Origin of the sequence: Acidocella sp. KAb 2-4 (genome assembly GCF_020567705.1) — a bacterium.
GTDB lineage: Bacteria > Pseudomonadota > Alphaproteobacteria > Acetobacterales > Acetobacteraceae > Acidocella.
On the sequence record NZ_JAJDJU010000015.1, the window covers coordinates 1 to 53,980 of the forward strand.

The 53,980-nt window shown below is 66.8% G+C and carries 57 protein-coding genes and 1 pseudogene (1 of these 58 cut by a window edge); 30 read left to right on the forward strand and 28 right to left on the reverse strand.

Annotation, left to right across the window (positions count from 1 at the left end):
- The 3 genes from LI953_RS10630 to LI953_RS10640 form a co-directional block, all read right to left on the reverse strand.
- The coding region (locus LI953_RS10630) for a biotin/lipoyl-containing protein (RefSeq protein WP_227076056.1) at positions 1-220 on the reverse strand (220 nt) is incomplete at its 3' end.
- A gap of 6 nt (positions 221-226) precedes the next feature.
- The gene (gene pdhA, locus LI953_RS10635; RefSeq protein WP_227076124.1) at positions 227-1,186 is read right to left on the reverse strand and encodes a pyruvate dehydrogenase (acetyl-transferring) E1 component subunit alpha; all 960 of its coding nucleotides are present in this window, start codon (positions 1,184-1,186) and stop codon (positions 227-229) included.
- A 285-nt stretch (positions 1,187-1,471) separates the two neighbouring features.
- The gene (locus tag LI953_RS10640) at positions 1,472-1,786 is read right to left on the reverse strand and encodes a septum formation initiator family protein (RefSeq protein ID WP_227076057.1); all 315 of its coding nucleotides are present in this window, start codon (positions 1,784-1,786) and stop codon (positions 1,472-1,474) included.
- Between the two features lie 214 nt (positions 1,787-2,000).
- On the opposite strand from LI953_RS10640, the gene LI953_RS10645 reads away from it, so the two are divergent.
- Positions 2,001-2,414: a hypothetical protein gene (locus LI953_RS10645; RefSeq protein ID WP_227076058.1), complete on the forward strand. Its 414-nt coding sequence runs from the start codon at positions 2,001-2,003 to the stop codon at positions 2,412-2,414.
- A 3-nt stretch (positions 2,415-2,417) separates the two neighbouring features.
- Here LI953_RS10645 and hemF read toward each other — a convergent pair whose 3' ends face one another.
- A complete protein-coding gene (gene hemF, locus LI953_RS10650; protein WP_227076059.1) occupies positions 2,418-3,272 on the reverse strand; it encodes an oxygen-dependent coproporphyrinogen oxidase in 855 nt (284 codons plus the stop codon).
- Between the two features lie 106 nt (positions 3,273-3,378).
- On the opposite strand from hemF, the gene petA reads away from it, so the two are divergent.
- From petA to LI953_RS10670, 4 genes are read left to right on the forward strand one after another with little or no spacing between them, the layout of a single operon-like run.
- Positions 3,379-3,936 carry a ubiquinol-cytochrome c reductase iron-sulfur subunit gene (gene petA / locus LI953_RS10655; RefSeq protein WP_227076060.1) on the forward strand — a complete coding sequence of 186 codons (558 nt, stop codon included), beginning with the start codon at positions 3,379-3,381 and terminating at the stop codon, positions 3,934-3,936.
- Positions 3,937-3,948: 12 nt separating this feature from the next.
- Positions 3,949-5,073 (forward strand): cytochrome b N-terminal domain-containing protein, encoded by a 1,125-nt coding sequence (locus LI953_RS10660; protein ID WP_227076061.1) that lies wholly within the window; start codon positions 3,949-3,951, stop codon positions 5,071-5,073.
- Positions 5,073-5,783, forward strand: a complete 711-nt coding sequence (locus tag LI953_RS10665) for a cytochrome c1 (RefSeq protein WP_227076062.1) — start codon at positions 5,073-5,075, stop codon at positions 5,781-5,783. The genes LI953_RS10660 and LI953_RS10665 overlap by 1 nt, the downstream gene beginning before the upstream one ends.
- A complete protein-coding gene (locus LI953_RS10670; protein WP_227076125.1) occupies positions 5,780-6,352 on the forward strand; it encodes a uracil-DNA glycosylase family protein in 573 nt (190 codons plus the stop codon). Before LI953_RS10665 ends, LI953_RS10670 begins: the two co-directional genes overlap by 4 nt.
- Here the strand turns inward: LI953_RS10670 and LI953_RS10675 are convergent.
- Together LI953_RS10675 and rfaE1 are read right to left on the reverse strand one after the other, a co-directional pair.
- Complete coding sequence (locus tag LI953_RS10675) at positions 6,338-6,997, reverse strand: GNAT family N-acetyltransferase (RefSeq protein WP_227076063.1); 660 nt, start codon at positions 6,995-6,997, stop codon at positions 6,338-6,340. The genes LI953_RS10670 and LI953_RS10675 overlap by 15 nt on opposite strands.
- 2 nt (positions 6,998-6,999) lie before the next feature.
- On the reverse strand, positions 7,000-8,460 hold the full coding sequence (gene rfaE1 / locus LI953_RS10680; RefSeq protein WP_227076064.1) for a D-glycero-beta-D-manno-heptose-7-phosphate kinase: 1,461 nt from the start codon (positions 8,458-8,460) through the stop codon (positions 7,000-7,002).
- A 65-nt stretch (positions 8,461-8,525) separates the two neighbouring features.
- Here rfaE1 and LI953_RS10685 point away from each other — a divergent pair, with 65 nt between their 5' ends.
- The 4 genes from LI953_RS10685 (at position 8,526) to rpsT (ending at position 10,896) form a co-directional block, all read left to right on the forward strand.
- Positions 8,526-9,467 (forward strand): Hsp33 family molecular chaperone HslO, encoded by a 942-nt coding sequence (locus LI953_RS10685; RefSeq protein ID WP_227076065.1) that lies wholly within the window; start codon positions 8,526-8,528, stop codon positions 9,465-9,467.
- A 5-nt stretch (positions 9,468-9,472) separates the two neighbouring features.
- Positions 9,473-10,198, forward strand: coding sequence for a hypothetical protein (locus LI953_RS10690; protein WP_227076066.1), 726 nt, complete (start codon positions 9,473-9,475; stop codon positions 10,196-10,198).
- Entirely contained in the window at positions 10,195-10,539 is a 345-nt protein-coding gene (locus tag LI953_RS10695; protein ID WP_227076067.1) for a cupin domain-containing protein, read from the forward strand. Before LI953_RS10690 ends, LI953_RS10695 begins: the two co-directional genes overlap by 4 nt.
- 87 nt (positions 10,540-10,626) lie before the next feature.
- A complete protein-coding gene (gene rpsT / locus LI953_RS10700) occupies positions 10,627-10,896 on the forward strand; it encodes a 30S ribosomal protein S20 (RefSeq protein ID WP_227076068.1) in 270 nt (89 codons plus the stop codon).
- A 157-nt stretch (positions 10,897-11,053) separates the two neighbouring features.
- Here the strand turns inward: rpsT and LI953_RS10705 are convergent, their stop codons facing one another.
- Complete coding sequence (locus LI953_RS10705; RefSeq protein ID WP_227076069.1) at positions 11,054-11,302, reverse strand: hypothetical protein; 249 nt, start codon at positions 11,300-11,302, stop codon at positions 11,054-11,056.
- Between LI953_RS10705 and dnaA the strand changes: the two genes are divergently transcribed.
- Positions 11,301-12,725: a chromosomal replication initiator protein DnaA gene (dnaA, locus tag LI953_RS10710; protein ID WP_227076070.1), complete on the forward strand. Its 1,425-nt coding sequence runs from the start codon at positions 11,301-11,303 to the stop codon at positions 12,723-12,725. The two genes, LI953_RS10705 and dnaA, sit on opposite strands and share 2 nt — an antisense overlap.
- Before the next feature lie 86 nt (positions 12,726-12,811).
- Here the strand turns inward: dnaA and LI953_RS10715 are convergent, their stop codons facing one another.
- The 3 genes and pseudogenes from LI953_RS10715 to dnaN form a co-directional block, all read right to left on the reverse strand.
- Positions 12,812-13,627 carry a TIGR00282 family metallophosphoesterase gene (locus LI953_RS10715; RefSeq protein ID WP_227076071.1) on the reverse strand — a complete coding sequence of 272 codons (816 nt, stop codon included), beginning with the start codon at positions 13,625-13,627 and terminating at the stop codon, positions 12,812-12,814.
- Positions 13,624-14,706: pseudogene (gene recF / locus LI953_RS10720) on the reverse strand (DNA replication/repair protein RecF); the annotation flags it as partial. The pseudogene recF and the gene LI953_RS10715, both read right to left, overlap by 4 nt.
- A 21-nt stretch (positions 14,707-14,727) precedes the next feature.
- Positions 14,728-15,852: a DNA polymerase III subunit beta gene (dnaN, locus tag LI953_RS10725; RefSeq protein ID WP_227076072.1), complete on the reverse strand. Its 1,125-nt coding sequence runs from the start codon at positions 15,850-15,852 to the stop codon at positions 14,728-14,730.
- A 166-nt stretch (positions 15,853-16,018) separates the two neighbouring features.
- Here dnaN and LI953_RS10730 point away from each other — a divergent pair, with 166 nt between their 5' ends.
- Positions 16,019-16,405 carry a flagellar biosynthesis repressor FlbT gene (locus tag LI953_RS10730; protein WP_227076073.1) on the forward strand — a complete coding sequence of 129 codons (387 nt, stop codon included), beginning with the start codon at positions 16,019-16,021 and terminating at the stop codon, positions 16,403-16,405.
- Here the strand turns inward: LI953_RS10730 and LI953_RS10735 are convergent.
- Positions 16,402-16,956 carry a TIGR00730 family Rossman fold protein gene (locus LI953_RS10735; RefSeq protein WP_227076074.1) on the reverse strand — a complete coding sequence of 185 codons (555 nt, stop codon included), beginning with the start codon at positions 16,954-16,956 and terminating at the stop codon, positions 16,402-16,404. The genes LI953_RS10730 and LI953_RS10735 overlap by 4 nt on opposite strands.
- A 53-nt stretch (positions 16,957-17,009) precedes the next feature.
- Between LI953_RS10735 and LI953_RS10740 the strand changes: the two genes are divergently transcribed.
- From LI953_RS10740 to LI953_RS10750, 3 genes are read left to right on the forward strand one after another with little or no spacing between them, the layout of a single operon-like run.
- Positions 17,010-17,978 carry an Ig-like domain-containing protein gene (locus LI953_RS10740; RefSeq protein WP_227076075.1) on the forward strand — a complete coding sequence of 323 codons (969 nt, stop codon included), beginning with the start codon at positions 17,010-17,012 and terminating at the stop codon, positions 17,976-17,978.
- Positions 17,979-17,983: 5 nt separating this feature from the next.
- Positions 17,984-18,661 carry a phosphatidylserine decarboxylase gene (locus LI953_RS10745; protein ID WP_227076076.1) on the forward strand — a complete coding sequence of 226 codons (678 nt, stop codon included), beginning with the start codon at positions 17,984-17,986 and terminating at the stop codon, positions 18,659-18,661.
- Positions 18,658-19,506 (forward strand): phosphatidylcholine/phosphatidylserine synthase, encoded by an 849-nt coding sequence (locus tag LI953_RS10750; protein ID WP_227076077.1) that lies wholly within the window; start codon positions 18,658-18,660, stop codon positions 19,504-19,506. The genes LI953_RS10745 and LI953_RS10750 overlap by 4 nt, the downstream gene beginning before the upstream one ends.
- Positions 19,507-19,519: 13 nt before the next feature.
- Here the strand turns inward: LI953_RS10750 and LI953_RS10755 are convergent, their stop codons facing one another.
- Positions 19,520-19,759: a DUF2188 domain-containing protein gene (locus LI953_RS10755; RefSeq protein ID WP_227076078.1), complete on the reverse strand. Its 240-nt coding sequence runs from the start codon at positions 19,757-19,759 to the stop codon at positions 19,520-19,522.
- 140 nt (positions 19,760-19,899) lie between these two features.
- On the opposite strand from LI953_RS10755, the gene ispD reads away from it, so the two are divergent.
- Both ispD and LI953_RS10765 read left to right on the forward strand, forming a co-directional pair.
- Entirely contained in the window at positions 19,900-20,577 is a 678-nt protein-coding gene (ispD, locus tag LI953_RS10760) for a 2-C-methyl-D-erythritol 4-phosphate cytidylyltransferase (RefSeq protein WP_227076079.1), read from the forward strand.
- Positions 20,578-20,612: 35 nt separating this feature from the next.
- Positions 20,613-21,308, forward strand: a complete 696-nt coding sequence (locus tag LI953_RS10765) for an SIMPL domain-containing protein (protein ID WP_227076080.1) — start codon at positions 20,613-20,615, stop codon at positions 21,306-21,308.
- On the opposite strand, the gene LI953_RS10770 is transcribed toward LI953_RS10765, so the two are convergent.
- Both LI953_RS10770 and ribA read right to left on the reverse strand, forming a co-directional pair.
- Entirely contained in the window at positions 21,286-21,789 is a 504-nt protein-coding gene (locus tag LI953_RS10770) for a L,D-transpeptidase (RefSeq protein ID WP_227076081.1), read from the reverse strand. The genes LI953_RS10765 and LI953_RS10770 overlap by 23 nt on opposite strands.
- Positions 21,782-22,903, reverse strand: coding sequence for a GTP cyclohydrolase II (ribA, locus tag LI953_RS10775; protein WP_227076082.1), 1,122 nt, complete (start codon positions 22,901-22,903; stop codon positions 21,782-21,784). Before ribA ends, LI953_RS10770 begins: the two co-directional genes overlap by 8 nt.
- Positions 22,904-22,999: 96 nt before the next feature.
- Between ribA and LI953_RS10780 the strand changes: the two genes are divergently transcribed.
- Positions 23,000-23,692 carry a response regulator transcription factor gene (locus tag LI953_RS10780; RefSeq protein ID WP_227076083.1) on the forward strand — a complete coding sequence of 231 codons (693 nt, stop codon included), beginning with the start codon at positions 23,000-23,002 and terminating at the stop codon, positions 23,690-23,692.
- 22 nt (positions 23,693-23,714) lie between these two features.
- On the opposite strand, the gene LI953_RS10785 is transcribed toward LI953_RS10780, so the two are convergent.
- The 3 genes from LI953_RS10785 to LI953_RS10795 are packed head-to-tail and all read right to left on the reverse strand — an operon-like array spanning position 23,715 to position 26,165.
- Positions 23,715-24,269 carry a nucleoside 2-deoxyribosyltransferase gene (locus LI953_RS10785; RefSeq protein ID WP_227076084.1) on the reverse strand — a complete coding sequence of 185 codons (555 nt, stop codon included), beginning with the start codon at positions 24,267-24,269 and terminating at the stop codon, positions 23,715-23,717.
- A 5-nt stretch (positions 24,270-24,274) separates the two neighbouring features.
- Positions 24,275-25,240: a hypothetical protein gene (locus LI953_RS10790; protein ID WP_227076085.1), complete on the reverse strand. Its 966-nt coding sequence runs from the start codon at positions 25,238-25,240 to the stop codon at positions 24,275-24,277.
- A 46-nt stretch (positions 25,241-25,286) separates the two neighbouring features.
- Positions 25,287-26,165, reverse strand: a complete 879-nt coding sequence (locus LI953_RS10795; protein WP_227076086.1) for a helix-turn-helix transcriptional regulator — start codon at positions 26,163-26,165, stop codon at positions 25,287-25,289.
- A gap of 169 nt (positions 26,166-26,334) precedes the next feature.
- Between LI953_RS10795 and hslV the strand changes: the two genes are divergently transcribed.
- From hslV to LI953_RS10825, 6 genes are all read left to right on the forward strand, one after another.
- Complete coding sequence (gene hslV / locus LI953_RS10800) at positions 26,335-26,886, forward strand: ATP-dependent protease subunit HslV (RefSeq protein ID WP_227076087.1); 552 nt, start codon at positions 26,335-26,337, stop codon at positions 26,884-26,886.
- Positions 26,886-28,202, forward strand: coding sequence for an ATP-dependent protease ATPase subunit HslU (gene hslU, locus LI953_RS10805; protein ID WP_227076088.1), 1,317 nt, complete (start codon positions 26,886-26,888; stop codon positions 28,200-28,202). Before hslV ends, hslU begins: the two co-directional genes overlap by 1 nt.
- Before the next feature lie 71 nt (positions 28,203-28,273).
- Complete coding sequence (locus LI953_RS10810) at positions 28,274-28,744, forward strand: disulfide bond formation protein B (protein WP_227076089.1); 471 nt, start codon at positions 28,274-28,276, stop codon at positions 28,742-28,744.
- A complete protein-coding gene (locus LI953_RS10815) occupies positions 28,741-29,250 on the forward strand; it encodes a demethoxyubiquinone hydroxylase family protein (RefSeq protein WP_227076090.1) in 510 nt (169 codons plus the stop codon). Before LI953_RS10810 ends, LI953_RS10815 begins: the two co-directional genes overlap by 4 nt.
- A 7-nt stretch (positions 29,251-29,257) precedes the next feature.
- Positions 29,258-30,631 (forward strand): MFS transporter, encoded by a 1,374-nt coding sequence (locus LI953_RS10820; RefSeq protein WP_227076091.1) that lies wholly within the window; start codon positions 29,258-29,260, stop codon positions 30,629-30,631.
- A gap of 44 nt (positions 30,632-30,675) precedes the next feature.
- Positions 30,676-33,045, forward strand: a complete 2,370-nt coding sequence (locus tag LI953_RS10825; RefSeq protein ID WP_227076092.1) for a transketolase — start codon at positions 30,676-30,678, stop codon at positions 33,043-33,045.
- On the opposite strand, the gene LI953_RS10830 is transcribed toward LI953_RS10825, so the two are convergent.
- Positions 33,042-34,358: an NAD(P)H-hydrate dehydratase gene (locus tag LI953_RS10830; protein WP_227076093.1), complete on the reverse strand. Its 1,317-nt coding sequence runs from the start codon at positions 34,356-34,358 to the stop codon at positions 33,042-33,044. The two genes, LI953_RS10825 and LI953_RS10830, sit on opposite strands and share 4 nt — an antisense overlap.
- 62 nt (positions 34,359-34,420) lie before the next feature.
- Here LI953_RS10830 and parA point away from each other — a divergent pair, with 62 nt between their 5' ends.
- The gene (gene parA, locus LI953_RS10835) at positions 34,421-35,050 is read left to right on the forward strand and encodes a ParA family partition ATPase (RefSeq protein WP_227076094.1); all 630 of its coding nucleotides are present in this window, start codon (positions 34,421-34,423) and stop codon (positions 35,048-35,050) included.
- Between the two features lie 221 nt (positions 35,051-35,271).
- Here the strand turns inward: parA and LI953_RS10840 are convergent, their stop codons facing one another.
- Complete coding sequence (locus LI953_RS10840; RefSeq protein ID WP_227076095.1) at positions 35,272-35,562, reverse strand: YciI family protein; 291 nt, start codon at positions 35,560-35,562, stop codon at positions 35,272-35,274.
- A 130-nt stretch (positions 35,563-35,692) separates the two neighbouring features.
- On the opposite strand from LI953_RS10840, the gene LI953_RS10845 reads away from it, so the two are divergent.
- The 4 genes from LI953_RS10845 to LI953_RS10860 are packed head-to-tail and all read left to right on the forward strand — an operon-like array spanning position 35,693 to position 40,083.
- A complete protein-coding gene (locus LI953_RS10845; RefSeq protein WP_227076096.1) occupies positions 35,693-36,526 on the forward strand; it encodes a fumarylacetoacetate hydrolase family protein in 834 nt (277 codons plus the stop codon).
- A gap of 2 nt (positions 36,527-36,528) precedes the next feature.
- Positions 36,529-36,819, forward strand: a complete 291-nt coding sequence (locus tag LI953_RS10850; RefSeq protein ID WP_227076097.1) for an antibiotic biosynthesis monooxygenase — start codon at positions 36,529-36,531, stop codon at positions 36,817-36,819.
- Positions 36,820-36,846: 27 nt separating this feature from the next.
- Entirely contained in the window at positions 36,847-38,415 is a 1,569-nt protein-coding gene (locus LI953_RS10855; protein WP_227076098.1) for a peptide chain release factor 3, read from the forward strand.
- Positions 38,416-38,418: 3 nt separating this feature from the next.
- The gene (locus LI953_RS10860; RefSeq protein WP_227076099.1) at positions 38,419-40,083 is read left to right on the forward strand and encodes a hypothetical protein; all 1,665 of its coding nucleotides are present in this window, start codon (positions 38,419-38,421) and stop codon (positions 40,081-40,083) included.
- Here LI953_RS10860 and LI953_RS10865 read toward each other — a convergent pair.
- From LI953_RS10865 to LI953_RS10900, 8 genes are all read right to left on the reverse strand, one after another.
- Complete coding sequence (locus LI953_RS10865) at positions 40,052-41,341, reverse strand: bifunctional diguanylate cyclase/phosphodiesterase (protein WP_227076100.1); 1,290 nt, start codon at positions 41,339-41,341, stop codon at positions 40,052-40,054. The genes LI953_RS10860 and LI953_RS10865 overlap by 32 nt on opposite strands.
- Before the next feature lie 120 nt (positions 41,342-41,461).
- Positions 41,462-44,860 carry a translocation/assembly module TamB domain-containing protein gene (locus LI953_RS10870; RefSeq protein WP_227076101.1) on the reverse strand — a complete coding sequence of 1,133 codons (3,399 nt, stop codon included), beginning with the start codon at positions 44,858-44,860 and terminating at the stop codon, positions 41,462-41,464.
- On the reverse strand, positions 44,860-46,677 hold the full coding sequence (locus tag LI953_RS10875) for an autotransporter assembly complex family protein (protein ID WP_227076102.1): 1,818 nt from the start codon (positions 46,675-46,677) through the stop codon (positions 44,860-44,862). Before LI953_RS10875 ends, LI953_RS10870 begins: the two co-directional genes overlap by 1 nt.
- Before the next feature lie 60 nt (positions 46,678-46,737).
- A complete protein-coding gene (locus LI953_RS10880) occupies positions 46,738-47,424 on the reverse strand; it encodes an OmpA family protein (protein ID WP_227076103.1) in 687 nt (228 codons plus the stop codon).
- Between the two features lie 441 nt (positions 47,425-47,865).
- Positions 47,866-49,155 carry an ATP-binding protein gene (locus LI953_RS10885; protein ID WP_227076104.1) on the reverse strand — a complete coding sequence of 430 codons (1,290 nt, stop codon included), beginning with the start codon at positions 49,153-49,155 and terminating at the stop codon, positions 47,866-47,868.
- Between the two features lie 128 nt (positions 49,156-49,283).
- Positions 49,284-49,577 (reverse strand): hypothetical protein, encoded by a 294-nt coding sequence (locus tag LI953_RS10890; protein ID WP_227076105.1) that lies wholly within the window; start codon positions 49,575-49,577, stop codon positions 49,284-49,286.
- Positions 49,578-49,608: 31 nt separating this feature from the next.
- Entirely contained in the window at positions 49,609-50,574 is a 966-nt protein-coding gene (locus tag LI953_RS10895; protein ID WP_227076106.1) for an RluA family pseudouridine synthase, read from the reverse strand.
- Entirely contained in the window at positions 50,571-51,887 is a 1,317-nt protein-coding gene (locus LI953_RS10900) for a replication-associated recombination protein A (protein ID WP_227076107.1), read from the reverse strand. The genes LI953_RS10895 and LI953_RS10900 overlap by 4 nt, the downstream gene beginning before the upstream one ends.
- 142 nt (positions 51,888-52,029) lie before the next feature.
- On the opposite strand from LI953_RS10900, the gene LI953_RS10905 reads away from it, so the two are divergent.
- Both LI953_RS10905 and LI953_RS10910 read left to right on the forward strand, forming a co-directional pair.
- Positions 52,030-52,917, forward strand: a complete 888-nt coding sequence (locus tag LI953_RS10905; protein ID WP_227076108.1) for a phosphotransferase — start codon at positions 52,030-52,032, stop codon at positions 52,915-52,917.
- Positions 52,918-52,948: 31 nt separating this feature from the next.
- Positions 52,949-53,182, forward strand: a complete 234-nt coding sequence (locus LI953_RS10910; protein WP_227076109.1) for a hypothetical protein — start codon at positions 52,949-52,951, stop codon at positions 53,180-53,182.
- Between the two features lie 63 nt (positions 53,183-53,245).
- Here LI953_RS10910 and LI953_RS10915 read toward each other — a convergent pair whose 3' ends face one another.
- Positions 53,246-53,980 carry the 3' portion of a Hint domain-containing protein gene (locus LI953_RS10915; RefSeq protein ID WP_227076110.1) on the reverse strand. Its footprint extends 201 nt past the window's final position, so only the last 735 of its 936 coding nucleotides appear in the window; its start codon lies off the right edge, out of view; it ends in the stop codon at positions 53,246-53,248.

The window sequence follows — 53,980 nt, forward strand, 5'->3', positions numbered from 1 at the left end:
TCACGGTGTTCACCGCCACGCCCTCGGTGCCTTCCGGCACCAGAATCTCGGACAGTTTGCCCTCATCCACGGCTTCCACTTCCATGGTCGCCTTGTCGGTCTCGATCTCAGCGATCACGTCGCCGGACTTCACCTCATCGCCCGGCTGCTTCAGCCATTTGGCAAGCTTGCCCTCCGTCATCGTCGGCGAGAGGGCGGGCATCAGAATATCGATCGGCATTTTAGCTCAGCCCTCCACCAGCACATCGGTATAAAGTTCAGACGGGTCGGGCTCCGGCGAGGCCTGCGCGAAATCCGCCGCCTCCTGCACCCGCAGCTTCACCTCGTCGTCGATCTTCTTCAACTCCGCCTCGCTCACCCCCAGCGCGACCAGCTTGGCCTTGGCGCTGTCCAGGCAATCATGCTCGGCGCGCATGCGCTGCACCTCCTCGCGGGTGCGGTATTTCGCGGGGTCGGACATCGAGTGCCCGCGATAGCGATAGGTCTTCATCTCCAGCAGGAACGGCCCCTTGCCCGCGCGGCAATGCGCCACCGCTTCCATGCCCGCTTCCTTCACCGCCAGCACGTCCATGCCATCGACCGACAGGCTGGGCATGCCCCAGGGCACGCCGTTCAGCGACAGATCGCGCGAGGCCGAGGCGCGCTCGACCGAGGTGCCCATGGCGTAGCGGTTGTTTTCGATGATGAACACTGCCGGCAGTTTCATCAGATTGGCCAGGTTGAAGCTCTCATACACCTGGCCCTGATTGGCCGCGCCCTCGCCGAAATAGGTCAGGCTCACGCGGTCATTTTCGCGGTACCAGTTGGAGAAGGCGAGGCCGGCGCCCAGCGACACCTGCGCGCCCACGATGCCATGCCCGCCGAAGAAGCCCTTCTCCTTGCTGAACATGTGCATCGAGCCGCCCTTGCCGCGCGAATACCCGCCAGAGCGCCCGGTCAGCTCGGCCATCACGCCCTTGGGGTCCATGTCGCAGGCCAGCATATGGCCATGGTCGCGGTAGGAGGTGATCACCTCATCCCCCTCGCCGATGCAATGCTGCATGCCGACCACCACGGCCTCCTGGCCTATATAAAGGTGACAGAACCCGGCGATCAGCCCCATGCCATAAAGCTGCCCGGCCTTTTCCTCGAAGCGGCGGATCAGCAGCATCGATGAATAGGCTTTGAGCAGCTCGTCGCGGTCCATCACCTCGGCGGTCTTGCGGGATTTTCGGGGCTTCTCGGGGCTTACGGCCATGTTTCGGGGTCTCCCTTGCGGCGCTGTGCGTCTGCCCCGGCTATGCCAAGTTTTTTGCACCGCGCAAAGAAGGATTTTGAAAACTCCTCATGCTGCGCTGCGAAAGTTTAAATTAACCAGAAAATGGTTAATTTGGCCGCGTGGCGTACAGCCTGGAAACTGGCGCGAAACAAAATTGCGTGCAAAGCGGTGGCTTCGCACGCATCATCAAGCTTGCCGGTTAAAAAAAACGGATTATTCGGCCGCGCGGCTGCTGGAGAGATCGATCACGATATCGCCGGGATCGGCGAGATTCAGCACCTCGCGGGCCTGTTCCTCCAGCATGTCGCGGTGGATCGACTGGCCGGACAGATCGGCGATCTTGGTCTGCCACATCTGCCGCTGCTCATGCACGGCCTGATATTGCGCCTGGGCCTGGGCCAGTTGGGCTTTCTGCGCCTGCTGCGCCTCCAGCCCGCTTTTGCCATGCACCGCGTTCCAGCCGAAATAATAGGTGATGCCCAGCAGGATGGCGGGCGCGATGAAGCCGCGGAGGCGATATTTGATCACGCGTTGCACAATCCTGCCCTGTGAGCGAGATGGTTGGAATTACGCGAAGATTGGCGGATTATGCCCGGTTTCGCAACAGGTATTTTCTGTAGAGATATGATTTTAATAAATTTAATGCAAAATTTGGCCTGCCATTTTTTGGCCCCGCTTCCGTCGTGATGCCGCCTCGGGCAATGACTATCCCGGAAACACGGAACCGGAGGGGTCTCAACCCATGACGCTTAAATCTCTGCTCGGCACCGTCGCGCTCTTCGCCGCGCTGGGCCTCGCCGCCGCCCCCGCCTTTGCTGATGGCTGGAACGACCATGATGGCGGCGGAGGCTGGCACGAGCATGGCGATGGTGGCGGTTGGCATGACCATGGCGGCGGTGGCGGCTGGGATGGCCGCGAGGCTTATCACGATTGGCACGGCCATGGCTGGTGGGATGGCGATCATGCCTGGCATTGGTATCCGGGCTGGGGCCCCGGCTATGGCTATTACGGCCCGGCCCCGGTGTGGGTGGCGCCGCCCCCGGTCTATTACGCGCCGCCGCCCCCGCCGCCGGCTTATTACGCGCCGCCGCCCGTGATGGTCGCTCCGGCGCCGTCGATCGTCATCACGCCCGGCGGCATCGGAATCACGCCGTAAAAATTACGGCCACTTCACTTCCGGCGGCATGGACATGAGGATCGCCTCGGTATTGCCGCCGGTTTTCAGCCCGAACATCGTGCCGCGGTCGTAGAGCAGGTTGAACTCCACATAGCGACCGCGGCGGATGAGTTGCGCCTCGCGCTCTTGCGCCGTGTAGGGCTCGGCGAAGCGCCGGCGCGCGATCGGCGGATAAGCGGCGAGGAACGCCTCGCCGACATCGCGGGTGAAGGCGAAATCCGCCTCGGCATCGCCGGAATCCAGATAATCGTAGAAAATCCCGCCCGCGCCGCGCGGCTCCTGGCGGTGCGGCAGGTAGAAATATTCGTCGCACCAGGCTTTGAACTTGGCGTAATAATCCGGGTTGTGAGCGTCGCAGGCGCGGCGATAGGCGGCGTGGAAATGCGCCGCGTCCTCGGCGGCCTCGGCGCTGCCGGGCTGCAAGGGGGTGAGGTCGCCGCCGCCGCCGAACCAGCCCTTGGCCGTTACGATCATGCGCGTGTTCATGTGCACAGCCGGCAGCTTGGGGCTGCGCGGATGCGCCACCAGCGAGATCCCCGCCGCCCAGAATTTCGCCCCCGCCTCGGTGCCGGGGATGCGCTTGGCGAAATCCTCTGAAAATTCACCTTCGACTACCGAGACATTCACCCCGGCCTTCTCGAAGACCTGGCCGCGGATCACGCTCATCACGCCGCCGCCGCCGCCGGGGCGGTCCCAGGCGGTGCGCGCGAAGCGTCCGGGATGGGGGCCGGCGAGGTCTTCGATGGCCTCGAACTCGGCGCAAATACGGTCGCGCAGCTGCGCGAACCAAGCGGCGGCGCGCGGTTTGAGCGCCGCGTGCGGGGGGAAGTTGTTCATGCGATTGAGTTTAGGGGCTTCTTGACGCGTCATCCACTCTTGAAATTTTTCGGCGTTGCCGTCATGCCTTGGGGACAGGAGTGTCATCTGCTCCGGGGGGACAAGAATGGCTGAAACAGCAGCAACAGAGGCTTCGGGCCACGGCACCGAATCGCGGCGTGGCTTTCTCACCATCCTGACTGGCGCGGCCAGCGCCGTCGCCATTGGTGCGATCGGCTGGCCGTTGGTCGACGCCCTCAACCCGGACGCCGAGAGCGAGGCCGGGGCGCGGCTGATCGTGGATGTCGCGGATATCGCCGAGAACACCGCCAAGGCGGTGCAATGGGGCGGGCTGCCGATCTATATCCGCAAGCTCACCGCGCAGCAGATCGCCGATGCCCAGGCCGTGGTGCCCGACACGCTGCCCGACCCGGCGGATTTTATGTCCCGCGTGCCCGCCGCCTACCAGAATTATGTCGTGGTGGTGGGGCTGAACACCGGCACACCCTGCGAGCTGGAGGGCAATGACCCCGCCGACCCGCGCGGCGATTTCGGCGGCTGGATCTGCCCCTGCGATGGCAGCCAATACGATCCGCTGGGGCGCGTGCGCTCTGGCCCGGCGAAGAAAAATCTCGCCATTCCCCGCTTCACCTTCATCAACGCCGCGCAGATCCAGTTCGGCTGAGGACAAGGCATCATGACCACGGACGCAAAACAATCCTGGGCCGGTGAACGCATGCCCTGTCTGGGCGGCCTGTGCGGCGCGCTGTTCGCGCCGCGCTGCACGCCGGAAGGTAAATACCTTGACACATTGCCGGGGCTGATCGCCATCGCGCTCGCCTTCCTCACGCTCTCGGGCGCGGTGATGGCGGCGTATTACGACCCGTGGCACGCCTTCGCCTCGGTGCAGTTCATCCGGCGCGAGGTGAATAATGGCTGGCTGGTGCAGGCTTACCACGCTACCGGGGCCACGGCGCTGTTCGGGCTGGTGTATCTGCATCTGTTCCGCGTCATGCTCACCCGCGCCTATCGCGCTCCCGGCGAGTTTGCCTGGTGGCTGGCGGTGAAGCTGCTGGCGCTGCTGCTGTTCGTGGGCTGGATGGGCTTTGTGCTGAGCGGCGGGGCGGCGGGATATTGGTCGCTGTTCAACGCCGCCAATGCGGCGGTGAGCCTGCCCGGCGCGCCGGGGGCGGTGGCGCGCTGGTTCCTGGGCGGCCCCGCGGCGCCGGCTTCTCTGGCGCGGCTGGAGATGTTCCACACCGTGCTGGCGCTGGCGGCGCTGGCCGTGGCGGGCGGGCTGCTGGCGGCGCGGCGCAAGGTGGCGCCCCAGCCCGCGCCGGGCAAGGGGGTGGCGTTTTACCCCTATTACCTCGCGCAATATCTGGCGGCGCTGGCGGTGTTCGCGCTGATCTTCTCGGTGCTGCTGTTCTTTGCCCCGCATTTCGGCCAGCCCGCGGTGAATGCGCTGGCGGCTGACCCCCTCACCCTGCCGGCGGGCACGGCGCTGCCGTGGTATCTGCTGCCCCTGGCCGGGGTGGCTGACGCGCTGCCCGGCCTGTGGGGCGGGGTGGCCGGCGTGGCGGGCGCGCTCGTGGTGCTGGCGGCGCTGCCCTGGCTCGACCGCGCGGGGCCGGACGGCGCCAAGGGCAAGCTGTATTGCGCGCTAACCTGGATTTTGGCGCTCGACGTGCTCGCCCTGGGCGCCACCTCGGCCGCGCATGACAACCCGCAGGCGCCGCTGCTGCTGGGGCTGTTCACCCTCTGGTATTTCTTCCACTTTCTGGTGCTCACCCCGCTGGTGACCGCGATGGAGGCCAAATAATGCGCCGGTTTTTCGCCCCGCTTCTGGCCCTGGGCCTCGCCGCCGCCGGAGCCGCCCAGGCCGAGGACACGCTGACCCCGCTGCATTTCCAGAGCCAGGGGGCGCTGGGGAGTATCGACAAGGCCGCCGCGCAGCGTGGCTTTCTGGTTTATCAGACCGTCTGCGCCGCGTGCCACTCGGCCAATGCGCTGCATTACCGCGACCTTGAGGCCCTGGGCCTGACGCCCGACCAGGCCGCGGGTGTGGCGGCGGGGGTGAAACTCGCCGATGGCAGCGCCGCGACGCTCGATTCGCCGTTCAAGGACCCGGCGATGCCCGCCTCGGCCTTTGGCGGCGCGGCGCCGCCCGATCTCTCCAGCATCGTCGCCCAGCGCAAGCATGGCACGATGTATATCTACAAGCTGCTCACCGGCTATGCCGCCGCGCCGCAGAGCGTGAACCTGCTGCCCGGGCATTATTACAATACCGCCTTCCCTGGCGGGCAGATCGCCATGCCGCCGGTGCTGCGCGATAACGCGGTGACCTATGCCGACGGCACCGCCGCCACTGCCCAGCAGGAGGCAGCGGATGTCGCGGAGTTCCTCACCTGGGCGGCGGACCCGAATCTCAGCGCGCGTCACCAGATCGGGCTGCGGGCGGTGATCTTCTTCCTGTTTCTCAGCCTTGTCGCGCTTGCCTCCAAGCGCGGTATCTGGCGCGAGCGGGCCTGAGCGCGCTCGCCGCGCTCTCGTCGGCGGCGCAAGGCTGCGCCGTCTGCGCCGCCGCGCTGCCGCTGGGGCCGCGCCCGGTGTTCCAAGTTTCGGAGACGGTGCGGCTGCTGATCATCGGGCAGGCCCCGGGCACGCGCGTGCATGAGACGGGCATTCCGTTCAACGACGCCTCGGGCGAACGGCTGCGCGGCTGGATGGGGATCGGGCGGGACGTGTTTTACGATGCCGCGCGCATCGCCATCATGCCGATGGGGTTTTGCTATCCGGGCCGCCTGCCCAAAGGCGGCGACGCGCCGCCCCGGCCGGAATGCGCGCCGCTCTGGCACGAAAAATTCCTGGCGTTGATGCCCCGTGTGGAGTTGATCCTGCTGGTCGGCGGCTACGCGCAGCGGCGTTACCTCGGCAAGGGCAGCATGACCGGGCATGTGCGCGCCCAGCGCGGCGGGCGGTTTCTGGCGTTGCCGCATCCCTCATGGCGGACCACGGCCTGGGAGCGGAAGAACCCCTGGTTCGGGGCGGAGATTCTGCCCCGGCTGCGCGCGGAGGTCGCCCGCCTAACCGCGGAATGAGGCGAGGGAGCGCAGCGCCGCGCCGGAGCGGTCGAAATTCCCCGGCGCCAGCCAAGCCAGAATGGCGTCGCGCCGGGCGGGCCATTCATCTTCCAGGATCGAGAACATCGCGGTATCGCGCCGCTGGCCCTTCACCACCATATGCGCGCGCAGCAGCCCCTCGGGCGTGAAGCCCAGGCGCAGCGCCGCCGCTTTCGAGGCCTCGTTGCGGTTGTCGCATTTCCAGACCAGGCGGCGATAGCCGAGATCCTCGGCGGCGTGGCGCAGCAGCAGGACCATCGCCTCGGTGGCGGCGCGGGTGCGTTGCAGGCGCGGGGCGAACCAGATCGAGCCCAGCTCGATGGCGGCGTTATGCGGCTCGATGTTCATCAGGCTGAGCCAGCCGGAGGCGAGGCCGGTGGTCTTGGGGCGGATCGCCCAGAACAGCGTGTCGAGCCGGGCGGCGGAGGTGGCGACGAAGCCCTCCAGCGCCGCGCGCTCGGCGAAGGGGCCGTAAGGCATGTAGGCGAAGCTGGCTTCGGCGCCGCGCGCGGCCTCCCACAGCTCCGCCGTGTGCCGCCGGTGCAGTGGCTCCAGCGCGACATGCGCGCCGCCATGCGGCACGCGGGCGGGCACGGGGCGGGGCCAGGGATCGACGGCGCTCATGCCTAACCGCGCAGCCGCGCCAGCGTGGCGGTGGTGGAGTGGCCGGGCAGCAGCTCGGCCAGGGCGACTCTGCCGCCCCAGCTTTCCACCAGATCGGCGCCGACCACCGTCTCGCGCGTGTAATCGGCGCCCTTGATCAGCAGATCCGGCTTGATCTGCTTGATCAGCTCGATCGGGGTGTCTTCCTCGAACAGACAAACGAGATCGACCGAGGCCAGCGAGGCCAGCACGGCGGCGCGCGCGGCTTCGCCCTGGGCGGGGCGGGTGGGGCCTTTCAGGCGTTGCACCGAGGCGTCGGAGTTGATGCCGACGATCAGCCGGTCGCACATGGCCCGGCATTGCTCCAGCAGATGCACATGGCCGGGGTGCAGCAGGTCGAAACAGCCATTGGTGAAGCCGACCTTGTAGCCGCGCAGGCGCCAGCGTTCGGCGGCCTCGGCGGCGGCGGCGGCGGTGACGACCTTGCGCAGCGCGCCGGTAACCGGGGCGATGGCGGCGAGCAGATCGGCGGGGCGGGCGACGGCGGTGCCGACCTTGCCGACCACGATGCCGCCCGCGATGTTGGCCAGGCGCGCGGCCTCGGCCAGCGGCACCTCGGCGGCGATGGCGGTGGCCAGGGTGGCGACCACGGTGTCGCCGGCGCCGGAGACGTCGAATACCTCTTTCGCCTCGCCGGGATAATGGCGCACGGAGTCAGGGGTGATCAGGCTCATGCCGTCCTCGGCGCGGGTGACGAGCACGGCCCCGAAGCCAAATTGCGCCAGCAGGCTCTGCGCCGCCTGCACGATCTGGGCCTCGGTCTCCACCGGCAGGCCGGTGGCCTCCAACAGCTCCTTGCGGTTGGGGGTGACGATGTCGGCGCCGCGATAGCGCGTGTAGTCGCGCCCCTTGGGGTCGACGATGACCTTGCGGCCGAGCTTCTTCGCGCCCTCGATCAGCTGCTGCACCACCGCCTCGGTCAGCACGCCCTTGCGGTAATCGGAGAGCACGGTGACGGAGGTGGCGGCCATCGCGTCGAGCGCGATGCGCACCAGCCGCTCGGCCAGCTTCTCGGGCAGGGCGACGGTCTCTTCGCGGTCGGCGCGGATCAGGTGCTGGCCCTGGGCGATGTAGCGGGTTTTGAGCGTGGTGGTGCGCCCGCCCTGCACCAGCAGCCAGGGCTCCACGCGCTCCTGCCCGCCAACCAGGCTGGTCAGCTCGGACCCGGCCTGGTCATCGCCAACCACCGAGACGAACGCCGCCGCCGCATCCAGCGCGACCAGGTTGCGCACCACATTGCCGGCGCCGCCGGGCATCGCCACCTCACGCGTCACGGTCAGGATCGGCACCGGGGCCTCGGGGCTCACGCGTGAGACGTCACCATAGACGTAGCGGTCCAGCATCGCATCGCCCACCACCAGCACGCTCGCGCGGTGGAATTTTTTCACATAGGCGCCAAGGTCAACCGTGTGTTCTGCAGTCATGCCAAACCGCTAACCCGGCCTTGGCATTATGGCAACGCGAGAAAACGTGATTAAGTGTCGGGACGATGACCGAACTTCCAGCTTTTCTTGATTCGTCCCGGCCCGATGTGCCGGATCTGGCGGTACCCCGCGGGGTGCTGCCCTTTTACCTGCCCGAGAAGCCCGTGCGCGGGCGCGTGGTGCGGCTGGGGCCGCTGGCGGCCACGCTGCTCTCGCGCCACGAGCATAAGCCGCCGGTGAAGGCGCTGCTCGGCGAGGCGCTGGCCTTGGCCGCGGCGCTTGCCAGCGCGTTGAAATTCAAGGGCTCGTTCTCGGTGCAGGCGCGCGGCGATGGCCCGGTCTCCATGCTGGTGACCGATTGCACCGAGGCCGGGGCGCTGCGCGGCTATGTGCGCGTTGATCCCGAGGTGGAGATCCCCGCCACCGCCAATGCCGGGCAGATGCTGGGCATTGGCTATCTGGCCTTCACCGTCGACCAGGGCATGGACCGCGACCCGCAACAGGGTATCGTGGCGCTGGAGGGTGGCTCGCTGGCGCGCATGGCCGAGTATTATTTCCAGCATTCCGAGCAGCTCCCGGCGCGGGTGTTCCTGGCCGCGGGGGAGACGCCATCCGGCTGGCGGGCCTCGGCCCTGGTGCTGGAGCGCATCGCCGGGGCAGGGGGCATCGCCCCGGACATGAGCGACGAGGACCAGGAGGAGGCGTGGCGCACGGCCTGTGTTCTGGCCGATACGCTGACCCGCGAGGAGCTGCTGGACGACACGCTGCCGCCTGAGCGGCTGCTCTACCGGCTGTTTCATGGCGAGGGCGTGGCGGTGGGCAAGCCGCGGCCATTGAGCTTCGGCTGCCGCTGCTCGCGCCAGCGCCTGGGCGGCATTCTCGAAGGTTTCCCCACCGATGACCTCGACCATATGGCGGTGGACGGGGATATCGTGATGACGTGCGAATTCTGCAATTTCGACTTCCGCTTCGCGCGGGATGCGATCACCGGAAGACCTGGAGCCTGAGTGATATGAAGAAACTGCTTGCCATTCTGCCGCTTGGCGCGCTGGCCGCGTGCAGCTCGGCGCCGACGCCGATGAGCTTCGCGCCGCTGGATTATTCCTATCTGCGCCCGATCACGCTCAACGTGGCGAATCTAAACGTCGTTAACAACTATGTGCCCAGCCCCTCGGAAGCGACGCTGGAGGCGCAGGATCCGGTACCGCTGGCGGCAACGCTGGTGACCATGCTGCAACACCGGCTGCAACCCTCCGGCACGCCGGGCACGGGCACGGTGACGGTGCAGGTGGTCTCGATCACCGAGGCCGGGGGCAATCTGAACGGCGCGATGACGGTGGATGTGAACCTGACCAGCGCCGATGGGCGCTCAACCGCCTTTACCGAGGCCAGCGTGACCGCCAGCCAGACCGCGCCGGACTCGAATAGCGGCCCGGACATGCAGGCCGCGCTATATCAGATGACCAAGACGCTGATGACCCAGATGAACGTGCAACTGCCCTATCAGATCATGCACAACATCCCGAGCTGGGTGGTGGGCAGCGCCGCGGGCGGCGCCGCGCCGGGCATGGGCGGCGCGGCTGGCGGCATCATCCAGGCGGCGCCGCTGAGCGCGCCTGGCGGGGCCGCGGCACCCGCCACCGGCACCCCGCCTGTGGCCGCGCCGGTCAACACCAACGCCGCCGTGCCGAATTATCTGCCCGGGGCTGGCCCGGCCGCTTTGGGGGCGCCGCAATGAGCCGCTTGCAGCGTCTGGCCCCGCCCAGCGGGGCGCCGTGGGAGGATGTGGCGGCGGAAAAAGTGCTCGACGGCACGCCGCGCACGCGCAGCTGGGTGCTCTATGAGAACCCGGCCGAGCGGCTCTACGCCGGGGAGTGGGAGGCCACCCCCGGCAAATGGCGAATCGCCTATACCGAGTGGGAATATATGGAGATCATTTCCGGCGCCTGCGTGGTCGAAGGGGGCAATGGTGAGCGCATCGAGGCCGGGCCGGGGGATAGATTCGTCATCGAACCCGGCTTCACCGGCACCTGGGAAGTGCTCTCGCCGATGCGGAAATCCTGGGTTATCCGCGAATAAACGGGCGATTGGCCGCTTGCGGCTTGACGTATCCGGCGGGCGGGTCTAGACCGCGCGCTCTATTGAACACTCTTTGTTTTGGACACCATGGCCAATATCGCATCTGCTGAGAAACGCATCCGTCAGACCGAAAAGCGCACCGCGCGTAACAAGGCGCGCAAGTCGCGCGTCCACTCCTTCGTTCGCAAGATCGAGGAAGCGGTGGCCTCCGGGGACAAGGAAGCGGCCCTGGCCGCCTTCCGCGCCGCGCAGCCTGAGCTGCAGCGCGCCGCTGGCAAGGGTGTGCTGAAGGCCAACATGGTGTCGCGCAAGATCTCCCGCCTGTCGGCCCGCGTGAAGGCGATCGCCGCCGCCTAAGGGCGATTACGAAGGCGCAATACCTTCGTTTCAAAAATGAGATTTCCGTTTGGCGCTGCCATCTCCTTGAAATATCGGAGGGGCGGCGCTTTCGGTATTTGGGTTTCCGATTGATTACCGAGCGGTTAGCCGAACTGCGCTTCAAGAAACTTTTTGCTTAATAGTGAATTGATTTTGTTGTAAAAATTGGCTGGCTCAGAGGGTTGGGCGGCAAGCTGGAAGTTTTGAGCGCTTGCGCCATTTGGTAATTTCGACCTACACTTGGGCGCTTAAACACGACCATCAGGGATTGTCTCAATTCTGGGAAGACTCGCCTTGCCGCGGTGCTCTTGCCGGAACAGGTCGTGGTGTTTTTGAATTTGGGGCTGAAGCGGAAAGTGGGAATGAGCCTGGAGATCAGTTCCATGCGTGAAGGTGACGCTTTGTCGAGGCTGTCTCCGGCGCGGCAGGATGAGGTGGGGTTGAACGAGCAATGGGCGCGCGTGCGCGCCCGGTTGCAGGCGGAGGTGGGTGAGGTCGAGTACCGCACCTGGCTGAAGCAGGTGGCGCTCGGCGGCATCGCCGGTGACGAGCTGACCGTGATCCTGCCCACGCGCTTTTTGCGCGATTGGGTGAACAAGGAATATGGCGAGCTGATCACCGCCTTCTGGCAGGCGGAGAACCCGGCAATCCGCGGTGTCGAGTTCCGCACGGGCTCGCCGGCGCGTGGCGCCGCGCCCAATCTGGCCGAGCCGCCGCCGGCGATTCAGGTGCCGGCGCAGCCCGCACCCGCGCCGGCCCCCGCGCGCCCGGACTCCGCCGCGCCGCTGGACCAGCGCTTTACCTTCGACACCTTCGTGGTCGGCAAGCCTAACGAGTTTGCCTATGCCTGCGCGCGCCGCGTGGCCGAGGCTCCGGCCACGCCGGGCTTCAACCCGCTCTTCCTTTATGGTGGCGTCGGCCTCGGTAAGACGCATCTGATGCATGCCATCGCCTGGGAGCTGTCGACCCGCAATACCGGCCGCGCCCCGGCCTCCGTCGCCTATATGTCGGCGGAGAAATTCATGTACCGCTTCATCAACGCGCTGCGCTCGCAATCGACGCTCGAATTCAAGAACGAGCTGCGCAGCGTCGACGTGTTGATGATCGATGATTTGCAATTCCTGATCGGCAAGGACAACACGCAGGAAGAGTTCTTCCACACCTTCAACGCGCTGGTCGATGCCGGCAAGCAGATCGTGATCTCGGCCGACAAATCGCCCTCCGACCTTTCGGGGCTGGAGGACCGTCTACGTACCCGTTTGGGTTGCGGAATGGTCGCGGATTTGCACGCCACCACCTTTGAACTTCGCTACTCCATTCTCGACGCCAAGGCGCAGCGCGCGGGCGTTGAGGTGCCGGCGAAGGTGCTGGAATTCCTGGCGCGCAAGATCACCACCAATAACCGCGAGCTGGAAGGCGCGCTGAACCGGCTGGTGGCGCATGCCAATCTGTTCAACCGGCCGCTGACGCTCGATACCGCGCATGAAGTGCTGCACGATGTGCTGAAGGCGCATGACCGCAAGATTTCCATTCAGGAAATTCAGAAGAAAGTGTCCGAGCATTTCAATATCCGCGTGGCCGAGATGTCCTCGGCCCGGCGCGCGCGCAACATCGCCCGGCCGCGCCAGATCGCGATGTATCTGGCCAAGCAACTCACCTCGAAGAGCCTGCCGGATATCGGCCGCCATTTCGGCGACCGTGACCACACCACGGTGATGCATGCGGTCAACCGCGTGAGCGAACTCATCGGGCAGGACGCGGCTTTTGCCGAGGATGTGGATCTGCTGCGGCGGATGCTGGAGAACTGATAACAGGTTTTTGAACGCCGCATTTTTATAAAAAACGCGGCGTTCAGCAGCTTTTTGAAGAAAGCTGCACCAAAAACTTTTGAACTTTATATCTTGGGCAGGGCCGGGGCGAGCCTGCCGCCGAGCCGCACCGGCTCGATGCGCGTGGCAAGGCCCGTGGCGTCCGCCGTTTCGATGAAGGCGCCGCAGAGCGTGGCCGCACCTTCGGCCGGGGCCAGCTTGTCGCCGGGCAGTTTGCGGATGAAGCGGCCGATCGCGGCGTCCTTCTGCATCCCGATCACTGAATCATAATCGCCGCACATGCCGAGATCCGTCGCGTAGGCGGTGCCGCCGGGCAGGATCTGGTGGTCGGCGGTGGGGATATGCGTGTGCGTGCCCGTGACCGATGACACCCGGCCATCGAAGGTATGGGCGAAGGCCATTTTCTCCGAGCTGGCTTCAGCGTGGATGTCGAGCAATATCGCATGCGCGGTGACGCCGAGCTTGTGGCGCGAGAGCAGGTCCTCGGTGGTGCGGAACGGGCAGTCCAGCGGGTCCATGAACAGCCGGCCCATCGCCTGCGCCACCAGCACTTTGCGGCCATCGGCCAGCGCCACCAGCGCGGCGCCCTGGCCGGGCGTGCCGGGCGGATAATTGATCGGCCGCAGCAGGCGTTTTTCCTGCGCGATATAGGGAATGATCTCGCGCCGGTCCCAGGCATGGTTGCCGAGCGTGATCACGTCGGCCCCGGCCGCGAACAGCGCCTGCGCCATGTCCGGCCCCAGCCCGAAACCGTGGCTGGCATTCTCGGCGTTCACCGCCACGAAATCGAGCTTGAGCGAAGAGCGCAGCTCGGGAATGTGTTTCAGCGCCGCTTCGCGGCCGGCACGGCCGAGCAGATCGCCCAGGAATAATAATCTCATGGCGCGTCTATAGAGCCATCGCGGATGGTGTAACAGGCCGCCTCCAGCCCGGCGAAGGTCTCGCGGTCGGTGCCGGTGAGCCAGGCGCAGAGCGGCGCGGCGTTGAGCGCGGCAAACAGCGCGGCGCGGCGTTCGGCGTCGAGATGCACCAGCGGTTCGTCGAGCAGCAGCAGCGGCGGGGTGCCGCGCGCGCTGGTGATGAGCGCCGCATGGCCGAGCACGATGCCGATCAGCATCGCTTTTTGCTGGCCGGTGGAGGACAGCGCGGCGGGGCGCCCGCTGGCGGCGTCGGCCAGGGTGAAATCGGCGCGGTGCGGGCCGCGCGCCGCGGATTTCGCCGCCGCATCCTGGGCGCGGTCGGCGTGGTAGGCTGCACGCAGGCTGTCTTCCACCTCCACCGCCGGGCTGGCGGCGAGGCGCTGGGCGATGGCGCATGCCAGCCCCAGCGCAACGCGCGGGAACGGCTCGGCGGCCCCGGCGGCGAGCGTGGCGTTGAGCCGGTTGAGCAGCGCCATGCGCGCGGCGGTAGCGGCCACGGCGTGGCGGGCCATCGACTCCTCCAGCCCCGACAGCCAGGCCGGATCCGGGCTCTCGGCCAGCAGCCGGTTGCGCTGGACCGAGGCGGATTCGTAGGCCGCGATCTCACGCGCATGGCTGGGCTCCAGCGCCACCACCAGGCGGTCGAGGAATTTGCGGCGGCCGGAGGCGGTGTCGGTGAACAGCCGGTCCATCTGCGGGGTAAGCCAAACGGCGGCGAGCTGCTCGGCCACTTCGGCCTGGGTGCGCGGGCGCACGCCGTTGAGGCGAAACTCGCGCCGCTCGGGCGCGGTTTCGGCCATGCCGGTGCCGATCTCCAGCCCGTTGGAGAATTGCGCCGCCACCGCCCAGCTGCCCGAAGCATCCGCCCCGCGCCGGGCGAGCTCGGAGAATTTCGCCCCGCGCAGCCCGCGCCCCGGCACCAGCAGCGAGAGCGCCTCCAGCAGATTGGTCTTGCCGGTGCCGTTGGGCCCCGCAAATACGTTAAGCCGCGCTGCGGGGGTAAAGCGCAGCGCGGCATAAGAGCGGAAATCGGTAAGGGTGAGACGCGAAACTTGCGTGGGTTACACCCTCATCGGCATCAGCACGTAGATCGCGGAGGCGTCGTCCTGGTCGCGCACCAGGGTCGGCGCGGCGCCGTCGGCGAAGAGGAACTCCACCTTGCCCTTGATCTGGTCGGTCACATCCGAGAGGTAACGGGCCTGAAAGCCGATTTCGAGCGGCCCGGCCTGGTAATCCACCATATCGCCGCCCAGCTCCTCGGAGGCCGAGCCCTGCTCGGCGGAGGCGGCGGAGATCACCAGCAGATCCTTGGCCAAGGAGAGCTTCACCGGGCGGTGCTTCTCGGAGGAAATCGCCGAGACGCGGCCGACCGCGTCGTTGAAATCCTTCTTGTCCACGCGCAGGATCTTGTCGTTCCCGCGAGGGATGACGCGATCATAATCTGGGAAGGTGCCGTCGATCAGCTTGCTGGTCAGGCGCATATTGGCGATGGTGAACTGGATGCGCGTTTCGGAGAGCGCGATCTCAAGCTCGCCGGAGGCTTCATCGAGCAGCTTGCGCAGTTCCGTCACCGTCTTGCGTGGCACAATGATGCCCGGCATCCCGGCGGCGCCGGCGGGCAGCGGCTCCTCGACGCGCGCGAGGCGATGGCCATCAGTGGCCACGGCGCGCAGCACCGGGCCGCCTTCACCCTCGGCCGCGTGCAGGAAGATGCCGTTGAGGTAGTAGCGGGTTTCCTCGGTCGAGATGGCGAAGCGGGTGCGGTCGATCAGCCCGCGCAGTTCCTGCGCCGAGAGGACGAAGCTATGGCTGAGCTTGCCGGCGTCGAGCTTGGGGAATTCATCGACCGAGAGCGCCACCAGGCTGGTGGCGTAGCGCCCGGCGCGCAGGGCGAGCTGGGCGTCGCCGCCCGGATGATCGAGTTCGATCACCGCGTTATCCGGCTGGCGGCGCACGATCTCATACAGCGTGGCGGCGGGCACGGTAATGGCGCCGTTGCGCAGCGTCTCCGCCGCGACTTCCTCGACCAGCGAGATTTCCAGATCGGTCGCGGCGATGGTCAGCTTACCGTCATGCACCGCGAGCAGCACGTTGGCGAGGATGGGGATCGTGTTGCGCTTCTCGACCACGTTCTGCACATGGGCCAGAGATTTCATCAACGTGGCGCGATCGGCCTTGAACTTCATGATACCCTTCCAGAAACGAACTTTGGCGTTATTGACCGATTCGTGACTTAACGTAGCAAGCGCCGCCGCTCTAGGGAAGGTGCCGGTTTGCGCCGCGCCCGGCGGTGTTCACCTTGTGTTAAGCGCGGCTGTGCGATGCCTGTGCCGGGCACCGGCGGATGGGCGTATGACTTCATTGGTACTGGAACTCAGGCAGGGCGAATCGATGATCGTGAATGGGGCGGTGATTCGCTTCAAGACACGCACGCGCCTGGAGCTGAGCACCCAGGCGCGCTTTCTGTTCGGGCGGCAGATCATGCGCGCCGAGGATGCGACGACCCCGGCCCGGCAGGCCTATTACGCGCTGCAACAGGCCTATATCGCGCCCGAGGCCGGGCGCGCGGCGGCGATGGCCTCGGCCCGGGGGCTGGTGGCCGGGCTGCGCGACGCCGCGCCCGAGGCGGCGCGCCGGGTTTGGGAAGCCCTGCTCGACGCGGTTGGCGAGGATGCTGGATTTAAGGCGCTGAAGCTGGCGCGGGAGCTGATCCGCGCCGAGGCGTTTGCAAACGTTTAAGCCGCGCGCAGCTCTTCCAGCCGCCGCAGCAGGGCGGGCACATCCGCCACCACCTCAAACAAATCGCGCACACTCGCGCGCGCGAAGCCGCGGGCAATGGTCTGCTCGATCATCGCCACGAAGGGCTGCGCCCAGCCGAGGATATCGACCAGCAGGATCGGCTTGCTGTGCTGCTCGAGCTGCTTCCAGGTCAAAATCTCCATGGTCTCGTCATAAGTGCCGAGGCCGCCCGGCATCACCACGAAGGCATTGGCCAGCGCGAACATCCGGCGCTTGCGGGTGTGCATCGAGTCGGTGACGATGAGTTCCGACAGGCCGTGATACTCCACCTCGCGCTTGCGCAGGAAATCCGGGATGATGCCGGTGACATGCGCGCCCGCCGTGAGGGCGGCGGCGGCGGTCACGCCCATCAGCCCGACATTGCCCCCGCCGAACACCAGATTGATGCCGCGCTCCCCCAGGCCGTGGCCGAGATCCTGCGCCGCCTGGCCATAAAGCGGGTCGGCCCCCGGAGAGGAGCCGCAAAACACGGTGACGGAAAAACTACCCATAAAGCTCTGCCTCGCTTCCAGTTCCGGCCTGTTCGTGGCAGGCTAGGGCCGACATGGCAAGCAATGAGCAAGCCCCGAAGCGGGGCAACAAGGCAAAGATCATCGCCGTCGCCGTGCTCGGCACGCTGGCGCTGCTGGATGTTGGCGTGTTGCTGATGCTGCGCCACGGCATGCGCACGCCACCGCCGCCCGTGCCCGCGACCGCGCCGCCCGCCGCCGCGCCCGCCGCCCCGGTGAGCACCGCGACTCCGCCGGAATTCGACGTGGTGCGCGTGGACACCCAGGGCAACGCGGTGATCGCAGGGCGGGCCGCGCCGGGCGCGGTGGTGACGGTGCTCGACAACAACAAGACCCTCGGCGCCGCCACGGCTGATGCGCAGGGCGCCTTTGTGCTGGTGCCGCCAGCGCCACTGGCGCCGGGTGTGCACGACATCACCCTTTCGGAGGTGCCGCCGGGCGGCGTGGCCGTGGCCGGCGATCAGCACGCCGTGGTCAATGTGCCGGGCAATGGCGGGCAGGTGCTCACCGTGCTCTCCGGCCCCACCGGCAGCACGGTGCTGACCGGGCAGGGGCCGCAGGCCGGGCAACTCGCCATGGGCGCGGTGGATTACGACACGTCGGGCCACGCCATTTTCTCGGGCACCGCCCCAGCCGGGGCGATGGTGCAACTCAGCCTCGGCGGCGCGGTCATCGGCCAGACCAAGGCCGACGCCCAGGGGCGGTGGCATTTGAGCGCGCCGGTGCCCGCCGCGCCGGGCATGTTGAGCCTGAGCGCCACCACCGCCGATGGCCAGGCGCTGGGGCCGGTGAGCGCGCCCTTCGCGCCCGAGACGTTGGCCAATGCCCTGGCCGACGGGCATGTGGTGATCTCGCCCGGCGATAATTTGTGGCTGATCGCCCGCCATGTTTATGGCCACGGCATTATGTATACGCTGATCTACTCGGCCAATGCCGGCCAGATCCACAACCCCAACCTGATCTTCCCCGGCCAGAATTTCGTTCTGCCCAAACCCAAGAGCTGAGAACCATGCATATCATTCAAAGCGTGCAGTCGGTGCTGAGCCCGCCGCACAAGGCTGGCTACCCGTTCATCGTCGGCGGCATCGTCGTGGCGCTGCTGGGGCTGCTGTTTTGGCACCCGCTGGCGTGGCTGGGGCTGCTGTTCACCATCTTCTGCCTGTATTTCTTCCGCGACCCCGAGCGCGTGGCGCCGCCGCGCGACAATGTGTTCCTCGCCCCCGCCGACGGGCTGGTGGTGAGCATCGAGGAGGCCGTGCCCCCGGCCGAGCTGGGGCTGGGCGAGGCCAAGCGCATGCGCATCGCCACCTTCCTCTCGGTGCTGGACGTGCATGTGAACCGCGCGCCGATCGCCGCCACGGTGGAGAAGATCGCCTATCACCCCGGCCTGTTCCTCAACGCCGCGGCCGATAAGGCGAGCGACGACAATGAGCGCAATTCGCTGCTGCTGCGCCTGGCCAATGGCCAGCAGGCGGTGGTGGTGCAGATCGCCGGGCTGATCGCGCGGCGGATTTTGTGCGAGGCGCATGAGGGCCAGAGCCTGAGCGCCGGGCAGCGTTTCGGCATCATCCGCTTCGGCAGCCGCACCGATCTCTATTTGCCGGAAGGCTGCGCGCCGCTGGTGGCGGTGGGGCAGCGCATGATCGGCGGCGAGACCGTGATGGCCGAGCTGCCCGTCGCGCCATGATCGACGCGCGCCGCCGCCGCCGGCTGCCCCGCCGGCAGCGTTTTTCCGGGCAGAGCTTCAACCGCATGCTGCCCAATCTGATGACGCTGCTGGGGCTGTGCATCGGGCTGTCGGCCATCCGGCTGGGGATGCAGGACCGCTATGGCGCGGCGGTGATCGCCATTGCCGTGTCGATGGTGATCGACGGGCTGGATGGGCGGCTGGCGCGGATGCTCAAGGCCACGTCGCGCTTCGGCGCGGAGCTGGACAGCCTCTCGGATTTTCTGTGCTTCGGCGTCGCCCCGGCGCTGATTATTTATATGTGGTCGCTCGACGCGCTGGGGGCGATCGGCTTCCTGCCGCCGCTGATGTATGCCGCCGCCATGGCGCTGCGCCTCGCGCGCTTCAACGCGGCGCTCGATTCGGCGCCGAAAGCCGCCTTCGCCTATAATTTCTTCACCGGCGTGCCGGCCCCGGCCGGGGCGGCGCTGGCGCTGTTTCCGCTCTTCGTGGGGCTGGAGGCCGATGAGCTGGGCATGAACTGGCTGCACGAGTTGGCGGCGTTTCCGCTGTTCACCGGCGTGGCGCTGGTGGTGGTGGCGGGGCTGAGCGTGTCCACCCTGCCGGTCTGGAGTTTCAAGAACTTCAAGATCCCCACCGCGGGGATGTTGCCGATGCTGCTCGGCGTGGTGGTGCTGGCGGCGCTGATCTTCGCCGACCCGTATCTGGCCGGGGCGTTGTTCGGGCTGGCCTATATGGTGATGCTGCCCTTCAGCCTGCGCAGCTACCGCAAGCTGGCGCGTCAGGCCGAGGAGCGCCGCGCCGCCGCCGAGGATGTGCCGGAAGCCGAGCCGGAGACGCCATAGCCGGGCTTGGCGTTTATTCCTCCACGTCCACATCCGGGCGGTCGATGCCGAGCACATGCTCGGTGTGCCATTTGCCGTCTGGCGTCTGATATTCGATGTTAGTGGTCTCGCCAGGCACGCGCTGCTCATCCGCCGCCCGCCGCGCGGCTTTCAGCGCCGCATCGTGGGTCCGGAACGTCTCGGAAAACGCGCCGTTCAGCGTGTAGGCCCAGCCACCGTCATGCGGCACGATTTTGTAATGGATGTTGCTCATATCGGCCCTCCTGTTTTTGGTAATATACGCCGCCGCGGGCGCGCCGCAATCGTTGCGCCGCGTGCCCGGACCTCGACGCTGGGGCGCGCGGCGCGTATGGTCCGCCCCCGAATGAACGCGGGCATCGGGAATTGGTTGCTATGAATATCGCCATGATCGTCGCGGCGGGGCGGGGCTACAGGCTCGGCGGGCCGCTGCCCAAGCAATATCTGCCGCTGGCGGGGCAGCCGATTTTGCGGCGCACGATCTCCGCCCTGGCCGCGCATCGGGAGATCGACGCCGTGCAGGTGCTGATCCACCCGGACGACGCCGCGCTCTATGAGGAGGCCGTGAAGGGGTTGGAGAAGCTGCGCCCGGTGCTGTTCGGCGGCGCCACGCGGCAGGATTCGGCGCGGCTGGGGCTGGAGGGCATTGCCGGGCTGCAACCGGGCAAGGTGCTGATCCATGACGCTGTGCGCCCGTTCATCGCGCCAGAGACGATCAGCGCCGTGCTCGCGGCGCTGGAGCGCGTGCCCGCCGTGATCGTGGGCGTGCCGCTCGCGGACACCCTCAAGCGCGTGCAGGATGGCGTGGTCACCGCCACCGTGGACCGCGCCGGGCTGTGGCGGGCGCAGACGCCGCAAGGCTTCCGCTATGCCGAGATTTTGGCCGCGCACCGCCACGCGGTGGTGAGCGCGCCGGAGACCGAGTTCACCGATGACGCGATGATCGCCGAGCATGCCGGGATGCGTGTGGAGATGGTCGCCGGCACCGAGGATAATTTCAAGATCACCACGGCCAGCGATCTCGCCCGCGCGGAGTTCATGCTGCGCGGATAAAAAGGGCGTGTTAGGCTGCGGGCAGGAGGAGTTTCATGTCCCGCACCGCTTCCATCGCCTTGCTGCTGGCTTTGGCCGCCAGCCCCGCCGTGGCGCAGACGGCGCTGAGAATCGGCGCCACCGGCGAGGCCCCGGCCGCGCCGGATGAGGCGGTGGCGGCACTCACCGCGCAGGCCACGGGGCCGGATGCCGCCAGCGTGCAGGCCAAGGTGAACGCCATGATGGCCAAGGCCCTGGCGGCCTCCCGCGTCGTGCCCGGCGTGGTGGCCACCACTGGCAGCTACGACGCCGAACCGCAGACGCTGGACACGCAGCCGCCGAAAACCGTGTATCAGGCCAGCCAGCCGCTGAACCTGGTGCTGCCCGCCAAGGATGGCCTGCCGCCCGCAGCCTTCACCGATCTGCTGGGGCGGTTGCAGCAGCAGGGGTTGCTGCTGAATGATCTCGGCGGCGATCTCTCGCCCCAGGCGCGCCAAGCGGCGCAGCAACAGGCGGTGCTGGCGGCGCTGGCGCAGATCCAGGCCCAGGCCGCGGCGGTGGCCGCGCAATTGCACGAGCGGATGGGCGATGTGAAGACGCTGAACGTGAACGCCGCCCCCGCGCCAGGGCCGCAGCCGCTGATGGCGATGCGGGCCATGGCCGCGCCCGCGCCGGTTTCGGCGCCGGGCAATATCAGCGTAACGGCGGATGTGACCGCCGAGGTGGAGCTTACGCCGCTGTCGGCACCCTGATCGCGCTCAGCCCCGCGCGCAGCGCCGCCAGCAGATCGGGCAGCGCCAGCGCCACGCAGCCCGCCGTGGGCGCGTAATCGGGCGTGGCGACGTGGAAGAAGATGGCCGAGCCGCGCCCCGGCGTGACCGGAGCGAGGTTCCAGTTCAGCACGCCGATCACGTCATACACATGGTCGGCGCGCCAGAGCTCCTCGTGGCTGGCCGGGTAGGGCAGGCGCACAGGGCGGTTATAGGCGGCATCAGCGGGGTCGTCGCACCAGCCATCTTGCGGGCCGATCGGCTCCAGCGGCACGGCGCAGGCGGGCGGGGGCAGGCGGTCGGCGCGGTAGAGCACGCGCACCAGCTTCAGCCGCCCGGCCGGGGTGGCGCCGTCGCCCTCGCGCTTGGCGGCGGCTGGGGTGATGCCCGTGCGCCCATGCGCGGCCCGCAGGCTCAGCCCGGCGCCGCGCAGCACCTGGCCGTCGAGCGCGAATTCAACCAATGAGGTGCCCGAAGCGTTTCGCCTTGGTCTCCAGATAGGCATCGTTGATGCCGTTGGGCGCGAATTCATGCGCCACGCGCGCGACGATCTCGATGCCGCAGGCGGCGAGGCCCTTCACCTTCTCGGGGTTGTTGGTAAGCAGGCGGATCTTGTGGATACCCAGCGCCTCCAGCATGGAGGCGGCGATGTGGAAATTGCGCTCGTCCGCCTGCCAGCCCAGCGCGCGGTTGGCGTCCACCGTGTCGAGCCCGCGGTCTTGCAGTGTGTAGGCGCGCAGCTTGTTGATCAACCCGATGCCGCGCCCCTCCTGCGCCAGATACAGCACCGCGCCCGCGCCCTCCTGCGCCATGCGCGCGATGGCGCCTTGCAGCTGCGGCCCGCAATCGCAGCGCAGGCTGCCGAGCAAATCGCCGGTGAAGCATTCTGAATGGATGCGCACCAGCGGCGCCTCCTGATCCTCGGGGTGGCCGACCAGGATCGCCATGTGTTCGATACCCTGGTCCTGCGCGCGGAAGGCGATCAGGCGGGCGTCGCGCGCGGCATCCAGCGGCACCGCGACCTCGGCGACCTTGGTGAGCGAGGCGGCGAGGTTGAGCGGGTAGGCGAGCAGGTCGGCGGCGGGGACCGAAAGCAGGTCCGCCCCGGCCTTCTGGCTCGCCCAGCCGGGTTTCACCGGGGCCGCGACCATGGCCGGCAGCAGCCGCGCGAGCTTGCCCAGGGCCAGCGCCGCCGCCGCCGCGTCCGGCGCCTCGGTGGTCTCGAAGGTCGGCAGGATCTGCTCCAGCGTCGGGTCGGCGGCGCGCTTCAGCGTCTCGGCGTCGATCAGCGGGCGGTGCAGCTTGAGCGCGATCGCGGGGGCGGTGTCCGCCACCTCGTGTTGCAGCACGGCGGCGGCGCGGGACGGGCTGAGCAGCAGCACGGCCGGCCCGGTGGAGAGCGTGTCGATCAGGCGCAGCCCCTCGGCGCCCACCGTCTCGGCCGGGACGATGATAAGCGGGTGGCGCGCGGCCAGCACCACGGGCACGCCGCGGCGGGCGTCGGCAATGGCCCGGTGCACGGCCCTCGTGCGCGGGGTGCCGAGCCTAGCCCCCGCTTCATGCGCGATATGTGTCATCGCCCAACACATAGGGTGCGCTGGGGCCGATGGCCAGAGAGGCTTACAGAAACCTGGAAATTCTGTATGGTGCGACGATATAAGAAGGAGGTTCACATGTCTGGCCAGCGCCCGATTTTGGTGGTGGATGACGATGATGCCCTGCGCACCGCGCTGATCGAGCAGCTGGAGCTGGATGGGGAGTTCGCGCCCGATCAGGCGAACTGCCTGGCGGCGGCGGAAGCCAAGCTCGATGGCGCCGGGGCGCGCTATGACGCGCTGCTGCTCGATGTCAGCCTGCCCGATGGCGACGGGCGTGATTTCTGCCGCCGCCTGCGCGATCGCGGGGTGAAGGCGCCGATCATCATGCTCACCGGCGCGGCCGAGGAGACTGACGTGGTGCGCGGCCTCGATTCCGGCGCCAACGACTATATCGCCAAGCCGTTCCGGCTGAACGAGCTGCTCGCCCGGCTGCGCGCGCAGCTGAGGAGTTTCGAGACCTCGGAGGACGCGGTCTTCACCATCGGGCCGTATACGTTCCACCCGGCCATGCGCCAGCTCATCGACGCCAAGGGCAAGCGCATCCGCCTCACCGACAAGGAAACCGCGATCCTGAAATATCTCTACCGCGCCGAGGGCAAGCCGACCTCCCGCCAAGTGCTGCTGAACGAGGTGTGGGGCTATAATTCGGCGGTGACGACGCATACGCTGGAGACGCATATCTACCGGCTGCGGCAGAAGATCGAGCCGGACCCATCGTCGTCGCGCCTGCTGGTGACCGAGAGTGGCGGTTACCGGCTGAACCCCTGACGGGCTGGCCTCTGGCTGGGCGTCAGCGGCGGGTCTCCAGGGCTGCTGCGGCGGCGCAGCGCTCGAACACGTCTAGCGCGTCGAAGGCGCGCGAGCGCCCGTCGGGCGGCAAATGCAGGCTGACCCCGCCGCCATATTCCACCGCGCCCTGGATCATCAGATTATCCGCGAGGCCGAAATCCTCCACCTCGATTCCGGGCAGCGGGTCGGGGCTGGCGCGCATCTGCGCGCGCGAGCGCGCGCCGAAATCCTCGGCGGTGTTGGAATAGCCGAAAGCGGGGCGCCCCTGGCCGAGAAACCAGCCAAGCTCGACCAGCGTGCCGGCATCGGCCGAGGCGCCGCGGAAGGGGGTAAGATTGGCGATGATCAGGTCGCAGCCCTGCATCATGGCGATGTCGTCGAGATAGATCCGCCGCCACAGCACCGCGGCGGGCAGCGAGAAATCAAGCTCCGGATTATAGGGCGAGATGCCGATGAGGCCGTGCCGGGCGCAAATGGTGCGCTTGGCCTCGGCCTGTGCGGCGGCGTTGGGCAGGAACACGTCCGGTCCGGCGAGATAGGCTTTGAGGGCGGGCATGGCGGCTACCTGGAAGTTTCGCCGCCAATCTGCCTGGATTCGGGGATGAAGGGAAAGCGGGGGCGCGCTTCGGCGCCATCGCCGCGCATGAGCTGGGTGGGCGAGGCGGCGGCGGCGGCGCGCAGCGTCTCGGGCAGGGTGGCGAAGACCATCGCCGACCAGTCCGGGTCGTAGAAGGTGGCGCCGTCCCACCCCATGTCCACGCGGGCGAACTCCTCGCGCAGCCCGTGGCCGGGCAGCAAATGGCGGTAGAACTGGAAGCTCGCGGCCAGGGCGTTGACCTCGCGGATCAGTTCGCGGTTTTGCGCGCGGCGGTGGCCGTCGGGCAGGAAGACCGGGGCGGTGGCGGGGCTGTGCAGCAGGATGCTCTCGCGCGCCAACTGGGTGGCGATGCGCCGGAACGCCTCGTTGGAATGGCCGGTGAGCGCGCCCCAGGGATGGGCGAGGCAGATATGGAACTTGTCGCCGATCTGCTGGAAGCTGACCATGCATTCGATGCAGGTTTCGGCATTGCCGAACAGGCGCCAGGTGGAGATCACGGCCTCGGCCTCGGCAAAGGCGGCGAGGCCGGGCGGCTGGCCAGTGTCGAGCCTGGATTTGCGCTCCAGCGTGCCCTCGCGCCTGTGGCGCAGCGCCCGCTCATGCGCGGCCTCGGCTTCCTCGATGCTGGTGAAGGCGTCGAAATCCGGGATCACCGCGAACTCCCCGGCATTGGTGGCGGCGTCGTCAAACAGCCAGGCCGCGTAATCGGCGATGGTGCGGAACCGTGTTAGCCGCGCGGCGTGCAGGGTGGCCTTGGCGGTGGTCAGGAATTCCAGCGCCGCGCGATGGGCGGCGGAGCCGAACCCGGACGCCATCGCCGCGTCGCATTGCATCAGCGCGCGCGCATAGCGGGCCTCGGCCGTGGCGATACGGCTGGCGCAGTCAGCGGCGTAATGCGGGTTGGGGTGAACGCCCATGATGAACGACATGTAACAGAGTTAACCCGCCCGCCGGAAGATCAATACGAGATCAAATTTATTTCATCGTCACCGGCCGCGCGCGCAGCACCGCCATCAGCCCGGCGAAGGCTTCCTCCAGCGTCTTGCCTGAGGTGTCGAAGGCGCAATCGGCCTTGGCGTAGAAGCCGGCGCGGCTCTCCAGCGTCAGGCGGATATCGTCGATGCCGTTGCGGTTGCCGGGCATCTGGCGCTGGTCGCCCTGGGCCAGCACGCGGTTGAAATGATCCTCGGGGTCGGCCTGCAGCCAGACCGTGTAGCAATTGCTGAGCAGCAGGTCGAAGGTCGAGGTGTCGCCCACCAGCCCGCCGGCGGTGGCGATGACGCAGGCATCATGCGTGCGCAGGGTCTCCTCCAGCGCCTGGCGCTCATAGCGGCGATAGGCGTTGGTGCCATAGAGCGCCTGGATCTCATAAGGGCCGCAGCCGGCCAGGCGGGTGATCTCCTGGCGCAGCTCGATGAAGGGCACGCCGAGTTCGGCCGCCGCCATCTTGCCCAGGGTGGATTTGCCCGCCCCGCGCAGCCCGACCAGGGCGATGCGGTTTTGCCGGTTGCGCGCGGCGCCGGTATTGCCGAACAGCTCGGAGAGCACGCGGTGCGCCTCGGCCAAATCGCGCGCCTCGCGCCCATGCAGCAGGCGTCGGATCATCAGCCATTCGGGCGTGGTGGTGGTCTCGTCGCCCAGCAGCTCGGCCAGCGAGCAATCCAGCGCCTGGGCGACATGGGCCAGCACCAGCACCGAGATGTTGCCGGTGCCGGATTCGAGATTGGCGAGATGGCGCTCGGAGACATCGGCCTCTTCGGCCAGCATGCGCCGGGTCATGCCACGGCGGGCGCGCAGCAGCTTCACGCGCTGGCCAAGCCCGGGGAGAATATCGGAATCGTGAGGGGAGGTCATGCAGGGGTCAGTTCAAAATCGAGGGGCGGGTTAGCAGCTTTTTGCCGCCGCCGGAAGCGTTTGCGCAAGAAAACTTGAAATATATTGCATAATGGGACATTCGCACCCCTTTGCGGCGTAAATCGGGCGGGGCTTGGCAAGGGCTGGGGCAGGTGCCATGTCTCGGGGCATGACAGAACAACATGATCCGATCGGCTGGCACGGCACCACCATTCTCTCCGTGCGCCGCAACGGCCAGGTGGTGGTGGCGGGAGATGGCCAGGTGAGCCTGGGCAACACGGTGGTCAAGGGCAATGCCCGCAAGGTGCGGCGCATCGGCAACGGCAATGTGATCGCCGGGTTCGCCGGGGCCACGGCGGATGCCTTCACGTTGCTGGAGCGGCTGGAGGCGAAGCTGGAGCGCTTCCCCAACCAGCTGGAGCGCGCCTGCGTGGAGCTGGCCAAGGATTGGCGCATGGACCGCTATCTGCGCCGGCTGGAGGCGATGCTGATCGTGGCCGATAAGGAGCGCGGCTTCACCATTACCGGCAATGGCGATGTGCTGGAGCCGAGTGACGGCATCATCGCCATCGGCTCGGGCGGCAATTACGCGCTCTCCGCGGCGCGGGCGCTGATGACGGTGCCCGACCTCACGGCCGAGGACATCGCCCGCCGGGCGATGAAGATCGCCGCCGATATTTGCATCTACACCAACGACAACCTGATTGTAGAAACCATCTGATGGACGCCCCTGTTTACTCGCCCCGCGAGATCGTCTCGGAGCTCGACCGCTTCATCATCGGCCAAAACGACGCCAAGCGCGCCGTTGCCATCGCGCTGCGCAACCGCTGGCGGCGCCTGCAACTCGCCGATGACATGCGCGACGAGGTGGTGCCGAAGAACATCCTGATGATCGGCCCCACCGGCTGCGGCAAGACCGAGATCGCGCGCCGCCTGGCCAAGCTGGCGCAGGCGCCGTTCATCAAGGTGGAAGCCACGAAGTTCACCGAGGTCGGCTATGTCGGGCGCGATGTGGAGAGCATCGTGCGCGATCTGGTGGAGGCCTCCATCACCATGCTGCGCGAGCAGAACCGCAAGGGCGTGGAGGCCAAGGCCGAACTCAACGCCGAGGAGCGGCTGATCACCGCGCTGGTGGGCGAGGGGGCGAGCGCCGATACGCGCGTGAAGTTCCGCCGGATGCTGCGCGCGGGCGAGCTGGAGGACAAGGAGATCGAGATCGCGGTGGGCGAGAGCGCGGGCACGCCGATCGGCGTGATCGACCTGCCCAACATGCCGCAGGGCGGCGCGATCAATCTGGGCGACATGATGAAGGGCATGTTCGGCCGCCCGGCGCAGAAGAAGAAAATGCGCGTGGACGAGGCCCGGCGCGTGTTGCAGCGCGAGGAGGCCGACAAGCTGCTGGATACCGAGGCGCTGACCAAGGACGCGTTGCGCCATGCCGAGCAGAACGGCATCGTGTTCCTCGATGAGATCGACAAGATCTGCGCGCGCAGCGAGGGCGGGGCGCGCGGCGCCGATGTCTCACGCGAGGGCGTGCAGCGCGATCTGTTGCCGCTGATCGAGGGCACAACCATTTCCACCAAATACGGCCCGATGAAGACGGATTATGTTCTGTTCATCGCCTCGGGCGCGTTCCATGTCGCCAAACCCTCCGACCTGCTGCCCGAGCTGCAGGGGCGGCTGCCGATCCGGGTGGAGCTGAACTCGCTCTCGCGCGAGGATTTCAAGCGAATCCTCACCGAGACCGAGCATTCGCTGCCCAAGCAGTACATCGCCCTGCTGGCGACCGAGAACGTGACCCTGACCTTCGCCGATGACGCGATCGATGCGCTGGCCTCGCTGGCCTATGACATCAACGAGCGGGTGGAGAATATCGGCGCGCGGCGTCTGGCCACGGTGATCGAGAAGCTGTTGGAGGAGATCAGTTTCTCCGCCAGCGACCGGCCAGGTGAGACGGTGACGGTGGACGCCGCCTATGTGAATGAGCGCGTCGCCCCGCTGGCGGCGAAGGGCGATCTCTCTCGCTTCATCCTGTAACCAGGGCGATGGCGGGTGTTTCTTCCCCCGGGAGCTTTAGCGCCGCCGCGAACGGCGCTAAAGCCGTGGGCATGAACAATAAATTGGCTGGATTGCTGACGATGCTGGCGGCGCTGGGGGCGCTGGGCTTCGCCTATTACGTGCAGTTTGATCTGCACCGCACGCCTTGCGCGCTATGCCTGGTGGAGCGCTGGCCCTACCGCGCCGTGGCGGTGCTGGGGCTGCTGGGCGTGCTCAGCCGCCCGCGCGCCACGCGGCTGCTGCTGGGGCTGGCCGGGCTGGTGATGCTGGGCGATGCCGGTGTCGCGTTTCTGCATGTGGGCGTGGAATTCGGCTGGTGGAAATCGCCGCTGCCCGAGTGCAACGGGGTGCTCGTGCCGGGGCAGCCGCTGCCGCTGGTGCCGGCGACGCCGTGCGACAAGCCGGTTTATCTCGCGCCGTGGCTGCATGTGTCGATGGCGATGATGGATCTCGGCGCGGCGCTGGTCTTCGCCGCGCTGCTGCTGGGCTATGCGCTGCGCAAGAGGAGGGTGTTCCGATGAGCGATCAGGTGAAGCAATTCATCCGCGTGGACCATGCCGGCGAATATGGCGCCGCGCGCATCTATGCCGGGCAGCTCGCCGTACTGGGGCGCGGCGCGCACGGGCCGCAGCTGGAGCATATGAAGGCGCAGGAGCAGGTGCATCTCGACGCTTTCGCGGAGCTGATCGCGCGGCGGCGCGTGCGCCCCACGGCGCTGCTGCCGTTCTGGCATGTCGCCGGGTTCGCGCTGGGGGCGGTGACCGCCGCACTCGGCCCCGAGGCGGCGATGGCCTGCACCGTCGCGGTGGAGGAGACGATCGACGCGCATTACGCCGCGCAGCGCGACGCGCTGGGCGAGGATGAGGCGGATCTGCGCGACACCATCGAGATCTTCCGTCTGGAGGAGGTCGAGCACCGCGATATCGGGCTGGAGAACGGGGCCGAGCGTGCGCCGGGCTACAAGCTGCTCTCCGGGCTGATCCGGCTGGGCTGCAAGACCGCGATCCGCCTGAGCGAGATCGTATAACCGCCGGATGACGGCCGCCCATGCCAGCGCCGTGCCCGAGGGGCTGGCGCCAGGGCCGCGCCAGCGCGCCATGTTTGGCGTGGCGCTGGCGGTGCTGCTCTCGGTGCTCGACTACGCGGTGGTCAACGTGGCGCTGCCGCGCATCGCCATCAGCATTCATTGCACCGATTCCGCGGCCATTTGGGTCATCAACGCCTATCAGCTCATCACCGTGATCGCGCTGCTGCCCGTGGCGGCTCTGGGCGACCGGGTGGGGCATGCGCGCATGTGCCGGGCGGGGCTGGGGCTGTTTCTCGTCGCCTCGGTACTGTGCGCGCTCTCGCGCACACTGCCCGAGCTGGCGCTGGCGCGGGCGCTGCAAGGCTTTGGCGGCGCCTGCATCCTGGGCGTGAACGCGGCGCTGCTGCGCTATATCTACCCGCCCGCCATGTTGGGCCGGGGCATCGCGCTCAACGGGCTGGTGATCGGCCTGGGTGTGGCGCTGGGGCCGACCATCGCCGCGGCGGTGCTGGCCGTCACCACCTGGCCCTGGCTGTTTCTCATCAACCTGCCGTTGGGCGGGGCGGCGCTGTATTTCACCCTCAGCGCGTTGCCGGATACGCCGCGCATCCCCGGCGGGTTCGACTATGTGAGCACGCTGCTGATCGCCTGCGCCTTTGGCGGACTGATCGTGGGCGGCGACCGGTTCGCCCATGCCAGCGCGGTTGGGTTGTCGGTGGCGCTGCTGGCGTTCGGGGCGGCGGCTCTGGCCGTGCTGGTGCTGCGCCAGCTTGGCCGGCCGGACCCGATGCTGCCGGTGGACCTGCTGGCCCGCGGCGGCTTCCGCGCCGCCTTCGTCACCGGCTTCACCGCCTTCGTCGCCTCCAATTTCTTCATCATCCCGATGCCGTTCACGCTGATGAACGTTTTGCATCGCGGCCCGGTGGCGACGGGCCTGCTCATCACCCCCTGGCCGGTGGCGATCGTGCTGGTCTCACCCTATGTCGGGCGGCTGGCCGATCGTCATTCGCCGCTGATCCTCTCCACGCTCGGGCTATGCCTCACCGGCACCGGATTTTTACTGCTGCGGCTGATGCCGCCCGAGCCATCCAATCTGGACATCGCCTGGCGTATTTTCATCGCCGGGGCGGGGTTCGGATTGTTCCAGCCGCCGAACAACAAGGCGATGATCGGCACCGTGCCGCGCGCGCGGGTGGGCGGGGCGAGCGGCATGGTCTCGGTGGCGCGGCTGCTGGGGCAAACGGTGGGTGGCATGGCCGTGGCGCTCACGCTGGGGCTGGTGCGGCACGCGCCGGGGCAGGCCTGCCTCGATTTCGCCGCGGGCTGCGCCTATCTGGCGGCGCTGTTCAGCCTGAGCCGCGGGCTGGCGCGCGAGGGCTGACGAGTTTGATTTGCGCGGCGAATGGTTTGGACTAGGATTTGACCATGAACGAAATACGCCCGGTTGAACAAGGCGTGGGGAAACTCGAGACATTGGCCCAGATCGAGCGCAAGCTGGTCTGGCTCGCCTCCTGGATGATCCATCACGCTAACCATATCCGCCCCAACCCTGAGGGCCAGAAGGTCGGCGGGCATCAGGCCTCTTGCGCCTCGGTGGCGACGATCATGACCGCGCTGTATTTCGACGCGCTGCGCCCGCAGGACCGCGTGGCCGTGAAGCCCCATGCCGGGCCGGTGCTGCACGCGATCAACTATATGTTTGGGCGGCAGAGCCTGGAGAAATTGCAGGCGCTGCGCCAGTTCGGCGGCGCGCAGGCTTATCCCTCGCGCGTCAAGGACGGACCGGAAATTGATTTCTCCACCGGCTCGGTCGGTCTGGGCGTGGCGCTCACCAGCTTCTCGGCGCTGATCCAGGATTATGTACAGGCGCATGGGCTGGCCAAGGCCGGGCTGCCGCGCGCGCGCAATGTCGCCATCGCGGGCGATGCCGAGCTGGATGAGGGCAATATCTACGAGGCGTTGCTCGAAGGCTGGAAGCACGATGTGCGCGATGTCTGGTGGGTGGTGGATTACAACCGCCAGAGCCTGGATTCGGTGATGCCCGACCGGCTGTTCGGCCGGTTCGAGGGGCTGTTCCGCGACATGGGGTGGAAGGTCGCGACCCTGAAATATGGCCGCAAGCTGGAGGCCGCCTTCGCCCGCCCCGGTGGCTACAGCCTGCGCGGCTGGGTGGATGAATGCCCGAACTCGACCTATTCGGCGCTCACCTTCCAGGGTGGGGCGGCGTGGCGCGAGGCAATTCTGGCCGATATGCGCCGCAGCCGGGGCGTGCGCGCGATCATCGACAAGCTGAGCGATGACGAGCTGGCGGCGCTGATGACGAATCTGGCCGGGCACGACCTCGGCGCGCTGACCGACGCCTTCGCCGCCGCCGCGCAGAGCGACCAGCCGACGCTGTTCCTGGCCTACACGATCAAGGGCAACGGCCTGCCCTTCGCCGGGCATAAGGACAACCATGCCGGGATGATGACGCTGGAGCAGATGGACGGATTCCGCGCCGCCAATCACATCCGCCTTGGCCATGAATGGGAAAAATTCGAGGGGCTGGAGAGCCCGCGCGCGATGGAGCGCTTCGTGCAATCCGTGCCGTTCGCGAAGCCGCTGGCCGCGCATGGGCGGCGCCTGCCCGCGGCGGTGGTGCCGGTGCCCGCAACGCTGCCGCAGCCGCGCGTCACCGGGCGCAAGATGAGCACGCAATCAGGGTTTGGCGAGATCCTCTCGGAGATTGGCCGCGCCCAGGGGGATTACGCGGCGCTCTCGCGCCATATCGTGACCACCAGCCCGGATGTGGCGGTGTCCACCAATCTCGGGCCATGGATCAACCGGCGCGGGGTGTTCGACCGGTATACGCGCGAGGATGTATTCCGCAACGGCAAGCTGGTGAGCGCGCAGCGCTGGGGCACGGATGCGCAGGGCCAGCATGTGGAGCTGGGCATCGCCGAGCAGAATCTGTTCCTGCTGCTGGGCGCGGCGGGGCTGAGCCATGACCTTTACGGCGCGCGTCTGCTGCCGGTGGGCACGGTGTATGACCCGTTCGTGAATCGCGGACATGACGCGCTATTTTACGCCTGTTACCAGGATGCGCGGTTTCTGCTGATCTCGACGCCCTCGGGCATCACCCTGGCGCCCGAGGGCGGGCAGCACCAAGCCACCAATACGCCGCTGCTGGCCATCGTGCAGGATAAGCTGGCCAGCTTCGAGCCCGCCTATTGCGACGAGCTGGGCATCCTGCTGCGCCATGCCTTCGAGTATATGCAGCGCCCGGAAGGCAGCGCGGTGTGGCTGCGCCTGTCCAATCTGGCGCTGCCGCAACCCACCCGCGCGCTGGACCCGGCGCAGGTGATCGCGGGCGGGCATTGGGTGGTGCCGCCGCAGCCGGGGGCGAATATCGCCATCGCCTATCAGGGCGCGGTGGCGGGCGAGGCGGAGAAGGCGTTCGCCATCTTGCAGGAGGATGTGCCAGAGGCCGGGTTGCTCGCCATCACCAGCCCCGACCGGCTCTATGCCGGATGGCGCGCCGCCCAGCGCAGCCGCCGCCTGGGGCATAAGGCGGGCTCGCATGTCGAGGATTTGCTGACGCCGCTGGCGCCGGGAGCGGCGATCATCTCGGTGCTGGACGGCCACCCGGCGGCGCATGCCTGGCTGGGCGCGGTGCGCGGCCAGCGCGTGATGGCGCTGGGGCCGGACCGGTTCGGGCAGTCGGGCGATGTCGGCAGCCTGTACCGTGAATATGAGATCGACAGCGCGGCGATTCTGGATGCCTGCGCCGAGGCGCTGCTGCCCAGCAACGATTAGCCAAGCGCGGCCATGATCCGGGGCAGGGCCGCGGGGAGGTCTTCGGCTAATAAGCCGGGGCCGAGGGATTGCGCGGCCTGGCCATGCAGCCATACGGCGGCGCAGGCGGCGGGGAAGGGCGCCATGCCCTGAGCCAGCAGCGCGGCGGTAAGCCCGGCCAGCACATCCCCCGTGCCGCCCGTGGCCAGCCAGGGTGGGGCGTTGGCGTTGATGGCGGCGCGGCCATCGGGGGCGGCGATCACCGTGTCAGCGCCCTTCAGCACCGTCACCGCGCCGCAAGCTTTCGCCGCGCGGCGGGCGGCCTCCAGCTTGCTCGGGCCGATGGCGCCGAAGACGCGGGTGAACTCGCCCGTATGCGGGGTGATGACGGCGGCGCCGCGCAGGCGCTCCGGCGCCCCGGCGCAGGCGGTGAGGGCATCGGCATCCGCGACGATTGTTTTCGCCGTCGTGATGAGCTGGGCCAGGGTGTCATCCGCGCGCGCCACGCCCAGGCCCGGTCCCACCACCCAGGTTTGGCGGCGCGGATCCTGCAACAGCGCCGAGAGCGGGTCGGTGCGCAGGATCAGCCCGGCCTCGGGCAGGGTCATCGGCGCGTCGGCGGCCAGGGTGACCATGCCCGCCCCGGCCCGGCGCGCCGCGGCGCAGGCGAGGCGCGCGGCCCCGGCCAGCTCGCCCGCCAGCACGGTGACATCTCCGGCGCTGTATTTATGCCCGGTGGCGGTGCGGGCGGGCAGGGTGAACAGGGCGGGCGTGTTCTCCCAGGCTTGCGGCGCGATGGGGCCCAGCACCGAGGCGGGCATGCCGATCTCGCGCAGCAGCAGCTCGCCGCACAGGCCGCGCCCGGGGTGGAGCAGATGGCCGGGCTTCTTGCGGAAAAAGGTGATGGTGAGTTCCGCCTGCGGGGCGAAGCCGCGCACCGCGCCGGTGGCGCCATCCACGCCCGAGGGCACGTCCACCGCCACGATTCGCGGCGCGGCGCTGAGCAGGGCGGCGATGGACTCGGGTACGTCGCGCGATAGCCCGGCGCCGAACACGGCATCGATCACCAGCCCGGCGCGGCGGACATCCTCGTCGCGGGCGGTGAGGGCGTCGGCCACCGTCACCGGCCAGCCGGATTCGGCCAAATAGCGCGCCGCCACTTTGCCATCCCCGCCATTATTGCCCGGCCCGGCCAGCACCAGCACGCGGCAGGGGCGGTAGCGTTGCAGGATGGCGCGGGCCACGGCGCGCCCGGCGGCATCCATCAGCGCCTGGATGTTGCCGGCGTCGGCGTCGGCGCGGGCCATTTCGGCGGGGGTGAGCAATTCATTCATAAAATCATTCGCCTTTCTGCCGAATCTACCGTTAATTGTGCGGTGCAGGAGGATTTTAACGTATGGGCAAGGTGATTGCGGTTGCACAGCAAAAAGGCGGCGCGGGCAAGACCATGCTGGCGGCGCAGTTCGCCGTGGCATTGGCTGAGCAGGCGCGGGTGGCGCTGTTGGATATCGACCCTCAGGGCAGCCTGAGCGTGTGGGGGCGGTTGCGCGCGGCGGCGCCCAAGGCGGCGCATGAGGTGCCAGTGGAGGCGGTCTCGGGCTGGCGGCTGGCGAATGAGCTGGAGAAGCTGAAGGCGGCTTATGATTACGTGTTCATCGACACCCCGCCGGTGATCGACAGCGACGCCCGCCGGGCGATTCGCGGCGCCGATCTGGTGTTGATCCCGATGAATCCGGCCCCGCCGGACCTTTGGGCCGCCGAAGGCACGCTGAAACTCGCCGCCGAGGAGAAGCGCAAGACCGCGCTGGTGTTCAACCGCGCCCCCGCCGCCTCGCGCCTGCGCAAGCGGCTGGAGGCCGAGATCGCCGCGCGGGGGCTGACCCTGTTGCCGGTGGCGCTGGCGAATCGGGCGGGCTACGCCAATGCCTTCGCCGACGGGTTGGGCGTGACCGAGGCCGGCCCAACCACCCAGGCGGCGGATGAGCTGCGGGCGGCGGTTGAGGCGCTGAAACAGCTTCTTGTATAAATTTTATGAAAAAAACTTCGCCTGCGCCGATTCGTATGCAAAAAAGATCATCTGGAGACTTGCAAGCCTGTCTTTTTTCCGCCACAATCAGGGCGTGGCATGAATGAGAGGTTAACGGGAGACCGGGGCCGAACACCAGATGTCAGCCGCCAAGTTTAGGGAGCAAACAAAATAAGCATCGTAAGAGGTGCTGGCCGGCCGAAATGGCCGGCTTTTTTTATTTAGCCCTTGCGGCGGTAAAAACGGTGGATCTGAATCTCGCCCCAGATGCGCTCGAGCGTGAAGGGGTCGTTGGCCACGAAGTGGTCGGCGGCGGCGCGGCTGGGCGCCTCGACGATCACCAGCGAGCCCAGCATCTCCTCTCCATTATCGGATTGCAGCGGCCCGGAGAGAACCACCTTGATTCCGGCCAACTCCTGCTCCTCGACATAGGCGCGGCGCGCGGCGTCATGCTCCAGGCGAAGGGCGAGTGCGTCTGGGCGGTCCAGGGCATAAATGGCGAATAACGGCATGCGGCGGGGCTCTTTCTATGTCGTCGCCACTACGCCTAATATGAAACCAGTGTTTTGACACGCCGCATGTGCGCGCCCCAGCGTTGTGTTGGGCGCCGTGTGCGCGGTTTGCAGGCAAGGGAGCCGGACGATGAAGCTGCTGCGATATGGGGATGCGGGCGCCGAGAAATGGGGCGTGCTGGACGCCGAAGGCCGGGTGCGCACGCTGGATGACGCGCTGGAGCATGTGACCGGCGAAGCGCTGAGCCCGGGCTGGCTGGCGCAGCTGGGCAAGCTCGACCCGGAGAAGCTCTCGCTGCTGAAAGCGGAGCGGCGCATCGGCCCCTGTGTGCCGCGGCCGGTCAATTTCGTCTGCGTCGGGCTGAACTATGCCGACCATGCGGCCGAGACCAATTCCAAGATCCCGCGCGAGCCGATCCTGTTCCTGAAGGCGCTCTCCGCTTACTCCGGCCCGTATGATGACATCGCCATCCCGCCCGGCTCGACCCAGACCGATTATGAGGTGGAGCTGGGCGTGGTGATCGGCACCAAGGCCAAGCGCGTGCGCGAGGAGGAGGCGCTGGATTACGTGGCCGGGTATTGCGTGGTGAATGACGTGAGCGAGCGGCACTTCCAGAAGGAGCGCGGCGGCCAGTGGGACAAGGGCAAGGGCTGCGACACCTTCGGCCCGGTCGGCCCGTATCTCGTGACCAAGGACGAAGTGCCCGACCCGCAGGCGCTGCATCTGTGGACCGATGTGGACGGCGAGCGCCGCCAGGATGGCAGCACCGCCAACATGATCATGGGCGTGCGCCAGCTGATCGCCTATGTCACCGAGTTCTTCACCTTGCATCCGGGCGACATCATCGCCACCGGCACCCCGGCGGGGGTGGGCATGGTCAAGGGCTTCCTGCGGCCGGGCCAGGAGGTGCGGGTCGGCATCGCCGGGCTGGGCGAGCAGCGCGCCAAGCTGGTGGGAGGCTGAGCATGGTCGTCGAATTCGCCGAGATCGAGGTGAAGCCCGGCATGGAGCAGGAGTTCATCGCCGGGGTGGAGAAGAGCAAGCCGGCCTTTTTGCGCTCGGCGGGCTGCTACGGGCTGCATCTGGTGCGCAGCGTGGAGAGCCCGTCCAAATTCGTGCTGCATGTGCGTTGGGAGAGCGTGGAGCACCATATGGTCAATTTCCGCGCCGCGCCGGAGTTTCAGGAATGGCGGGGCAATGTGGCGCATTGCTTCGCCGCGCCGCCGCATGTGTGGCATGGCGAGGTGGTGGCCTAGAAGGGCAAACTTTGCTAGGGGGGCGCGATGGACCAGAATTTCGCCGCCCCCGACATTGCCAACGCCATTCCGCCGCGCCGCACCTTCGCGATCATCTCGCACCCGGACGCGGGCAAGACCACGCTGACCGAGAAGCTGCTGCTGTTCGGCGGCGCCATTCGCGAGGCGGGAATGGTGAAGGCCCGGCAGGACCGGCGCAACACGCGCTCGGACTGGATGAAGATCGAGCGTCAGCGCGGCATCTCGGTCACTTCGTCGGTGATGACCTTCGAGTTTGGCGGCGCGGTGTTCAACCTGCTCGATACGCCGGGCCACGAAGACTTCTCCGAGGACACCTACCGCACGCTCACCGCGGTTGATTCGGCGGTGATGGTGATCGACGCCGCCAAGGGCATCGAGCTGCAGACCAAGAAGCTGTTCGAGGTCTGCCGCCTGCGCAACATCCCGATCACCACCTTCATCAACAAGATCGACCGTGAGGGCCAGAACGCCTTCGCGCTGCTCGACGAGATCGCGGACACGCTTCAGCTCGATATCTGCCCGATGGTGTGGCCGATCGGCATGGGCGGGCTGTTCAAGGGCTGCTTCGACATCCGCAACGACAAGCTGGTGAGCGCGCGCAAGCCGGGCGAGGAGGGACCGGCCCAAAGCTTCGACATTCCCGCCGAGCAGAAGGCGCAGCTGGATGAGGAGGTGGAGCTGATCCGCGCCGCCTATCCGGAATTCGACCCGGAAGCCTATGCCGAGGGGCATCTGACCCCGGTCTATTTCGGCTCGGCGTTGAAGGATTACTCGGTGCGCGAATTGCTGGAGGGGCTGGTGGCCAACGCGCCGCCGCCGCAGCCGCGCGCCGCCGATATCCGCACCGTGGCGCCGGATGAGGCCCCGGTGACCGGCTTCGTGTTCAAGGTGCAGGCGAACATGGACCCGCAGCACCGCGACCGCATCGCCTTCACCCGCATCTGCTCGGGCAAGTTCACGCGCGGCATGAAGCTGACGCATTCGCGCACCGGCAAGCCGATGGCGATCCAGGCGCCGATCTTCTTCTTCGCGCAGGACCGCTCTCTGGCCGAGGAAGCCTATCCCGGCGACATCATCGGCATCCCCAATCACGGCACGCTGCGGGTGGGCGACACGCTGACCGAGGGTGAGAAGCTGCGCTTCACCGGCATCCCCGATTTCGCGCCCGAAATCCTGCGCCGCGTGCGCCTGGCCGACCCGATGAAGGCCAAGCAGATGCGCAAGGCGCTGGAGGATCTGGCCGAGGAAGGCGTGACCCAGGTATTCCGCCCGATGAATGGCTCGGACTGGATCGTAGGCGTGGTCGGGGCGCTGCAGCTCGATGTTCTCTCCAGCCGGATCGAGCAGGAATATAACGTGCCGGTCGCGTTCGAGCCCGCACCGTTCGACACCGCGCGCTGGATTTTCTCCGAAGATACGGCGCGGCTGAGATTCTTCATCGAGGTGAATAAGAGCGCGATGAGCGAGGATCGTGAGGGGGCGCCGGTCTATCTGGTGCGCAACACTTGGGAGCTGAACCGGATGAAGGAGAACTTCCCCGAGATCACCTTCTCGGCCACGCGCGAGCGGCGCTAAGCGATGGCCGACTGGCGCTGGCATTTTGTGGCGGTCGTCCTGTATGCAGCTTTGTCTTACAGTATTCTTGCCCATGGTGCTGGTGTCGCTAGTTCCGTCTGGGGCATCGGCTCGGACCCATATTCGTTCATGTGGTGTTTGGCTTGGTGGCCCTATGCCATTGCCCATCACATCAACCCTTTGTTCGGCGATCTTGTTTGGCAGCCTTGGGGGATTCATCTGGGTTGGACAACATGTGTACCGCTATTGAGCCTGGTGATGGCGCCGGTTACGCTTACCATGGGGCCTGGGGCGAGCTATAATTTGGCTATGTTGGCCGCCCCTGTGGCCAGCGGCTTTGCTGCGTGGTTGCTATGTCTGCGTCTGACAGGCCGCCCGGTGGCCGCGCTTATCGGCGGTTTTCTTTACGGTTTTTCGGCTTACGAGTTGGCCGAGTGTTTGGAAGAATTAAATCTAGCTTATAATTTTGCGCCGCCACTACTGGCACTCTTGGCAGTGGAACGGCTAACGAACCGCATCTCTCTTGCGAGGACCGTGGCAGGTGCCTCCGTTACGCTGGCGGCAGAGTTCTATATTTCAGCGGAAACCTTTGCAACGACTGTGGTGTTTGCAGCAGTTGCGTGGTCGCTCGCATTCATACAATTAACGGAGTGGCGGTCGCGGCTTGTTAGATTTCTGCCGGAGGCCTTGGCTGCGTTGGCGGGTGCCGCGGTTTTGGTGATGCCACAGCTCACGCAGATGCTTGCAGGCCGGGATGTGGATGTACCTCGTACTTGGCCCGCTCTGTTCTCGGCTCATTTTGGTGGGCTGATCACACCATCACCCGAGATCGCGCTTAGTAGCCAGGGGCTTGCATCACTTGGGCGGGGATTTTTTGGTCTCCTGCCTGAGAATGATGTTGTGACAGGCCTGCCGCTTATTGTCATGCTGATCCTTTTGGTCAAAACGCGGGGGCAGCAGTCAGTCGTCCGGTATGCATTTTACCTATTATTGATCATCCTTGTATGCAGCCTGGGTCCGCGGCTTTGGTGGAATTGGAATATTACATCGATCTATTTGCCGTGGCGGCTTTTTGTCAATTTACCTTTCCTTGGCTCGGCTCTGCCTGTGCGGTTCCTGGCTTATTCGTCGCTTCTGATAGCGTTGCTAAGCTCCGTGTGGATTGCGGGAGGCCGACGATGGCGTCTGGTACTGGGTGTTCTGGCCTGCTTGGCAATTATGCCGCAGCCACACCCGGTGAAGCCACTTCCCCTGGCCAAGCTATTCATGCCGGGACGACTGCAAGCATTTCTCGGGCCAAACCCGAGATTGCTTATTCTACCGGGACGCGATCAAGATCCATCTCCTTTATGGCAGGCGGAAAACAATTTTGGTTTTGTTCATACCAGAGGTTTTCTCGGTATACCGCCTCATAAATCGGGGCGATTTCCTGCGATCGTAGATCTTTCCTTCGGATTGCAGCCGCCGAGTTTTGCGAGCGATTTGAGTGATCTTTGTCGGGCGACCGGAACAAACTATGTGGTGGCTAGTCCAAATGTTGGGGAGACGATGCTTAGGAGCGTTGAAGCGCTTGGTTGGCCGGAAAGAAAATTAGATGGGTTCACCGTTTTTTTGGTGCCAGGTGGGGTTCTGCACACTACGGAACTGTCTCTGTCTCTCGCTGGCTAATGCGAGCTGCCATGGCGGCCGGGTCCACCGGGGGGCTCATGAAATAGCCCTGGCCTTCGTTGCAGCGCCATTCGCGCAGCATGACATAGGCGCGTTTTGATTCGATGCCCTCGGCCACCACGCTGTAATCGAGCTTGTGGGCCAGTTCGATGAGCGCGCGCACCACGGTGGCGGAGCGCGGGTCGGAGCAGATGCGCTGGATGAAACTCTTGTCGATTTTGATGATGTCGGCGGGCAGATGCGTGATGTAGGAGAAATTGGCGAAGCCGGTGCCGAAATCGTCGAGCGCGATGCGCATGCCGGTGGCGCGCAGGGCGCGTAATTCATCGAGCACGACAGGATCGTTGCTGACCAACACGCCCTCGGTGAATTCAAGCTCGATCCTCGAAGGGTCGACGCCGTAACAACTCAGCAGCTTGCCGACCTGGGTGGAAAAGCCGCGCCGGGTGAGGTTGCGCGGCGAGACGTTGATGGCGGTGTTGAGCCGCAGCCCCTTGGCGGCCCAGGCCCCGGCCTGGGCGATGGCGTGGCGCAGCACCCATTCGGTGAGCTGGTGGATTTGCGCCGTGGTTTCGGCCAGGGGCACGAACTCCGCCGGCGAGATGTTGCCGAACACCGGATGGCGCCAGCGCAGAAGGGCCTCGGCGCTGCTCGTCTCGCCGGTGCCGAGGTCGTATTTCGGCTGGAAATGGAGATGCAGCTGATCGTCGGCCCTGATCGCGGCGCACAGATCGGAGAGCAGCATGAAACTGCGCTGGTGCGCGCTGTCGGTCTTGCGGTTATAGCGCGCCCAGCCCCGCCCGCTGTCGCGGCAATCGCGCGCCGCGCAGAGCCCGGCGCGCAGCACCGAGGCGGCGTCGGCATCATGACAATCGGCGACGCCGAGCGCGATATCGGCGCTGATCGGGATGACGCCGCAGGTGAGCGGCTGGTTGAACGCGTCGAGGAGGGTTTGCAGCATGTCGGGCGGCGCGCCGAACGGCATGACGAAGGCATAGTTGAGGGGGCTGATATGGTAGATTTCGACGCTGCCCGCCAGCACTGCGCGCAGCCGGGTGGCGGCGTCGCGGATGAAGGTCTCGGCGTGTTCATGCCCGATGGCGCCGAGCAGCCGGTCGAAATGTTTCGGGTCGGCAAGGGTGAGCATGACCAGCTGCGCGCCGGGCAGCGGCTGATAGGCGGCGGTGAACGCCCGCCTGTTGGGCAGGCCGGTGATGGGGTCCTGACGGCCTGCTGGCAGAGTTGCGCGTGAAATCATCCCGGTTCGTCCGCCTGTCCCAAATCTGTGATGCCGGAGGTTAGGATAGGAACGGATTATTTGCCGGAAGGTTAACGGCCTTAATCAAAGCCGGATCGAAGAGACGCCGTGCCGGCCCGCTCAGTAGTTGAACTGGTAGCTCAGCCCGACACTGCTGCTCTGGCCGCCGCCGCTGGTCGAGGTGCCGGTGGCGCTTTGCAGTTTTAACCCCTTATAGAGATTGATCTGCACATTCGCCTGGGTGCCCTGGCCGTTGGTCGCCTGACTGGCGCCGACATAGACGCCGGGGGCGACATAGCGCCCCGCCTGCACCGAGGGCGGGCCGCCCGCGCTGCCGGAGCTGAGCGAGAGTTCATCGAGCCCGAGCGCGTCACGCATTTTGTCAATCGGGTTAAGCCCGGCGCCGACCCCGGCGAGCTGCGCCAGCGCCGCCGCGAGCGACGCCGCCTGGAACGGGCTGAGGCTGGCCGTGCCCTGGCCGAACAGCAGGCGGGAGAGGATCTCGTCGGAGGGCAAAGGCGGGGTGCTGGTGAGGATGATCTTGGGCTGTTCGGCGGTGCCGCCGATGGTCAGGGTGGCGGTGGTGCCGTCGCTGGTGGTGGTGCTGGCTTCAAGGTCGAGCGCGGGCTCGAACCCGGCGCCGGTGAAGCTGATCCGCCCCCGGGTGAATTGCAGCGTCTTGCCGGCCAGGGTGTAGTCGCCATGGATGAGGGTGAAGCCGCCCTGCGGCGCGGGGTTGGCGGCGGTGCCGCCGATCCGCACATGCCCGCCCAGCACCGCGAACAGCCCCTGGCCGCGCAGTGTGATTTCGTCGTGGGCGGTGATGTCCAGCGCCAGGGCGATGGGCGGCGGCGGCGGCGGTGGTGGCGGCGGGGTTTCGCCGGCGCGGATGATTGGCAGATCCGCGACGCTGGGCGGCAGGGCGGTGGGGATGTTGATATTGGCCTTGTCGATGGTGAGCGCGCCCGAGAGCGCCAGCTTGCCGCGCAGCGCGCCGCGCAGGGCGAGGTCGCCATCCAGCGTTTCGGTCAGCAGGTCGGTGGTGGTGGGTGTGGCGTGGTCGGCGTGCAGCGTCAGCTCCACCGGCCAGTCAGGGGTTGAGAGGTCGAGCGTGCCCTGGGCGCTGAGCTGCCCGGCGCCCGCCTGGGCGGTGGCGGAGGCGAGCACCAGCCGCCGCCCCTGCGCCGTGAACCGGGCCTGGATTTTGGTGAGGTTGAGCCCGGCGCCGATATTCTCGACCGCGCCATCGGCCAGGGTGAGGGTGCCGCTGGCCTGGGGCGCCAAGGGCGTGCCGGTGAGGCGCAGATGCGCGGTGGCGAGGCCGCGCGCGCTGTTGCCCTGGGCGGCGATGATGGCGTTGAGCAGACGCAGATCGGCGCTGCCGTCGAGGCGCAGATCGAGCGGGCCGGTGGCGCTGAGCGGCGCGCCGCCCTGGGTGGTGAGGGCGAGTTGCGGGCCGGCGGTGAGGCTGAGGGCGAGATTGGCGGTGGCGCTGGTGAGGGTGGCGGTGCCTGTGAGGTCGGCGGGAGGCAGGGAAGCGGCGATGCCCTGGCTCACATGCAGCCCGGTGGCGTGCAGCGAAAGCTTGCCAACGGGGTTGGCGAGCGTGCCGCTGAATTGGGCGCTGGCCGAGATTTCGCCGCTAGCCCCCAGCCCGGGGGCGAAGCTTTGCGCCAGCGCCAGCGGCAGGTTTTGCGCCTGGGCGGTGGCGGCGAGGCGGGGGGTGAGCGTGCCGTCCAGCCCCAGCCGCCCGCCATCTAGGGCCAGGCCGAGATGGCGCAGGGCGAGGCCGTTTTTGGCCTCGATCTCGGCCGGGCCGGTGAGGCTGGGCGCCAGCCCGCGCCAAGCGCCCGAGAGGCGCGTGAGATGCGCCGTCTGGGCCGGAAGGTTGAGCGTGGCGGCGAGGCTGGCGCTGGCCGGGGCGCCTTGCAGGCTGGCGGTGGCGAGTTGCGCTTGCACGGCGAGCGCGTCCTCCGGCCCCTGGGCGCGCAGCGTGGCGGTGAGCGCGCCCAGCCCCGGCAGGCCCTGCACCTGGATGGCGGTGGCATCCAGCCGGAAATCCTGGCCGTCCGGATGCGTCAGGGTGAGGCGCGCCGCGCCGTGCAGCGGATAGGGCAGGAACAAGTCAAGATCCTGCAGCGCGGCGATGGAGAGCGAGGCCGTGCCGGTGGGCAGGGTGCCGCCGGGCGGCAGGCGCAGCTCGGCCATGCCGCTCAGCGACCGCCAGCTTGCCCGTGGAATGGCGAGCGCCGCGCCGCCCTGCGCCGAGCGGGTGAGGGCGGCTTCCAGTGTGATGGGCGCGTGCTCCAACTTGCCCGAGGCGGTGAGCGTGCCGACCGGGGCGTTGGGCAGGTGTTGCAGGGCGAGCGCCAGCGTGAAGGGCGCCGTGGGCATGCCGCCGGGGGCGGCCTCGCCGCTCGCGTTCAGGGTGGCGGCGTAGTCGCCGTTTTGGCCAGTGAGGCGGCCTGTGGCCTTGCTGGTGAAGGCGGGGGTGGTGAGCTGGAAGTCTTCGAGCGTGACGGTGTTACCGTGCAACCGCGCCTTCAGGTGCAGCGTGTCCTGCTTGCCCAGCACCCGGGCGAGGCGCGGCGGCGCGTTGGTGAGGGCGGCGGTGCTGTCCAGCGCCAGGATGGCGGTGTCAGACCCCTCGCTGCTGACGGTGAGGTGGAATTGCGCCGTGCCGCCAAGGTCGTTCCCGGCCATGGCGGTGAAGGGGGCGAGATGCGGCACGGTGAGTGTGACATCGGCGAAGGGATGGCCGGGGCCAAGGCCGAGCGTGCCGGTGCCGCTGAGTTGCGCCGCGCCCAGGGCGGCGGAGAGCGTGAGCGCGGCGGCGTCGCGCGGGCCGTTGAGCGTGGCGTCGAGCCGCAGCGGGGCGGGCGGGGTGAGCCCGGCGAAATGGCCGAGCAGCCCGCCCGGCGGCTCGGCCACATGCAAAGTGAGGGCGGTGGTCTGGCGGTCGAGCGCAGCGGCGAGATGGTATTGCGCCCGGCCGTCCGGGGTGGTGGCGTCAAGCGTCAGCCCCGCCTGGTCCGGCCCGTGCAGCGTGGCGCCGCCATCCACGCGCAGCGCCACGGCCTCGCCCGCCAGCGCGGCGGGCAGGCTGAGCGTGCCGATATGCAGCGCGCCGATTTTGCCGCGCAGCCGGGGCAGGCCGGAGCCGCCCCCACCGCTGGCACCGCCATAGGCGGGGGCACGGACGATGGCGAGCGTGTCGGCGTTCAGTGCCGCGATGGAGATATCGCCGCCCAGCAGCGCCAGCGGCTGCCAGCGTAGCGTTAGCCCGGTGGCGGTGAGCCAGACGCCGTGCGGATCGGCCAGGTTGAGCGTGGCGAGGCGGAGATCAGCGGGGAAATGCCCGCCGAGGCCGCTGATCCGCACGCCGGGCGCGGCCAGCCGGTTGATCTCGCGCTCGGCGAAGTGCAGCCCGCTGGCGGTGTTGAGCGCCACGAACAGCCCCGCCACCGCCAGCACCGGCAGCAGCAAGAGCGCGAGCAGGGCATAGAGGGCGCGGCGCATCAGAACGCCTCGCCCAGGCCGATATAGAGCGCGAAGCCGCCGCTGCCCGCGGTGCGGGTGAGCGGAAAGGCGACATCCAGCCGGATCGGCCCGATGCCGGTGTAATACCGCGCGCCCAGCCCGGCGCCGACGCGCAGCGTGCCGGTGAAGGGGGCGCTGCCCGCGCTCACCTGCCCGGCATCGATGAACGGCACGAGGCCGATGGTTTTGGTGACATGCTGGCGGAATTCCAGGCTGAAGGCGTCCATCGCGGCGCCCCCCTCGGGGATGTCGTCGGGGAAGAGCGGGCCGATGGTCTGATAGGTGTAGCCGCGCACGGTGCCGGAGCCGCCCGCATAGAAGCGCTGGTCGGGCGGCACCTGGAATTGCCGCGCGCCCTGGATGCTGCCCACCTGCCCGCGCAGGGCGAGCACGCCCCAGCCCCTGGCCTCCACCGGCAGATAGGCCGAGGCCGAGGCCAGCGCGATGAGAAACGGATGGCTATGCCCGGCCACCGGATAGGTGGGCGTGAGGGTGAGGCTGGCATTCACCCCGCGCGTCGGCTCCAGCAGGTCGTTGGCGCCGGACCAGGTGAAGCTGAGCGGGAATTGCGTGAGCACATAGGTGCGGGTCTGGCCCTCCTGGTTCACTCGCTCGGAGACGAAGCTGGGGCCGAAGCTGATCAGCCCGTGCGCGTCCACCGGGCGGCTGAGGGCGGCGCCGAGGAGCAGCGCGGTGCGGCTATAGGCGGTGAGCGACTGGCGCAGCCCCTCGGCGTTGAGGCTCAGCGTCTGCCCGCGCGCGTAATAATCGGGCTTGGTGAACAGGGCCTTGAGGTCGTAGCCCGCCGAGGTGGTGCCGGTGCCGCCGAGATCATTGGCGGCGGCGGAGAGGGTGAGCGTTTCCGCCTGGCCGAACAGGTTGCGGTCGAGCCAGGAGGTGGAGAGGCTGATGCCGGTATCGGTGGCGTAGGCGCCTGTGAGGCTCACCGTGTGGCGCTTCTGCTCCAGCACGTTGAAGGTGACGGGCACCGCGCCGTTTTGCACGGCGGCGGGGTCGGGCGGCAGCGGCGAGACCGAGGAAAACACGCCGAGCCCGAGCAGTGAGTCCCGCGCCTGCTGCAAGGCGGTGTCGGAATAAGGCTGGCCGGGGGCGAGCGCGATGTGGCGGCGCAAAAAGGCCGGTTTGGTGCGCTTGAGCCCGGTGAAGCCGATGGGGCCGATCGCCACGCGCGGGCCGGGGGTGGCGCTGTAGGTGACATCGAGCTTATGCGTGGGGGGGTGGGCGATGGCGAGCGGGGCGCTGACGCTGGCGAAGGCGTAGCCCGCATTATGCAGCGCGCTGAGCAGCGCGGGCTGGGCGGCGAGGATGGGCGCGGCCAGCGCGGGGGCACCGGGCTTGACCATGGCGGGCGGGGTGAAGCCAGGCGGCAGGCCGGTGATGTTCACCTGCCCCAGGGTGAAGCGCGCGCCTTTTTGCGTCACCACGCGCACTTCGGCCACCGCGCTGGCCGGGGCCTGGGTGAGCGCGTCGGGCAGGGTAGGGTCGGAGAGCGGCGCGCCGTTGATGGTGATGGCGACGCTGCCATCGTCATACCCCAGGCTGTGCAGCACGATGGTGAATTGGCGCGCATCGGCGCGGGCGCGACCGATGAGGGCGAAGGGCGCGGGCGGGAGTTTCCGCGCCAGCTCGACCAGGGCGGAGGTCTGGCGCAGCAGCACATCGAGCCCGGCATCGCCCGAGGGCGCGAAGCTGACGCGGTATTGCACCGGATCGGCCGCCAGGGCCGGCGCGGCCAGGAGCAGAAACGCGCCGGGGAGAAGGATCGTCCGCCGCATGGGCATTATTCCGGGGCGCCGCCCGCGCGGCGGACGGCGTTGAGCCGCGCGGCCAGCGGCTTAGCTGGCGGGCTGCTGGGCCGGGAAGGCCACGTAGATTTCCACGCGGCGGTTCTCGGCGCGCCCGGCGGCGGTGGCGTTGCTGGCCACCGGGTCCTGCGGGCCCATGCCCTTGGTGGTGATGCGCGCGCCGTCGACGCCATGGGAGACGAGATAAGATTTCACGCTCTCGGCGCGATGGTCGGAGAGCGGGTAGTTGATGTCGCTGGAGCCGGTGCTGTCGGTATAGCCGACGATCTGCACGGTCTCGGTCGGGTTTTGCTGCAAGCCGCTGCCAAGCTGGTCAAGGATCGGGGACAGGCGGGGGTTCAGCGTCGCGCTGCCGGTGGCGAAGCCGGCATCGGCGGGCACGTTGAGCTTCAGGCGGTTATCGGCGGTGCGGGTGACCTGCACGCCGGTGCCCTGGGCGGTTTGCTGCAATTGCTGCTTCTGCGCCTCCATGTGCTGGTTCCACAGATAGCCGCCCAGCGCCCCGGCCGCGGCGCCGCCGAGCGCGCCGATGACCGCGCCGCTGGCGTGGCCGCCGCTGGCCAGCGTGCCGAGCAGCGCGCCGCCCACCGCGCCGATGCCAGCCCCGGTGGCGGCGCTGGTGACGCCGGGATTGTTTTGCGCGTATTGCTGGCTGCAGCCGGTGAGCATGGCCACGCACATGAGGGTGGCGGCGGTGCGGTGGACTGTTTTGGTCATTTGCATCGGCGTTCTCCTGTTGAAGTTCGGTTTTATCCGTCGTCAAGCGATGCGGAGCGGCGGGGCGCGTGTCGAGCCGTCTCTGGCGCGATACAGGTTACGCGGCTTTACCCTGCCGGAGCAAGCACTTGGCGGTTTTCATCACGGCCATCGCGTCGCCGCCTCCGGCGCGGGTGCGGAAAGGCCGCGACAAACGAGCCCGTGGCGCATGTGTTTGGGCAGGCGGCGGGACGGATGAAAATCCGCCTGGGGAAGAAGAAGCCACCGCATGGGGCGGTATGCGAGTGTTGGGAGGTGGGAAGCGGTGGTTGGGGGGATTGCGGACGGGCTGCTTTCAGGCGGGGCCGATGTGAAGCGGTCATTTAGGCCTAGCACGTTGGATCGCGAGGGACCCTAGAGCCGATCGAAGTCCTTCTCAAACTCGGACAAGTGACCACGCCATTACACCATTCCCGACCTTCCCTTGTGAATCTGGCTGATCTTCTGTGAGGATCGAAGGTAAAACATAAAGTAGGGATTGGTGATCTCAAGTTTGTCGTCATCCCACTCCAGGATGGGCGAGTCTCTTTTAATATCTTTTGCGATACCATCCATTTGCTTAAGAGCGAGTTGGACGCTGGAACCCACAGGGAATTCGTCTGTGCAGATATTCTTTATTCTTTTCATGATTTCATCGTAATCAAAGCTTAGCCGTGGAGGATTCTCGATGAGAGCAAGAAGAATTGCGCGATACACGTCGCCCGCTGATCCATCCTTAAATTTGAACTCCTTTCTCTGCGTTCCGCGCTCTTTTGCGCCGGCATGCAATTTTTCGACGGTCCTAGAATAATCTGTTTGAAGAGTCGTTCTCTCAAGTGCGGCACGATACTCCGCGTCGGTAACGTCGATTCTCCTCTCCAAAACCCGCTTGTTCCTAATGCCTTTCTCAAGACACAAATTTAAGCAAAGAGACTGCATTAGCTGGGGGGACCCGAGTGCTTCTGTTGCGATTTGCTTGATCATTTCTGGGGCAATATCAACGTCGAGAGCCTCAAAGCCAGTCTTGGCGATGATCTCCAATTCTGGAACGGTCCAATAGTCGAACAGGATTGAGACTATGCGGCCCGTTAGTTCGTCATTTGCGCGAACCATATCATCTGACTTATGGGGGACCGAAGCAATGCAGATACGAACACCGCGTTCGGCAATCGCCTTAATGGATTTTGCGATGTCGATCTGTGCTTCTTCTGAAATGTAGTGAAAGTCATCCAAAAATACGACAAAGCTGCTTCCGCTGAGTTCTCTCACTACGGCCTCAAAGAACTCAATGCCATATTTCTCTGACGTCGCTGTGGCGACCTCAATCCCACCGTTTATTTCCCCTTCAGCCTTCCCCTTGGCAAAAATCACACCCGCTTCACCGCTTGCCTTCCCCGCTACGCCTGCCTTTAGGACTCGGTTTTTGATCTTTTCAACTTCCTCCGGACCACCGATCCATCGCATCACTGATTGCCACAGCTCGTTTGATGAATGGAGCGACTGGCCGGAAACGGGGATTATCCGATCCGTCGTTATAAGAGTGTCAACTAGGGCTGTCTTGCCGGTTTTGGATGGGCCAGAAATGGAGATCACCATTTTCGGCATATCAAGGGCAGCGGCGAGCTTTTCTTCGTTCTTTTCTTCGGCTCTTTTCACGTAAGTATGTGTAGGGGTTCCATCTGGGATAAAAACCTCGAAAACGAAATCAGCCATCTATCGTATTCCATCGTGAAATATGAATAATTAAGCGCCACCGCCGGTTGGGGCAGCACTTCGACGCTATTACTAAGGCAGAATATATCGGATGCAACAAGATGGATTGTCGAGAGGGACACTAGGGTTTAGGCATCGGTTGTATCTCGGTCCACTTGCCCTTCGCGCGTCAGACGCTGGCCATTCGCCATCTGCACATCCATGCTGTTTGCGATAAGCACTGCCAACGTCAGCTCCCCCGCTCCGAGGGCCTGCGATGGCAGCTCCACCGTGATCTCATACCCAAAAGTCCACTCTTCTCGTGTTGACGCGATATGCTTGCTCAGACAGGGAATGTCAGCATCCCATCCTTCTTGACAGTTGCCGACAAACCTAGTGAACGGCAGCTTAAGGGCGCAGTGGCGGTCGGTCTGGCCGACCAAGATGGCTCGGTTCCCGCCGCCCCAAATCCCATCACCTCCCCCGCTTCGCCGGCTCCGCCTCGGGCGTGGAAAAGCCCAGATACGCCAGCCCGTCGCGCATGTGTTTGGGCAGCGGGGCTTCGATGGACAAAAGCCCGCCTTCGGGGTGGGCGATGACGAGGCGGCGCGCGTGCAGGTGCAGTTGCTGCGCGAAATGTTCCGAAAAAATGCCGCCATAGACGGCGTCGCCCAGAATCGGCGTGCCGAGGGCGAGGCAATGCGCGCGCAGCTGGTGCATGCGCCCGGTATGCGGTTTCAGCTCCACCAGGCAGAATCTCTTGCCCGCGCGGTCGAGCACGCGATAATCGGTGATCGCCTTCTGCGCCTCTTTGTCTTTGCGGCTGGCGGGCTCGGCGCGCGAGGTGGTGCCGAGATCGATCCGTTTCAATGGCAGATCGATGCGGCCTTCCAACAGTTCCGGCACGCCCGCGAGCAGCGCCCAATAGGTTTTCTCCACATCCCGCCCGCGAAAGGCGGCGGTGAGGAATTTCGCCGCGCGCCCGCTACGGGCGATGATAAGCAGGCCCGAGGTGTCGCGGTCGATGCGGTGGACGAGTTTCGGGCGCTCCGGCGCGTCGCCCTGCAGCGCGTCCAACATGCCGTCGATATGCACGGTGATGCCGGAGCCGCCCTGCACGGCCAGCCCCGCGGGCTTGTTCAGCACCAGCAGCGAGGCGTCGCGGTACAGCACCATCGCCTCCAGCTCTTTCTGCCGCACCGGGTCCATTTTCACCACCTGGCGGGCGCGGGGTTTCTGCTCGGGCTCGATCTCGGGCGCGGTGAGCGTGTCGCCGGCGGTGAGCCGGGCATTGGCCTCGGCCCGCGCGCCGTTGAGCCGCACCTTGCCGGTGCGCAGCAGCTTTTGCAGCACGCCCTGGGTGAGGCCGGGGATTTCGCGGCGCAGGAATCGGTCGAGGCGCATCTCGGCCCCGGTTTCGTCGATGATGAACTCTTTCATGCCTTCTCTTCGCGCAGTTTGGCCCAATACGCCAATCGCTTGATAATCTCACGCTCGAAGCCGCGCTCCACCGGGCGGTAGAAATCCGGGCGGCCCATGCCCTCGGGGAAGTAATTGGCGCCGGAGAAGCCTTCATCGGTGTCGTGGTCGTATTCGTAGCCCTCGCCATAGCCGAGGGTTTTCATCAGCTTGGTGGGGGCGTTGAGGATGTTCATGGGCGGCATCAGCGAGCCGGTCTCGCGCGCCGCGCGGTTGGCCGCGCCCAGCGCCTTGTAGGCGGCGTTGGATTTGGGGGCGGTGGCGAGATACAGCACCGCCTGGGCGATGCACACCTCGCCCTCGGGCGAGCCGAGGCGCTCATAGGCCTCCCACGCCGCCAGGGCCTGGGGCAGGGCCTGCGGGTCGGCGAGGCCGATATCCTCGGCGGCGAAGCGGGTGACGCGCCGGGCGATGTAGCGCGGGTCCTCGCCGCCCGCGAGCATGCGCGCCAGCCAATAGAGCGCGGCGTCGGCATCCGAGCCGCGCATCGATTTATGCAACGCCGAGATCAGGTTGTAATGCTCCTCGCGGTCGCGGTCATAGAGCGCGGCGCGGCGCGCGAGCAGGCGGGCGAGGTCGTCCTCGTTCAGCGCGGCATCGGGCGGCAGGGCGAAGAGCTGCTCGGCCATGTTGAGCAAAGCGCGGCCATCGCCATCGGCCATGGCGCGCAGCGTGGCGCGGGCGGCGGCGGTGAGCGGCAGGCGGCGGGCCATCTCGGCCTCGGCGCGGGTGAGCAGCTGCTCCATCGCGTCGTCATCCAGCCGGCGCAGCACGAAGACCTGGCAGCGCGAGAGCAGCGCGCCGTTGAGCGCGAAGGACGGATTCTCGGTGGTGGCGCCGACCAGCACGATGGTCCCGGCCTCGACCACCGGCAGGAAGGCGTCCTGCTGGGCGCGGTTGAAGCGGTGGATCTCATCGACGAATAGCAGCGTGACATGCCCGGCGCGTTGCAGCTTCTGCGCGTCCTCAAACACTTTCTTGAGGTCCGCGACGCCGGAGAACACCGCCGAGATCTGGCGGAATTGCAGCCCGGCCTGCGCGGCCAGCAGCCGGGCGATGGTGGTCTTGCCCACGCCGGGCGGGCCCCAGAGGATGAGCGAGGCCAGCGAATGGCGCGCGAGCATGCCAGTGAGGCTGCCCTCGGGCCCGAGCAGATGCTCCTGGCCGACGATATCGGCCAGTGCCTTGGGCCGCAGCCGCTCGGCCAGCGGCTGGGCGGCGCTGGGCGGCGGGGGCGCCGGCTCGGGCGAGGCAAACAGATCATCGACGGGCATCGCGCCCTTCTACCCGCAACCCGGGCCCGCCGCCACTGGGGGATGAGACGATATGCAAATGCATCGCAGTTGCGTTGTGAGGCGCTTTCCGGCAAGGTTTTTTTCTGTAGAATGAGAACATACACATGCGGGGTGATCTGAAGTGAGCGATCTGATGACCGACCGGGCGCTTCTGGAAGTGGAAGCCATCCCGTTTTGGACCGGGCCGATCAAGATTTGGCCGCTGGAGGGCGGCACCACCAACCGCAATTACGGCGTGTTGCAGGCCGATGGCCAGCGCTTCGCCGTGCGGCTGGGGGAGGACAAACCCGAGCATGGGGTGATGCGCTTCAACGAGCAGGCAGCGGCGCGGGCTGCGGCGCGGGCTGGGATTTCACCCAAGATCTATTACACGGCGCCGGGGGTGATGGTGAGCCGGCTGCTGCCGGGGCGCAGCCTGAGCGCCGACGAGATGCACCGGCCCGAAAACCTGTTGCGCGTGGCCGCCTTGCTGCGCCGCTGCCACACCAGCATGGCGGCGTTTTTGCAGGGGCCGCTGCTGGCCTTCTGGGTGTTCCACATCAACCGCTCGTACATCGCCGGGCTGCACAAGATGGGCTCGCGCATCGCCGCGCGGCTTGACGCGCTGAACGAGACCAATGAGATGCTGGAGCGCCGCGCCGGCAAGGTGGATATCGTGTTCTGCCACAACGACCTGCTGGCCGGAAACGTGTTCGACGATGGCGCCCGGCTGTGGCTGCTGGACTGGGATTATGCCGGGTTCAACGCGCCGCTGTTCGATCTTGCCAATCTCTCCTCCAATAACGGCTTCATGCCGGGCGAGGATGAGGCGCTGCTCAACGCCTATTTTGGCCGGGCGGTGGAGCGGGGCGAATATGACTCGTTTGCCGCCTTCAAATGCGCCTCGCTGCTGCGCGAGGCGCTGTGGAACGCGACGTCGGAATTATCCTCCGGCCTGCCGGTGGATTATGCGCATGCCACGGATGAGTATCTCACCCGGCTGGAGATGGCGCTGACAACGCTGAATTGACCCCCCGGCCCGGCGCCCCCATATGAGTGATATGAAAAAAGATGAAGGTCCGGTGATCGACATGACGCCGGAAGGCGAGTTCGTTGACCAGCCGAAAACGGGGTTTGGCGTCTTCCTGATCCGGTTGGCGATTTTTGGCCTCGCCGTGGGGGCGGTGGCGCTGATGTTCTGGACCATGCTGCTGGCGCTGCCCATTTTGTTCGTGCTCGGCATCATCGGCTATTTCGCGATCAAGACGCGCCCACCCGGCCAGCGCCCGTTTTAACCGGCTAAAACAAAACCGCCCGGCTTTGGGGGCGGGCGGCGTTGGTTGCGGTGGTTGCCGGGTTCAGGCCGCGGCGGCGGAGCTGGCGCTGAACAACGCCTTAGCCCGTTCCGTAAGGCGCGCGCGGGTCTCGGCGGGTAGCTGGCGGGCGGATTTGGCGCGCGGATACTCCATCTCGACGACCGGGGCGGCCGCTTCGGCGCGCTCTGCCCAGTTGTCGAAGTTCATGCGTTCCACATTATCCACGAAGGTCTCGGCCGGGGTGTTTTCGGCGAAGATCAGCGCGTGGCTGGCCAGCTCGATATGGTAATAGGTGAAGATGGACGGAACCTCGGTTTCGCGCAGGATCGACACGCCATTCACCAGCGCCCCGGCCTGCACCAGCACGCCATCGACGAACAGCGCGTGGTCGGGCGAAACCAGCAGGTCGCGCGCGGGCACACCGTCGGCCAGGGCATTGGCCTTGACACGGATCGGGTAGACGCGCAGCGGGTCGGCGAACAGCGCCACCTTGGTCTGGCGGCCAAGCCACAGCACCGGGGCGCTGCCGCCATCGGCCAGGGTGACCAGATCTCCGGCCTTCAGCGTTTCTACCGCGACCTCGCCGGAGGGGGTGGAGATCAGCGTGCCAGGCATGAAGCAGATGGTGAGCGTGCCGGTGGATGAGGTGTTGATGGAGTGGCCGCCGGGGGACGGAGGGCCGCCATTGCTGAGCACATAATATGTCGTGCCGACCTCGATGACGTAGTAGCTGTCGGGACCCGAGGTAAAATCCCCGATATATGCAACATTGCCTGA

Excerpts from the sequence above, each read along its gene's own strand:
- pdhA (WP_227076124.1), bottom strand. The coding sequence starts at position 1,186 with ATGGACCGCGACGAGCTGCTCAAAGCCTATTCATCGATGCTGCTGATC.
- LI953_RS10645 (WP_227076058.1), top strand. The coding sequence starts at position 2,001 with ATGACGCTTAAATCTCTGCTCGGCACCGTCGCGCTCTTCGCCGCGCTG.
- hemF (WP_227076059.1), bottom strand. The coding sequence starts at position 3,272 with ATGAACAACTTCCCCCCGCACGCGGCGCTCAAACCGCGCGCCGCCGCT.
- petA (WP_227076060.1), top strand. The coding sequence starts at position 3,379 with ATGGCTGAAACAGCAGCAACAGAGGCTTCGGGCCACGGCACCGAATCG.
- LI953_RS10660 (WP_227076061.1), top strand. The coding sequence starts at position 3,949 with ATGACCACGGACGCAAAACAATCCTGGGCCGGTGAACGCATGCCCTGT.
- LI953_RS10665 (WP_227076062.1), top strand. The coding sequence starts at position 5,073 with ATGCGCCGGTTTTTCGCCCCGCTTCTGGCCCTGGGCCTCGCCGCCGCC.
- LI953_RS10675 (WP_227076063.1), bottom strand. The coding sequence starts at position 6,997 with ATGAGCGCCGTCGATCCCTGGCCCCGCCCCGTGCCCGCCCGCGTGCCG.
- rfaE1 (WP_227076064.1), bottom strand. The coding sequence starts at position 8,460 with ATGACTGCAGAACACACGGTTGACCTTGGCGCCTATGTGAAAAAATTC.
- LI953_RS10685 (WP_227076065.1), top strand. The coding sequence starts at position 8,526 with ATGACCGAACTTCCAGCTTTTCTTGATTCGTCCCGGCCCGATGTGCCG.
- LI953_RS10690 (WP_227076066.1), top strand. The coding sequence starts at position 9,473 with ATGAAGAAACTGCTTGCCATTCTGCCGCTTGGCGCGCTGGCCGCGTGC.
- LI953_RS10695 (WP_227076067.1), top strand. The coding sequence starts at position 10,195 with ATGAGCCGCTTGCAGCGTCTGGCCCCGCCCAGCGGGGCGCCGTGGGAG.
- rpsT (WP_227076068.1), top strand. The coding sequence starts at position 10,627 with ATGGCCAATATCGCATCTGCTGAGAAACGCATCCGTCAGACCGAAAAG.
- dnaA (WP_227076070.1), top strand. The coding sequence starts at position 11,301 with ATGCGTGAAGGTGACGCTTTGTCGAGGCTGTCTCCGGCGCGGCAGGAT.
- LI953_RS10705 (WP_227076069.1), bottom strand. The coding sequence starts at position 11,302 with ATGGAACTGATCTCCAGGCTCATTCCCACTTTCCGCTTCAGCCCCAAA.
- LI953_RS10715 (WP_227076071.1), bottom strand. The coding sequence starts at position 13,627 with ATGAGATTATTATTCCTGGGCGATCTGCTCGGCCGTGCCGGCCGCGAA.
- dnaN (WP_227076072.1), bottom strand. The coding sequence starts at position 15,852 with ATGAAGTTCAAGGCCGATCGCGCCACGTTGATGAAATCTCTGGCCCAT.
- LI953_RS10730 (WP_227076073.1), top strand. The coding sequence starts at position 16,019 with ATGACTTCATTGGTACTGGAACTCAGGCAGGGCGAATCGATGATCGTG.
- LI953_RS10735 (WP_227076074.1), bottom strand. The coding sequence starts at position 16,956 with ATGGGTAGTTTTTCCGTCACCGTGTTTTGCGGCTCCTCTCCGGGGGCC.
- LI953_RS10740 (WP_227076075.1), top strand. The coding sequence starts at position 17,010 with ATGGCAAGCAATGAGCAAGCCCCGAAGCGGGGCAACAAGGCAAAGATC.
- LI953_RS10745 (WP_227076076.1), top strand. The coding sequence starts at position 17,984 with ATGCATATCATTCAAAGCGTGCAGTCGGTGCTGAGCCCGCCGCACAAG.
- LI953_RS10750 (WP_227076077.1), top strand. The coding sequence starts at position 18,658 with ATGATCGACGCGCGCCGCCGCCGCCGGCTGCCCCGCCGGCAGCGTTTT.
- LI953_RS10755 (WP_227076078.1), bottom strand. The coding sequence starts at position 19,759 with ATGAGCAACATCCATTACAAAATCGTGCCGCATGACGGTGGCTGGGCC.
- ispD (WP_227076079.1), top strand. The coding sequence starts at position 19,900 with ATGAATATCGCCATGATCGTCGCGGCGGGGCGGGGCTACAGGCTCGGC.
- LI953_RS10765 (WP_227076080.1), top strand. The coding sequence starts at position 20,613 with ATGTCCCGCACCGCTTCCATCGCCTTGCTGCTGGCTTTGGCCGCCAGC.
- ribA (WP_227076082.1), bottom strand. The coding sequence starts at position 22,903 with ATGACACATATCGCGCATGAAGCGGGGGCTAGGCTCGGCACCCCGCGC.
- LI953_RS10780 (WP_227076083.1), top strand. The coding sequence starts at position 23,000 with ATGTCTGGCCAGCGCCCGATTTTGGTGGTGGATGACGATGATGCCCTG.
- LI953_RS10785 (WP_227076084.1), bottom strand. The coding sequence starts at position 24,269 with ATGCCCGCCCTCAAAGCCTATCTCGCCGGACCGGACGTGTTCCTGCCC.
- LI953_RS10790 (WP_227076085.1), bottom strand. The coding sequence starts at position 25,240 with ATGTCGTTCATCATGGGCGTTCACCCCAACCCGCATTACGCCGCTGAC.
- LI953_RS10795 (WP_227076086.1), bottom strand. The coding sequence starts at position 26,165 with ATGACCTCCCCTCACGATTCCGATATTCTCCCCGGGCTTGGCCAGCGC.
- hslV (WP_227076087.1), top strand. The coding sequence starts at position 26,335 with ATGACAGAACAACATGATCCGATCGGCTGGCACGGCACCACCATTCTC.
- hslU (WP_227076088.1), top strand. The coding sequence starts at position 26,886 with ATGGACGCCCCTGTTTACTCGCCCCGCGAGATCGTCTCGGAGCTCGAC.
- LI953_RS10810 (WP_227076089.1), top strand. The coding sequence starts at position 28,274 with ATGAACAATAAATTGGCTGGATTGCTGACGATGCTGGCGGCGCTGGGG.
- LI953_RS10815 (WP_227076090.1), top strand. The coding sequence starts at position 28,741 with ATGAGCGATCAGGTGAAGCAATTCATCCGCGTGGACCATGCCGGCGAA.
- LI953_RS10820 (WP_227076091.1), top strand. The coding sequence starts at position 29,258 with ATGACGGCCGCCCATGCCAGCGCCGTGCCCGAGGGGCTGGCGCCAGGG.
- LI953_RS10825 (WP_227076092.1), top strand. The coding sequence starts at position 30,676 with ATGAACGAAATACGCCCGGTTGAACAAGGCGTGGGGAAACTCGAGACA.
- LI953_RS10830 (WP_227076093.1), bottom strand. The coding sequence starts at position 34,358 with ATGAATGAATTGCTCACCCCCGCCGAAATGGCCCGCGCCGACGCCGAC.
- parA (WP_227076094.1), top strand. The coding sequence starts at position 34,421 with ATGGGCAAGGTGATTGCGGTTGCACAGCAAAAAGGCGGCGCGGGCAAG.
- LI953_RS10840 (WP_227076095.1), bottom strand. The coding sequence starts at position 35,562 with ATGCCGTTATTCGCCATTTATGCCCTGGACCGCCCAGACGCACTCGCC.
- LI953_RS10845 (WP_227076096.1), top strand. The coding sequence starts at position 35,693 with ATGAAGCTGCTGCGATATGGGGATGCGGGCGCCGAGAAATGGGGCGTG.
- LI953_RS10850 (WP_227076097.1), top strand. The coding sequence starts at position 36,529 with ATGGTCGTCGAATTCGCCGAGATCGAGGTGAAGCCCGGCATGGAGCAG.
- LI953_RS10855 (WP_227076098.1), top strand. The coding sequence starts at position 36,847 with ATGGACCAGAATTTCGCCGCCCCCGACATTGCCAACGCCATTCCGCCG.
- LI953_RS10860 (WP_227076099.1), top strand. The coding sequence starts at position 38,419 with ATGGCCGACTGGCGCTGGCATTTTGTGGCGGTCGTCCTGTATGCAGCT.
- LI953_RS10865 (WP_227076100.1), bottom strand. The coding sequence starts at position 41,341 with ATGATTTCACGCGCAACTCTGCCAGCAGGCCGTCAGGACCCCATCACC.
- LI953_RS10870 (WP_227076101.1), bottom strand. The coding sequence starts at position 44,860 with ATGCGCCGCGCCCTCTATGCCCTGCTCGCGCTCTTGCTGCTGCCGGTG.
- LI953_RS10875 (WP_227076102.1), bottom strand. The coding sequence starts at position 46,677 with ATGCGGCGGACGATCCTTCTCCCCGGCGCGTTTCTGCTCCTGGCCGCG.
- LI953_RS10880 (WP_227076103.1), bottom strand. The coding sequence starts at position 47,424 with ATGACCAAAACAGTCCACCGCACCGCCGCCACCCTCATGTGCGTGGCC.
- LI953_RS10885 (WP_227076104.1), bottom strand. The coding sequence starts at position 49,155 with ATGGCTGATTTCGTTTTCGAGGTTTTTATCCCAGATGGAACCCCTACA.
- LI953_RS10895 (WP_227076106.1), bottom strand. The coding sequence starts at position 50,574 with ATGAAAGAGTTCATCATCGACGAAACCGGGGCCGAGATGCGCCTCGAC.
- LI953_RS10900 (WP_227076107.1), bottom strand. The coding sequence starts at position 51,887 with ATGCCCGTCGATGATCTGTTTGCCTCGCCCGAGCCGGCGCCCCCGCCG.
- LI953_RS10910 (WP_227076109.1), top strand. The coding sequence starts at position 52,949 with ATGAAAAAAGATGAAGGTCCGGTGATCGACATGACGCCGGAAGGCGAG.